At 40.4% G+C, this 57,671-nt stretch carries 45 protein-coding genes (2 of these 45 only partly in view); 20 read left to right on the forward strand and 25 right to left on the reverse strand.

Annotated features, from left to right (window positions below; all coding sequences use genetic code 11):
* From WAE64_RS14980 to WAE64_RS14990, 3 genes are all read left to right on the forward strand, one after another.
* Positions 1-2,431, forward strand: partial view of an MGH1-like glycoside hydrolase domain-containing protein gene (locus tag WAE64_RS14980; RefSeq protein ID WP_340237777.1) — the 3' portion only. The gene continues 206 nt to the left of window position 1, outside the view; only the last 2,431 of its 2,637 coding nucleotides appear in the window; the start codon falls outside the window, past its left edge; it ends in the stop codon at positions 2,429-2,431.
* A gap of 217 nt (positions 2,432-2,648) precedes the next feature.
* Positions 2,649-4,175 (forward strand): L-piperidine-6-carboxylate dehydrogenase, encoded by a 1,527-nt coding sequence (gene amaB, locus WAE64_RS14985; protein ID WP_340237778.1) that lies wholly within the window; start codon positions 2,649-2,651, stop codon positions 4,173-4,175.
* Positions 4,176-4,493: 318 nt separating this feature from the next.
* Positions 4,494-6,557: an LruC domain-containing protein gene (locus tag WAE64_RS14990; RefSeq protein WP_340237779.1), complete on the forward strand. Its 2,064-nt coding sequence runs from the start codon at positions 4,494-4,496 to the stop codon at positions 6,555-6,557.
* 112 nt (positions 6,558-6,669) lie between these two features.
* Here WAE64_RS14990 and WAE64_RS14995 read toward each other — a convergent pair whose 3' ends face one another.
* On the reverse strand, positions 6,670-7,989 hold the full coding sequence (locus WAE64_RS14995; RefSeq protein WP_340237781.1) for a hypothetical protein: 1,320 nt from the start codon (positions 7,987-7,989) through the stop codon (positions 6,670-6,672).
* A 336-nt stretch (positions 7,990-8,325) separates the two neighbouring features.
* On the opposite strand from WAE64_RS14995, the gene WAE64_RS15000 reads away from it, so the two are divergent.
* From WAE64_RS15000 to infB, 3 genes are all read left to right on the forward strand, one after another.
* Positions 8,326-8,802 carry a ribosome maturation factor RimP gene (locus WAE64_RS15000; protein WP_340237783.1) on the forward strand — a complete coding sequence of 159 codons (477 nt, stop codon included), beginning with the start codon at positions 8,326-8,328 and terminating at the stop codon, positions 8,800-8,802.
* A 91-nt stretch (positions 8,803-8,893) separates the two neighbouring features.
* Positions 8,894-10,138: a transcription termination factor NusA gene (nusA, locus tag WAE64_RS15005; protein ID WP_340237785.1), complete on the forward strand. Its 1,245-nt coding sequence runs from the start codon at positions 8,894-8,896 to the stop codon at positions 10,136-10,138.
* 154 nt (positions 10,139-10,292) lie between these two features.
* A complete protein-coding gene (gene infB, locus WAE64_RS15010; protein ID WP_340237787.1) occupies positions 10,293-13,547 on the forward strand; it encodes a translation initiation factor IF-2 in 3,255 nt (1,084 codons plus the stop codon).
* Positions 13,548-13,674: 127 nt separating this feature from the next.
* Here infB and WAE64_RS15015 read toward each other — a convergent pair whose 3' ends face one another.
* The 15 genes from WAE64_RS15015 to WAE64_RS15080 all read right to left on the reverse strand — a co-directional run bounded on the left by WAE64_RS15015 (position 13,675) and on the right by WAE64_RS15080 (position 27,211).
* The gene (locus tag WAE64_RS15015; protein WP_340237789.1) at positions 13,675-14,067 is read right to left on the reverse strand and encodes a DUF1398 domain-containing protein; all 393 of its coding nucleotides are present in this window, start codon (positions 14,065-14,067) and stop codon (positions 13,675-13,677) included.
* Positions 14,068-14,146: 79 nt separating this feature from the next.
* Positions 14,147-15,184 carry an aldo/keto reductase gene (locus tag WAE64_RS15020; protein ID WP_340237790.1) on the reverse strand — a complete coding sequence of 346 codons (1,038 nt, stop codon included), beginning with the start codon at positions 15,182-15,184 and terminating at the stop codon, positions 14,147-14,149.
* Positions 15,185-15,308: 124 nt separating this feature from the next.
* Positions 15,309-16,073: a type I methionyl aminopeptidase gene (map, locus tag WAE64_RS15025; protein WP_340237791.1), complete on the reverse strand. Its 765-nt coding sequence runs from the start codon at positions 16,071-16,073 to the stop codon at positions 15,309-15,311.
* Positions 16,074-16,177: 104 nt separating this feature from the next.
* The gene (locus tag WAE64_RS15030; RefSeq protein ID WP_340237793.1) at positions 16,178-16,690 is read right to left on the reverse strand and encodes a hypothetical protein; all 513 of its coding nucleotides are present in this window, start codon (positions 16,688-16,690) and stop codon (positions 16,178-16,180) included.
* 68 nt (positions 16,691-16,758) lie between these two features.
* Entirely contained in the window at positions 16,759-18,324 is a 1,566-nt protein-coding gene (rny, locus tag WAE64_RS15035) for a ribonuclease Y (protein ID WP_340237795.1), read from the reverse strand.
* A gap of 159 nt (positions 18,325-18,483) precedes the next feature.
* Positions 18,484-18,774 carry a cell division protein ZapA gene (locus WAE64_RS15040; protein WP_340237796.1) on the reverse strand — a complete coding sequence of 97 codons (291 nt, stop codon included), beginning with the start codon at positions 18,772-18,774 and terminating at the stop codon, positions 18,484-18,486.
* A gap of 33 nt (positions 18,775-18,807) precedes the next feature.
* Positions 18,808-19,179 carry a hypothetical protein gene (locus tag WAE64_RS15045; protein WP_340237797.1) on the reverse strand — a complete coding sequence of 124 codons (372 nt, stop codon included), beginning with the start codon at positions 19,177-19,179 and terminating at the stop codon, positions 18,808-18,810.
* Between the two features lie 10 nt (positions 19,180-19,189).
* Positions 19,190-20,359 (reverse strand): trans-sulfuration enzyme family protein, encoded by a 1,170-nt coding sequence (locus WAE64_RS15050; RefSeq protein WP_340237799.1) that lies wholly within the window; start codon positions 20,357-20,359, stop codon positions 19,190-19,192.
* A gap of 11 nt (positions 20,360-20,370) precedes the next feature.
* On the reverse strand, positions 20,371-20,535 hold the full coding sequence (locus tag WAE64_RS24785) for a 3-coathanger stack domain-containing protein (protein WP_379977504.1): 165 nt from the start codon (positions 20,533-20,535) through the stop codon (positions 20,371-20,373).
* A gap of 51 nt (positions 20,536-20,586) precedes the next feature.
* A complete protein-coding gene (locus tag WAE64_RS15055) occupies positions 20,587-21,153 on the reverse strand; it encodes a 1-acyl-sn-glycerol-3-phosphate acyltransferase (RefSeq protein ID WP_340237801.1) in 567 nt (188 codons plus the stop codon).
* Positions 21,146-22,294 carry a site-2 protease family protein gene (locus WAE64_RS15060; protein ID WP_340237802.1) on the reverse strand — a complete coding sequence of 383 codons (1,149 nt, stop codon included), beginning with the start codon at positions 22,292-22,294 and terminating at the stop codon, positions 21,146-21,148. Before WAE64_RS15060 ends, WAE64_RS15055 begins: the two co-directional genes overlap by 8 nt.
* Before the next feature lie 33 nt (positions 22,295-22,327).
* Complete coding sequence (locus tag WAE64_RS15065; RefSeq protein WP_340237803.1) at positions 22,328-22,948, reverse strand: HAD family hydrolase; 621 nt, start codon at positions 22,946-22,948, stop codon at positions 22,328-22,330.
* Between the two features lie 275 nt (positions 22,949-23,223).
* Entirely contained in the window at positions 23,224-24,612 is a 1,389-nt protein-coding gene (locus WAE64_RS15070) for a TlpA family protein disulfide reductase (RefSeq protein ID WP_340237805.1), read from the reverse strand.
* Positions 24,613-24,806: 194 nt separating this feature from the next.
* Positions 24,807-25,763 carry an acetyl-CoA carboxylase carboxyltransferase subunit alpha gene (locus WAE64_RS15075; protein WP_340237806.1) on the reverse strand — a complete coding sequence of 319 codons (957 nt, stop codon included), beginning with the start codon at positions 25,761-25,763 and terminating at the stop codon, positions 24,807-24,809.
* Positions 25,764-25,789: 26 nt separating this feature from the next.
* On the reverse strand, positions 25,790-27,211 hold the full coding sequence (locus tag WAE64_RS15080) for an MBL fold metallo-hydrolase (RefSeq protein WP_340237808.1): 1,422 nt from the start codon (positions 27,209-27,211) through the stop codon (positions 25,790-25,792).
* A gap of 153 nt (positions 27,212-27,364) precedes the next feature.
* On the opposite strand from WAE64_RS15080, the gene dacB reads away from it, so the two are divergent.
* Both dacB and WAE64_RS15090 read left to right on the forward strand, forming a co-directional pair.
* Positions 27,365-28,807, forward strand: a complete 1,443-nt coding sequence (dacB, locus tag WAE64_RS15085) for a D-alanyl-D-alanine carboxypeptidase/D-alanyl-D-alanine endopeptidase (RefSeq protein ID WP_340237811.1) — start codon at positions 27,365-27,367, stop codon at positions 28,805-28,807.
* Between the two features lie 266 nt (positions 28,808-29,073).
* Complete coding sequence (locus tag WAE64_RS15090; RefSeq protein ID WP_340237814.1) at positions 29,074-29,871, forward strand: alpha/beta fold hydrolase; 798 nt, start codon at positions 29,074-29,076, stop codon at positions 29,869-29,871.
* On the opposite strand, the gene WAE64_RS15095 is transcribed toward WAE64_RS15090, so the two are convergent.
* Positions 29,868-30,242 (reverse strand): group III truncated hemoglobin, encoded by a 375-nt coding sequence (locus tag WAE64_RS15095; protein WP_340237816.1) that lies wholly within the window; start codon positions 30,240-30,242, stop codon positions 29,868-29,870. The genes WAE64_RS15090 and WAE64_RS15095 overlap by 4 nt on opposite strands.
* 939 nt (positions 30,243-31,181) lie before the next feature.
* On the opposite strand from WAE64_RS15095, the gene WAE64_RS15100 reads away from it, so the two are divergent.
* From WAE64_RS15100 to WAE64_RS15120, 5 genes are all read left to right on the forward strand, one after another.
* A complete protein-coding gene (locus WAE64_RS15100) occupies positions 31,182-32,285 on the forward strand; it encodes an endonuclease/exonuclease/phosphatase family protein (RefSeq protein ID WP_340237819.1) in 1,104 nt (367 codons plus the stop codon).
* Between the two features lie 41 nt (positions 32,286-32,326).
* Positions 32,327-33,439 (forward strand): DNA-processing protein DprA, encoded by a 1,113-nt coding sequence (dprA, locus tag WAE64_RS15105; protein WP_340237820.1) that lies wholly within the window; start codon positions 32,327-32,329, stop codon positions 33,437-33,439.
* Positions 33,440-33,533: 94 nt separating this feature from the next.
* Positions 33,534-34,427: an alpha/beta fold hydrolase gene (locus tag WAE64_RS15110; protein WP_340237821.1), complete on the forward strand. Its 894-nt coding sequence runs from the start codon at positions 33,534-33,536 to the stop codon at positions 34,425-34,427.
* Between the two features lie 114 nt (positions 34,428-34,541).
* Entirely contained in the window at positions 34,542-35,969 is a 1,428-nt protein-coding gene (locus tag WAE64_RS15115) for an amidohydrolase (RefSeq protein WP_340237823.1), read from the forward strand.
* Positions 35,970-36,334: 365 nt separating this feature from the next.
* The gene (locus WAE64_RS15120) at positions 36,335-37,282 is read left to right on the forward strand and encodes a cation diffusion facilitator family transporter (RefSeq protein ID WP_340237824.1); all 948 of its coding nucleotides are present in this window, start codon (positions 36,335-36,337) and stop codon (positions 37,280-37,282) included.
* A 126-nt stretch (positions 37,283-37,408) separates the two neighbouring features.
* On the opposite strand, the gene WAE64_RS15125 is transcribed toward WAE64_RS15120, so the two are convergent.
* A complete protein-coding gene (locus WAE64_RS15125) occupies positions 37,409-37,861 on the reverse strand; it encodes an Lrp/AsnC family transcriptional regulator (protein WP_379977482.1) in 453 nt (150 codons plus the stop codon).
* 266 nt (positions 37,862-38,127) lie between these two features.
* Here WAE64_RS15125 and metH point away from each other — a divergent pair, with 266 nt between their 5' ends.
* The gene (metH, locus tag WAE64_RS15130; protein ID WP_379977506.1) at positions 38,128-41,916 is read left to right on the forward strand and encodes a methionine synthase; all 3,789 of its coding nucleotides are present in this window, start codon (positions 38,128-38,130) and stop codon (positions 41,914-41,916) included.
* Positions 41,917-41,999: 83 nt separating this feature from the next.
* Here the strand turns inward: metH and alaS are convergent, their stop codons facing one another.
* The 3 genes from alaS to WAE64_RS15145 form a co-directional block, all read right to left on the reverse strand.
* Positions 42,000-44,645: an alanine--tRNA ligase gene (gene alaS, locus WAE64_RS15135; protein WP_340237829.1), complete on the reverse strand. Its 2,646-nt coding sequence runs from the start codon at positions 44,643-44,645 to the stop codon at positions 42,000-42,002.
* A 218-nt stretch (positions 44,646-44,863) separates the two neighbouring features.
* On the reverse strand, positions 44,864-45,781 hold the full coding sequence (locus tag WAE64_RS15140; protein ID WP_340237833.1) for an alpha/beta fold hydrolase: 918 nt from the start codon (positions 45,779-45,781) through the stop codon (positions 44,864-44,866).
* Between the two features lie 192 nt (positions 45,782-45,973).
* A complete protein-coding gene (locus WAE64_RS15145; RefSeq protein WP_340237835.1) occupies positions 45,974-46,732 on the reverse strand; it encodes an enoyl-CoA hydratase/isomerase family protein in 759 nt (252 codons plus the stop codon).
* 159 nt (positions 46,733-46,891) lie between these two features.
* Here WAE64_RS15145 and WAE64_RS15150 point away from each other — a divergent pair, with 159 nt between their 5' ends.
* Both WAE64_RS15150 and WAE64_RS15155 read left to right on the forward strand, forming a co-directional pair.
* Positions 46,892-48,361, forward strand: a complete 1,470-nt coding sequence (locus tag WAE64_RS15150; RefSeq protein WP_340237836.1) for a leucine-rich repeat domain-containing protein — start codon at positions 46,892-46,894, stop codon at positions 48,359-48,361.
* Positions 48,361-48,711, forward strand: coding sequence for a MerR family transcriptional regulator (locus WAE64_RS15155; protein ID WP_340237837.1), 351 nt, complete (start codon positions 48,361-48,363; stop codon positions 48,709-48,711). Before WAE64_RS15150 ends, WAE64_RS15155 begins: the two co-directional genes overlap by 1 nt.
* 128 nt (positions 48,712-48,839) lie before the next feature.
* Here the strand turns inward: WAE64_RS15155 and rlmB are convergent, their stop codons facing one another.
* Positions 48,840-49,667, reverse strand: coding sequence for a 23S rRNA (guanosine(2251)-2'-O)-methyltransferase RlmB (rlmB, locus tag WAE64_RS15160; RefSeq protein WP_340237838.1), 828 nt, complete (start codon positions 49,665-49,667; stop codon positions 48,840-48,842).
* Entirely contained in the window at positions 49,640-50,926 is a 1,287-nt protein-coding gene (locus tag WAE64_RS15165) for a GWxTD domain-containing protein (RefSeq protein ID WP_340237839.1), read from the reverse strand. Before WAE64_RS15165 ends, rlmB begins: the two co-directional genes overlap by 28 nt.
* 260 nt (positions 50,927-51,186) lie before the next feature.
* Here WAE64_RS15165 and WAE64_RS15170 point away from each other — a divergent pair, with 260 nt between their 5' ends.
* The gene (locus tag WAE64_RS15170; RefSeq protein WP_340237840.1) at positions 51,187-51,480 is read left to right on the forward strand and encodes a LytR/AlgR family response regulator transcription factor; all 294 of its coding nucleotides are present in this window, start codon (positions 51,187-51,189) and stop codon (positions 51,478-51,480) included.
* A gap of 6 nt (positions 51,481-51,486) precedes the next feature.
* Here the strand turns inward: WAE64_RS15170 and WAE64_RS15175 are convergent, their stop codons facing one another.
* Together WAE64_RS15175 and WAE64_RS15180 are read right to left on the reverse strand one after the other, a co-directional pair.
* Positions 51,487-52,266, reverse strand: coding sequence for a response regulator transcription factor (locus WAE64_RS15175; protein WP_340237842.1), 780 nt, complete (start codon positions 52,264-52,266; stop codon positions 51,487-51,489).
* 59 nt (positions 52,267-52,325) lie between these two features.
* Positions 52,326-53,105, reverse strand: a complete 780-nt coding sequence (locus WAE64_RS15180; protein WP_340237844.1) for a response regulator transcription factor — start codon at positions 53,103-53,105, stop codon at positions 52,326-52,328.
* 169 nt (positions 53,106-53,274) lie between these two features.
* Here WAE64_RS15180 and WAE64_RS15185 point away from each other — a divergent pair, with 169 nt between their 5' ends.
* The 3 genes from WAE64_RS15185 to WAE64_RS15195 all read left to right on the forward strand — a co-directional run.
* A complete protein-coding gene (locus tag WAE64_RS15185) occupies positions 53,275-54,351 on the forward strand; it encodes a hypothetical protein (protein WP_340237845.1) in 1,077 nt (358 codons plus the stop codon).
* Between the two features lie 11 nt (positions 54,352-54,362).
* Positions 54,363-57,536, forward strand: coding sequence for a 3-coathanger stack domain-containing protein (locus tag WAE64_RS15190; RefSeq protein ID WP_340237847.1), 3,174 nt, complete (start codon positions 54,363-54,365; stop codon positions 57,534-57,536).
* Between the two features lie 89 nt (positions 57,537-57,625).
* Positions 57,626-57,671 carry the start of a YCF48-related protein gene (locus WAE64_RS15195; protein ID WP_340237849.1) on the forward strand. Its footprint extends 3,536 nt past the window's final position, so only the first 46 of its 3,582 coding nucleotides appear in the window; its start codon is at positions 57,626-57,628; the stop codon falls past the right edge of the window.

Genomic DNA, 57,671 nt, shown 5'->3' on the forward strand with positions numbered 1-57,671 from the left:
AGACAATAAACAGTTTATGTGTTTGGCTTTTTCGTTCTGGAATCACAAAGATAAAATAGTGAAAGAACGCCTGTATGGCTTGGCCGGTTCAGAAGGTAACCACGGCGAAGACGTAAAAGAACTTTACTATTATCTTGATAGCACGCCGACACACTCGTACATGAAGATGTTGTATAAATATCCTCACAACGAGTTTCCGTACAAAAGAATCATCGACGAAAACTCAAAGCGGTCAAGAAAAGACCCCGAGTTTGAGATTATTGAAACCGGAGTTTTTGATAACAACGAGTATTTCGATATTTTTATAGAATATGCCAAAGCCGACGAAACCGATATGCTCATAAAGGTTACGGCGCATAACAGAGGCAAAAAAGAAGCACCGCTTACTATACTACCAACTATCTGGTTTCGTAATACTTGGTCGTGGGGCTACGAAAATTTCAAGCAAAGGCCAATACTAACAGGCATTGCCAACTCACAGATTGAAGCCAATCACCACCTGGTAGGAAAATACAAATTCTACATAGAAGATGCCGACGAGCTATTGTTTTGTGAAAACGAAACAAACATGGAGCGGGTTTTTGGTAAGCCCAACAATACCATGTATGTAAAAGATGGCATAAGCAACTACGTTACAACAGGCAAAGACAAATACGTTAATCCGAACAGAATAGGCTCAAAAGCCGCAGCTAAATTTAGCAAAAAAATACCTGCCGAGAGCTCTGTAACTATTCGCCTGCGTTTTAGTCAGGGAAAACTAAATACACCGTTTGACGATTTTGACGAGATTTTTGAGGCGAGAATGAAAGACGCTGAGGATTTCTATGCCGAGGTGCAAAAGAATGTCGAAAGTCAGGAATTACGCAATATTCAGCGGCAGGCATTTGCAGGTATGATGTGGAACAAGCAGTTTTATTATTATAATATAAACGAATGGACAAATGGCGACCCCAAAATGCCATTTGAGTTTAAGGGAAGGGCATACCAGCGAAACCACACATGGAAACACGCCTATATGGCAAATATCCTTTCGATGCCCGATAAATGGGAGTATCCGTGGTTTGCCGCTTGGGATTTAGCTTTTCATACCCTTACCTTAGCCCGAATCGACCCCGATTTTGCCAAAAGACAATTGGCTGTTGTGCTGCGTGAGTATTATATGCACCCCAATGGACAAATACCTGCTTATGAATGGAATTTCTCTGATGTAAATCCGCCTGTTCATGCCTGGGCTACCTGGAAGGTGTACGAGATTGATAAAAAGAACAACGGCAAAGGAGATATACTGTTTCTTGAAAAGGTGTTCCATAAACTCCTGATGAACTTTACGTGGTGGGTAAACCAGAAAGACGAAGAAGGAAACAATATATTTGGCGGGGGCTTTCTGGGGCTTGATAACATTGGTGTAATCGACCGTAATACCCAGATTCCCGGCGTTAAACTTGAGCAGGCCGATGCCACTGGCTGGATGGCCATTTATACCCTCAATATGCTACGAATTGCCTGTGAAATTGCGCTCGAAAGACCAGTTTATCAGGATATGGCCTCTAAATTCTTTGAGCACTTCTTGCATATTGCCGGAGCCATCAACAAGCCTATTAAAGGTAATGACCTTGGCTTGTGGGACGAAGCCGACCAGTTCTACTACGATAAACTGCATGCACCAAACGGCGAGACCATCTTCATGAAAATACGCTCTTATGTGGGGCTTATTCCGTTGTGTGCGGTTGAGGTGCTAAACGAAGAAACATTGACCAAACTGCCTGACTTTAAGCGCAGGGTAGAGTGGGTATTGAATAACCGCCCCGATCTGGCTTCTTTGATTTCTCGCTGGCACGAACCAGGCAAAGGCGAAACGCATTTGCTTTCACTGCTGCGTGGGCACCGTATGAAAATGGTAGTAAAACGAATGTTTGACGAAGCCGAGTTCCTATCCGACTTTGGTATTCGCTCATTATCGAAGGCACATAACGATACGCCTTACAATTTTAATTTACATGGCGAGATTCTAAGTGTAAAATACACCCCTGCCGAGTCAGACCTTAGTATTATGGGCGGTAACTCAAACTGGCGTGGGCCAATCTGGTTTCCAATCAATTACCTTATCATCGACTCAATGCTGAAGTTCTATGAGTATTATGGCGATGATTTCGAAATTGAATATCCTACCAATTCGGGCAATATTATGTCAATCAAAGAAGCAACCATGAAAGTTGCCCAGCGATTGATAAATATTTTTGTGATGAGCCAAACAAAGCAACGCCCTGCCATGACGGGTATCGATAAGTTTGACCAAGACCCTCATTTTAAAGACCTGTATCTTTTCTATGAGTATTTCAATGGCGATAATGGCGCAGGTTTAGGAGCAGCCCATCAATGCGGCTGGACAGGTCTCGTAGCCGACCTGATTGATGCCGTAAGTGAAAAGTAATTGTTGAAATTCAGAATAATATTTGGTTGTAGTAAAATTCAATTTTTAACCTCTCTTCCCTGTAATGCGAAGAGGGGTTTTTTGTTAATTTGCTATTTTTAAAAACAGAGCTTACGCCTTGCACAAGGCTGTTTTCCAAATAATATTTTGTCTGTTTTTTTGTTAAGTCAGTGTCTTTTATATATTTGTGAAATTAAGTCAACAAACAAAGCCAACAATGAAAAACGTATTGAGAGCATTAAAAATAAAAGCAGTTAACGAAGGAGTAAGTACCGGATTAGAAAGTTGGGCAGGTAACGGAAGAATGCTGAGTTCATATTCGCCGGTTGATGGGGCACTTATAGGCAAGGTTCGTCAGGCTACACACGACGATTACGAGAAAGTAATTACAAAGGCCGAAGAAGCATTTAAAGTATGGCGCCAAGTGCCCGCACCAAAGCGTGGCGAAATTGTGCGCCAGATGGGCGATGCCCTACGTGCCAATAAAGATAACCTGGGTAGGCTTGTAAGCTACGAAATGGGCAAGAGCCTGCAAGAGGGCTGGGGCGAAGTGCAGGAAATGATAGATATATGCGATTTTGCCGTGGGGCTGTCTCGCCAGCTATACGGCCTTAGCATGCACTCTGAGCGCCTGCAGCACCGTATGTATGAGCAATGGCATCCGCTTGGGGTGGTTGGTATTATATCGGCATTTAATTTTCCGGTAGCTGTGTGGTCGTGGAATGCAATGTTGGCATGGGTTTGTGGTGATGTGTGTATCTGGAAACCTTCTGAAAAAACACCTCTTTCAGCCATTGCGTGCCAGCAAATTATTCAGGAAGTATTACGCAACAACGATGTGCCCGAGGGTGTATCAGGCTTGATTATCGGCGATAGAAAAGTGGGCGAGTGGCTAGCTGACGATACCCGTGTGCCATTGGTTTCGGCAACAGGCTCAACCCGCATGGGCAAGGCGGTAGGGCAAGCCGTGGCAAGCCGTTTAGGCAGAAGTTTGCTTGAATTAGGGGGCAACAACGCCATAATTGTTACCGAAAACGCCGACCTGCAAATAGTTATACCTGCCGTAGTATTTGGAGCCGTAGGCACGGCAGGGCAACGTTGTACAACTACCCGCAGGCTTATTCTGCACGAAAGCATTTATGAAGACGTAAAAAATCGCCTTGTAAAAATCTACTCACAATTACGTATCGGTAACCCGCTTGATACCAATAACCATGTTGGGCCATTGATAGATACAGATGCTGTTCGTAGTTATGTGTCGGCCATAGAAAAGGTGAAAGCCGAAGGTGGCAAGATTCTTACAGGCAATGAAGTACTAAGCGGTGGCGACTACGAGTCGGGCTGTTATGTAAAACCAACAATTGTAGAGGTAAGTCAGCAAACACCAATGGTTTGCCACGAAACCTTTGCTCCGATATTATACCTGATAAAATACAAAACCCTCGACGAAGCCATTGCCATTCAGAATGGTGTTCCGCAAGGTTTATCGTCGGCCATATTTACACTTAATATTCGTGAGGCTGAGCAGTTCCTTGCAGCCGGAGGCTCTGACTGCGGCATTGCCAATGTAAATATTGGTACTTCGGGCGCCGAGATAGGCGGCGCATTTGGTGGAGAGAAAGAAACCGGCGGCGGCCGTGAGAGTGGCTCTGATGCCTGGCGAAACTATATGCGCCGCCAGACAAACACAATTAACTATAGTACCCAGCTTCCTTTGGCGCAGGGTATTAAGTTTGATATCTGATAATTAGCGTGTCGATAAAATCTGCAAGAGCCGATGCTTAAAAAAAGCGTCGGCTCTTTTGTTATATTATACGCACGAATATACTTACTGCCTCATAAATTTTGTGCCAAAAATTAGCATGATACCGCTAGATAAATTTAAAAAAAAACTCAAGAAACGCCATTTTTTAGGCTTAACCCAATAATCCTGCCAAATAACCCTTTTTTCCTGCTAAATATCGAAAACCTAGGTTTTTATGCGACAAACACCCCAACTTTGTAGCACAAAATGGCTCGAAAATTGCTTTTATTTAAAGGAATTACAAATTTATTATAAAAAATGAAAACTAGATTTTATCAATTATTAACAGTAACTTTTGCTTTATTACTTAATGCCTGTGCACCGGATACATCTGATTTAGTACCTACTCCGGGCAATGGAAATTCTAACACCAACATGGATAAGCTGAACATTCCGGCCAACTTTAACTTTAGCACAAGCGGCGAAGTAAAGTTCGACATCGGAACATTCGATAATTCAGACAAAGCCATTAAAGGTGTTATAATTTCAGTTCATAGTTATCCGGATGATAAATTATTATTTAAAGGTATTACATCGGCAGCCGGATTATTAAGCGTGAGCCAGAAAATACCAACTTATGTAAAGCAAGTAGCTATTAAACCTAACTATGTAGGTTTACCGGGCAATTTGGTTGTTGATATTGCTAATAGCAGAGTACAACTTACATTAGGAGGTAAAAACCCTACAGTGTCGGGGCATGTAGTTGAGCCAATAGTGCCAACCATGACAGCCAACCTTAAAACTGCAGCCCAAGATTACCCACCGATTGGGTATATGGGAACCTGGAACTCACAAGGGGTGCCAAATTACCTTGAGAGTACGAGAGACGCAGTTTCATCTAGTTTTCTTGAAAAAATCAACGCCAGTGTGCCAGAGGGTCAGCCGGTGCCAAAAGCACACCCTGATTACCTGAACGTAGCCAATAGAAACTATCTTACAATTAAAGAATTATCTGATGTTTGGGTTACATTCGTACACGAAGGTGCAGGTTGGTTAAATACTTTAGGATACTATACTTTTAATCCTGCAGCGCCTCCAACCAAACCAACTGATATTTCGAAAATCAATATTATTTTCCCGAACGTGTCTTATAAATATGATGGTGGTGGGCTTGTAACCGGCGATAAAGTAAAATTAGGTAGATTCCCGGCCGGAACAGCAATCGGGTTCGTACTTCTTGCCAATGCTTATAGCAACAACACAGTAGGTAAAGGCTACTATGCGCACTACAGCCACGATGCCCTGAATGTTGAAACAGTAAAAGATTTACAACGCCACCTGATAGTATTGAACGACCCTGAAACAAACCGTATGGTACTTGCTTTTGAAGATGTTAGCCGTCAGAATACACCAATTAACTGTGATAACGACTTCAACGATGCTATTTTCTTTGCGAGCTCAAACCCAGTTAAAGCAATTGATACTGACAACGTTCCGGTTGTAGATACAGGAAAAGATACCGACGGCGATGGTGTAGGTGATACTCGTGACGAATACCCGACAGACCCTACGAGAGCCATCAATAACTATACACCTTCAAAAAATACTTACAGCACATTGGCATACGAAGATTTGTGGCCATTTCAGGGAGATTATGATTTGAACGACCTTGTTGTGAACTATCAGTTTCAGGAAGTATTAAATGCATCGAACCAGGTAGTAGAAATGAAAATGAAGGCTTATGTGAAAGCAATTGGCGCTTCGTTTGCAAGTGGTTGGGGCTTCCAGATGCCAATTGACCCATCGCTCGTGAAATCGGTTACGGGAGCAAAACTGACTGATGGTGTAATTAAAAATGCAGCCAATGGAGTAGAAGCCGACCAGAAAAATGCAGTAATAATAGCCTTTGATAATGCCTTTAAACGAATGAAATCTTCAAACGGCTTTGTGAATACAAATCAGGGGTCAACGATAATTGCACCAGCCGATACATTACAACTGAACATTGCTTTTACGAGCCCTATTGCTAAGGCTACTTTAGGCAACGCACCGTTTAATCCGTTCAGTTTTAAAACTGACCAAAGAGGCAAAGAAGTGCACCTGATAAACATGGCGCCAACAAGTAAAGCAGATATGACATTGTTTGGCACCGGTGCCGACGCATCACAGACATCAAAAAGTATCTATTACAAAACAGCAAAAGGCTTACCGTGGGCACTAGATTTTACAAGCGATTTCAGGTATCCGGCCGAAACAAAAGCAATTATTGATGCTTATCTGAAATTCTCGCAATGGGCTGAGAGCGGTGGCACGAGCTTTACCGACTGGTATTTACCAAATGCAGGTTATACCGACGAGAGTAAAATATATAAAGGGAATTAATTGATAAATTTGTTGGAATAAAAAAAGAATAGCTATCGACACTTGACGATAGCTATTTACCTTTAGCCCCTGATTGAAGATTGTATTCAAACAGGGGATTATATTTTTACTCTTATTGCTCGCTCTTCATCAATTCCGAAGGGCGCAACTGGTTGCTTAATATCCAGCCAAACAATTCCCAGCGTTTATCAGGGTTAGCTGCCGTTCCGCCATTTGATTCTATGTAATCTTTCACAATGTCTTGTCCGTAATTGTAGTTAATCACATACGTGCGGTACTTCTTAATGAAGTTGATGTCTTTACTTGCCAGTGTTTTTTCACGCAGGCCATAGTTTGTAAGCCATTTATTTACTTCGGTTTCGTTCATGGTATTGTTTATAATACCACGGGCTACTTCGTTGCGGGCATAAGCTAGTTGGGCTTTTAGTGCCAGAGCCTCAAAATACAAATCGGTATTGGCACTGTTTAGCCCGGCTAGTGGCAGTAATACTTCTTTCACGAATTTGTTTTTTTCTTTACCCGGAAAAGCCACCTCAATGCCATAATTGGCACTACCCTCAGCAATTAAAGACTGTGGGCTGAACAGCGGATAGAGCGAAATCTCCACTTGACGTCTGTCATGGTAAAGATTTTTTTCGAGCAACATATTGTACACATGATGCCCCGGATACCCCTCGTGGCAAGCCAAATCAATGGCTCTTTCAATAAAAATAGGCATATCAATGCTTATCTGAATTTTACTCTGGTAATTACCCTGATACCAGTTATAGCCTGACCAAGGCTTGCCTGTTACATACTCAAGCGTGAAGTTTTCGTTGGTCGGGAGCGTATAATGTGCCAGCGTGCGCTTGCGAGCCTCAGCAATAGCGGTTTTAAATACAGTATCAACCTTAGCTTTCGGAATTATAAACTGGTTGGCCAGTTTTTCAAAACGGCTGTTGATGCTGCCCGTTCCGGGTAATAAGCTATCGAGCTTGCTTACCAGCGTCTGATAGTGGCTTTCGGGGTAGGCTGGAGCTACTACGCCAAATAAATCTCTCGATTCATCGTCGAATGATTGATATTTTTGTATAAAAACATTGATTCTTCTGCCAAATGCCACCAACTGGCTCGACATCCACTTGGCTCTTCTGTTCAGCGAATCATCTTCTACTGTGCTATTAAACTCAATCAATTCGCCGATTAAGCCATTCACAGCCGGAAGCAAACTGTCTTTCGGCAACGTAGCCTTTGGCGGTGCAGTAGGTTTCAGCGAATCAGGGCCATAGTAGGCATCAACAAAATCGGGGTCATACTGGCCAATAGTAAGGCCCAATCTGATGTATTTTTCGGCTAGCTGGTTAAGTTTAATTTTTGCCTCATCGTTTTGCTTGCTGCTTTCTTTACAGGCAATCACACAGAGAATCATTACTGATAAAAAGACTTTTTTCATTTTATTAGGCAGAAATAATAAGAGGTAAGACAAAGATGTACAACACATTGGCACAAAGAAATCAAAAAATATTCAAATTGTGTATACCATAGTACCAAAGCCTTTGTATAGATAGTTTTTATAATTCAGGCGAAGTTTCTGTTGCGCAAGGCCAAATCTAAATAAACCTTGCTTTTTGGTACTGCAAATGCGTTATTTCTCACGCATATTTGTAAAAACCGAAAAATATTACTATCTTTGCATAAGAATTGTGAAAAAGGAGGAGCGGAGCCCTCCTTTTTTCTTTGTATATTTGGGAGTCTGCTTACATAAGGTCGATTCCGATGTAGCCAAGATATGAATATAGAACACAAACAAAAGATAGAAGAGCTATTACAACCGCTCTTGGAAGACGGCAAATATTTTATTGCAGATATAAAAGTATCATTATCAAGACTTAACAGCAAAGTTACGGTATTGATAGATACCGACGAAGGCATCGGAATTGATGAATGTACCGACATAAGCCGCAAACTGGGCAAAGAATTAGACGAAATAATGCCCGATAAATACACTTTAGAAGTTTCGTCGCCCGGTACAGATTTTCCGCTGAAAAGCGAAAGAATGTATCGGAAAAACATAGGCCGGAGTCTGAAAGTAGTACTAAAAGATGGGAGCGAAATCAAAGGTAAATTGGAGGGTCTTGCTAACCAGGAAATTACTTTGATTGAAGACAAAAAACGCACAGGTAAAGCGAAAAACGACCCCATCGAACCAATAAATATTCCACTTGAAAACATAAAAGAAGCACAAGTAATTATTTCCTTTAAATAAAAATTATAATTAAGAAATTGATTTAATGAGTTTTGATGAATGAAGCGAATCATTCACTAAATCAACAAAATCACTAACTCATGAATAGAATATGCACAGCGGAGAGTTAATTGCATCGTTTTCAGAATTTGCCCGTGAAAAGAACATTGACCGTCCAACCATGATAAAGGTATTAGAGGACGTATTCCGGACAATGATTCGTAAAAAATTTGGTACTGACCACAATTTCGATGTTATCATAAATGCCGACAGCGGCGACTTGGAAATGTGGCGTACCCGTGAAATCGTAGATGACAACTCTGAAGATATTTGGGATCCTGATAAAATTATGCTTTCGGAAGCCCAGAAGATTCAGCCTGACTTTGAAATTGGTGAAGAAGTAGCTGATGAAGTTAAATTAGAAGATTTTGGCCGCCGTGTAGTACAAACCGCACGCCAGACCCTAATCCAGAAGATTAAAGATTTAGAGAAAGAGATGTTGTATGCCAAATATAAAGATTTGGTAGGTGAGTTAATCATAGTAGAAGTTTATCAGATTTTAGGTAAAGAATTAGTGTGTCTTGATGGAGAAAGTAACGAATTAGTACTGCCGAAAACAGAACAGATTCCGAAAGACCGCCCAAGAAAAGGCACAAGCATTAAAGCAGTTGTTCATAAAGTTGAGATGAATAACGGAACCCCACGCATCACTTTGTCGCGTACGTCGCCGGTATTCCTTGAGCGTTTGTTTGAACAAGAAATCCCTGAAATCCTTGATGGACTTATCTCTGTTCGTAAAATTGTGCGTGAGCCGGGCGAAAGAGCCAAAGTGGCTGTTGAGTCGTACGACGACCGCATTGACCCAGTGGGCGCTTGCGTAGGTATGAAAGGTTCTCGTATTCACACCATTGTACGTGAATTAGAGAACGAAAATATTGATGTGATCCAGTGGACTGATAACCTGAACCTATTGATTTCGAGAGCCCTAAGCCCTGCAAAAATCAGTACTATTCAAGTGGATAACGAGAAGAAGAGGGTATCGGTTTACCTGAAGCCAGACCAAGTATCTCTGGCTATTGGTAAAGGAGGCATGAATATTAAACTGGCTGGTAAATTAGTAAACATGGAACTGGATGTATTCCGTGACCTTGAAGGAGAAGAAGAAGAAGAAGATGTTGATCTATCTGAATTCTCTGACGAAATCGAGGACTGGATTCTTGACGAGTTCCGCAAGATTGGTCTCGACACCGCAAAATCTGTACTCGCATTGTCGGTAGAAGATATTGCCCGCCGTACCGAGCTTGAAGAAGAAACCATTGCCGAAATATTAGACATTTTGAGTAAAGAATTTGAATAAAAACTATACCTGAGTTTGAGTAAATATTACTCAAACTCAGCATACAAGGAACAGGAGACGCTAAATTGGTGTTATCTATAATGGTAAAGGTTTTTTATTCTTTCTAATAAGTCCGGCAACTCAAAAATAACTCAACTGATTTTTAATTTACTTTATGATAGAACAAAAAGAAATGCGAATAAGCCTTGCGGCGAAGAAACTAAACGTTGGTATTACTACCATCGTAGAGAAGCTGGCTGGTAAGGGGCATCGTATTGATAACAATCCAAACGCCAAACTCAACTTTGAGCAATTAAATATATTATCAAAAGAATTTAATAGTTCATCTTTGTTCGAAGAAAGTTCGGCTGCAAAACCTGTTGAAGCACCAAAAACTTCGTCAGGTGATGTGGATATTCTTTATTTTAGAGACCAACCAAAAGCCGAGGAGAAAAAGGTTGACAAAACCCCTGAGGTAAGCCCCGAAAAACCTGTCGAGGTGATTCGTGCTGAGCAAAAATTGCAGGGACCAACTATTTTGGGAAAAATAGATTTAGATAGAAAACCTTCTCCACCGTCGACACCGACACCAGAACCAACACCAGAGCCTCCTAAAGCAGAACCTGTTATAGTTGAAAAACCAAAGGTAGAAGAACCACCAAAACCAGTGGTTGTTGAGCCTGTAAAAGTGGTAGAACCACCAAAGGCCGAAGAAAAACCTGAACCTAAGGTACAAAAACAAGAGGAAGAGGTGAAACCTTTAGTAGAAACTCCTAAAACGGAGGTTAAAATAGAACCAGAACTACCAAAAATACCTGTGGAAAAACCACAACCTCAAACACCTCAGAATAGAGATAATCAGGGCAACAGAGACGGACGTCCGAACCGAGATTATCCACAAAACAGAGATTTCTCTCAGAACAGAGACAGAAACAACCAAGGGCAAGGTCCGAATCAAGGTCAAAGAGACAACAGAGACCCCAACAGACCTAATAACTGGAACAACCAGAACCGGCCTAATAACAATCCGAATCAGCAAGGGCAGGGTAACCAAGGAAACCGTGATTTTGCTAACAGAGATAATAGGGATAGAGACCCGAACAGACCACCAAGGCCACCGCAGCAGGGTCAGCAAGGGCAGGGAGGTTATCAGAACAACAGACCTAATGCTGACCAAAGACCGCCACAGCCGACACAATACAAAAAACCTACACCTCCGCCAGTTGAGGAGGTTGAAGAACCTGAATTGATTCAGGCCAGAGGTGAAAAACTTCAGGGTTTAAAAGTATTGGGTAAAATTGAGTTGCCGGTTGAGAAAAAATCTAGCTCAAGTGCAGAAGATGCTAAACGTAAACGCAAGCGTAAACGTGTAAAAAGAGTTGAGAAAGTAAATAGCAACGAGGGCGCTGCGGCAAAAGGTAAACCACAAGGTAACACCACAGGCGGTGCAACAGGTGGCACAAATGCCAAAAAACCTGACAACAAGAAGAAGAAAGAACGCCGTGAAGAAGTATCTCAAACCGAGGTTAAGGAGCAAATCAAACAAACGATGGCTCGTATGCAAACCAAGGGGAATGACTTCGGAGCGAAATACCGTAAGGATAAGCGCAAGATGCGTGCTGAGCAAGAAGAGCAGCGTATCATGCAAGAGCAGGAAGACAGCAACGTATTAAAAGTAACTGAGTTTATTTCAGCAGCCGAATTGGCTTCGATGATGAACGTATCGGTTACAGAGGTAATATCTGCTGCCATGAAGATGGGTATGTTCGTTTCGATTAACCAACGTCTTGATGCCGAAGTAATACAGATGATTGCACTTGATTTCGATTATGATGTGCAATTTATCTCGGCCGAAGAAGAGGTGCAGTCAGATACGGTTGATAAAGATGCCGATGTTGAAGATACAGAGCCAAGAGCACCGATTGTTACCATTATGGGTCACGTTGACCACGGTAAAACATCATTGCTCGATTACATACGCCGTACACGTGTAGCAGCCGGTGAGGCAGGGGGTATAACCCAGCACATTGGTGCCTACTCGGTAGAGATGAAAGACGGCCCTAACAAAGGTAAGAAGATTACTTTCCTTGATACTCCGGGTCACGAAGCCTTTACCGCCATGCGTGCCAGAGGTGCTAAAATTACCGACGTTGTAATTGTAGTAGTAGCTGCCGACGACAGCGTGATGCCTCAAACACGTGAGGCCATCAACCACGCACAGAATGCCGGCGTACCAATTGTATTTGCTATCAACAAAATTGATAAACCGGGTGCTAACCCTGCGAAAATCCGTGAGGATTTATCGAAAGAAAACATTCTGGTTGAAAGCTGGGGTGGTAAATATCAAGAGCAGGAAGTATCGGCCAAACAAGGTATTGGTATTGCCGAGTTGCTAGACAAAGTATTGCTTGAGGCCGAGTTACTAGACCTGAAAGCTAATTCTGAAAGGTCTTCAGTAGGAACTGTAATTGAAGCGTCACTTGATAAAGGCCGTGGATATGTAGCTACTATTCTGGTACAAAACGGTACGCTGAAAGTTGGAGATATTATTCTGGCGGGGCCATACTTTGGTCGTGTAAGAGCAATGGTCAACGACTTGGGTAACAGAATAAAAGAAGCCGGGCCATCAACGCCTGTTCAGATTCTGGGTCTACCGGGTGCGCCGCAAGCGGGTGATAAGTTTAATATCATGGACACTGAACGTGAAGCACGTGAAATTGCGAACAAACGTGAGCAGATTATGCGTGAGCAAAGTTTAAGAGCCAGAAAACACATTACACTCGAAGAAATTGGCCGCCGTAAAGCTATCGGAGCATTCCATCAGCTAAACGTAATCGTGAAAGGTGACGTGGACGGTTCGGTAGAAGCCCTTTCTGACTCATTATTGAAACTTTCGACCGAAGAAGTACAAGTAAGCATTATTCACAAAGGCGTAGGACAAATCTCTGAGTCTGACGTGAACCTTGCTTCAACTGCCGATGCCATCATTATCGGCTTCCAGGTTCGTCCGTCAAACAGTGCCAGAAAAATAGCTGACCAAGAGGAAATTGAAATCAGATTGTACTCTATCATCTACGATGCCATCAACGAAATCAAAGATGCAATGGAAGGACTATTGGCACCGAAAGAGGAAGAAACTATTGTAGGTACAATTGAGGTTAGAGAGGTATTCAAAATCAGTAAAGTAGGTACTATTGCCGGCTGTTACGTAACAGACGGTAGCTTTAAGCGTAACAACAAAGTGCGTGTTATCAGAGAAGGTATCGTGATTCATGAAGGAGAAATCTCTCAATTGAAACGCTTCAAAGATGATGTAAACGAAGTAAGAACTAATTTTGAGTGTGGTTTGAGTATCAAAGGTTTCAACGACATTGAGGTAGGAGACACTATCGAAAGTTTCGAAATCAAAGAAATTAAACGTACGCTGTAAAATTTTAGCTATAAATGCAAAAAAGACTGCCTCATAAGGGCGGTCTTTTTTGTTTTAGGTAGGCTTAATGAAACCATAAAAAAGACCGCCAAAAATCAATTCCGACGGTCTTTTTATAGTTATTATCTTATACACCTGGTATTACTTCCACAAGCATCACATGTGCTTGTGTGTCATAATACGTGCAGGTCATATTCACAACATCAACTACCCATTTTTGGGTACCTGTTTCAGCGGCTTGCTTACAAAAGGTAGGATAATCGGTTTGTCCTTGCTGATGGCTTTTCAGGTGGTTTTTAAATGCTTCTGCGTTGCTTTCGCTAGCTATTGCCAAAGTTGTATATTTGGCTTCTGATGTAAGCGTATGGCTATCTGTACCAATGTATTCAGTATGCCCATCGCTCACATAAGTAGTATAGACTAATATGCCTAATGCTGATAATTCCTGAACATATTTCGGGAAATCGGCTCCGCTTTTTACTTTGGCGTGCGCTTCTTTAATCTGGCTGAGTGTAAACATTTTTTTGTGGTTTAAAATTTAGGCAAAGGTCATAAATACCCTTGCCTTTAAATTGTAAAAAAACGTTTACCTCGCTTGATTAATAGAATTTAGGCGGAGGATTCAGCGTCAGGTTCTGACGTTGATGCCAATACGGATAAATAGGAGGTACCTCGCTTGCTTTATCAAGGCGTTGTATTTGCTCATTTGTCAGATTCCAGCCTATTGCTTCAAAGTTTTCCTTCAGTTGCGTTTCGTTGCGGGCACCAACAATAATGCTCGATACCGTTGGTCTTTGCAATACCCAATTAATGGCCACCTGTGCAATGGTTTTTCCGGTTTCGGCCGCAATGTCTTCCAACACATCAACCACGTTATACAATAGCTCGTCATCAACTACTGCTGCCGGAATCGGGCTGCCGCCTTGTGCTGTGCGGGTATGAGTTGGTTTTGGCTGGCTGCGTTTGTATTTACCACCCAATAAGCCACCTGCCAATGGCGACCACACAATGGCACCCACTTTCTGGTCTATACCCAAAGGCATTAACTCCCACTCATAATCACGGTTGGTTAATGCATAATACACCTGATGCGCCACGTAGCGATTCCAGCCGTATTTTTCCGAAATAGCCAATGATTTCATCAAATGCCAACCCGAAAAATTAGAGGCTGCTATGTATCTTACCTTGCCGCTCTGTACCAGGTCGTCGAGCGTGCGGAGCGTTTCATCAACAGGTGTAACCCCATCAAAACCGTGCATGTGGTAAACATCAATGTAATCGGTATTGAGGCGTTTCAGGCTTCCTTCAACCTGTTTCAGTAAATGAAAGCGAGAAGACCCCTGATTATTTGGCCCTTTGCCAAAAGTAAAAGTAGCTTTGGTTGAAATCAACAACTGGTCTCTTTTGCCGGCAATGGCTTTACCTAATATCTCTTCTGACAAACCATCTGAGTATATATCGGCAGTATCAAATAAGTTAATGCCTGCTTCCAAGCATAAATCAACAAGGCGGGTGGCTTCTTCAACCTGCGTGCTTCCCCAGGCTTTAAAAAACTCGTTTCCACCGCCAAAAGTAGCAGTACCAAAACTTAACACCGACACCTGTAAACCTGATGCCCCTAATTGTCTGTATTCCATGTTTTTATCATTTAGTGGATTATTTATCTGAACTTTGATTTACCTGATTTAATGATTATTACTGATTTCAGCAGAGAACTTTTCAGCGAAATCAGCACAATCAGGTAAATCAAAGTTCAGACATTTAATTCCATATTTCATTCATTTCGGTAAGTATAATTGGTTGGCCTGAAGTTACTATAATTGTATGCTCGTGTTGAGCTACATAGCCGCCTCTGTTGCCTAGCAGCGTCCAACCATCGCTTTGGGTATCGGCCATGGTTGAATGCGTAGAAATAAAGGTTTCTACGGCTACTACCGAGTTTTTTCTGAATCGGTCGGTATTGTATCTGTCGTAGAAATTGGCTATTTCGTGCGGCTCTTCATGCAGGCTGCGGCCCACGCCGTGGCCTGTCAGGTTTCTGATAACCTTATAGCCTGATTTCTTGGCTTCGGTTTCAATCAACCGGCCAATATCAGCTATTTTTACGCCACCTTTTATTTGGCTGATGGCTTTTTTAAGTATAGTTTTTGAGGCTTCAACCAATGCTTGGTGCTGGTTTGTATCGGCACCTAAAACAAACGAACCACCGTTATCAGACCAGAACCCGTTTAGCTCGGCCGATACATCAATATTAATCAAATCACCTTCTTGCAACACTGTTTTTTCTGAAGGAATCCCGTGGGCAACTTCGTGGTTTACACTAATACAAGTTGCTCCCGGAAAATTATATGTTAGTAATGGCGCAGATTTTGCACCTAAATTGGCCAATATTTCGGCACCAAAATTGTCTAATTCTTTGGTTGTCATGCCTGGCTTTGCATGGTTTCTCATTTCCCGAAGCGTGATTGCCACAGCCTCGCTCACTTTTTTCATGCCCTCTAATTCATCTTCTTTGGAAATAGACATTTTCTTTGTGGTTTTAGTTTTTAACAAATGTATAATCTATATGATTCACCGATACAGTGCTTTACTGAAATTTTATCAGATGGTAATAAAACATCGCAGTGATTTCAGCTTTCACATTGTGCTATTAAACTTTCATATTGGTCTGTAATTCTATCTATATCATCATAGTCCGAGAAACTTTCAGCGTTTTCTAATAGTTCGCCCAATTCTTTTTTGTGTTCAATGCTTAGTTTAGCTATTTGCTCACACATACCATCGTATGTTTTATCTGAAAAATGGGCAAGAAGCTCCTGAATAATTAAACCATACCAATCACAGGCATGAGGAGTAAAGATTTTAAAATTCTGAATTAGTTTTTCTATGATTTCTGTTTCTGTATATCTATTCCCTTCTTCTCCGATTCTTGTACCATAAAATATGCATTCTAAATAATTCAGAATCTCAGGGTCTCCGAAGGTTTCATCGTCAAACCCGTAGAAATATACTTCAAGGTCTCTTACCTTTTTTTGCTGGTATATTTCCTGCTCAATTACGTCATAAATTTCCCAATCTTCATTAGTATCAGATAATAGTTTTCTGCTTTGTATCAGCTTATCAATCAATGCTTGTGTTTCCATTTTTAGAGTATTAAACAAAAGAGGCGTTGTAATTGCTCACAACGCCTCTTTCAAGTCTATTTTAAATATTATTTTGCATAAGCTACACTACGCATTTCACGAATCACAGTAACCTTAATTTGACCCGGATACTGCATTTCTTTTTCGATACGTTGCGAAATATCAAACGACATCTTGCTTGCAATTTCATCGTTTACGTTCTCAGAATCTACAATTACACGCAATTCACGGCCGGCTTGTATCGCATAGCATTTTTCAACACCGTTGAACGATAGCGCCAGGTCTTCCAAATCACGCAGACGTTGTACATAAGATTCCATCATTTCACGGCGTGCACCCGGACGAGAACCCGAAATAGCATCACAGACCTGTACAATTGGCGAAATCATTGAGGTCATCTCGATTTCGTCGTGGTGAGCACCAATGGCATTGATAACCTCTGGGTGTTCTTTGTACTTTTTAGCTAGTTCCATACCTAGCAAGGCGTGTGGCAATTCTTGCTCTTCGTGCCATACTTTACCAATATCGTGCAATAAACCCGCACGTTTGGCTAGTTTAGCGTTCAAGCCTAATTCGGCTGCCATAGTAGCACACATTTTGGCTACCTCGCGTGAGTGTTGCAATAGGTTTTGGCCGTATGACGAACGGAAACGCATTCTACCAATCATTCTGATTAGCTCTGGATGTAAGCCATGAATACCCAGGTCAATAACCGTACGTTCGCCTATCTCAACTATCTCGTTTTCAATATCTTTTTTGGTTTTACCTACTACCTCTTCAATACGAGCAGGGTGGATTCTACCATCTTGTACCAATCGGTGCAACGAAAGACGTGCAATTTCACGGCGTACAGGGTCAAAACTCGAAATTACAATAGCCTCTGGCGTATCATCAACAATTACTTCAACGCCTGTTGCGGCTTCAAGTGCACGTATATTACGGCCTTCACGACCAATAATTTTACCTTTTACCTCGTCACTCTCAATATTAAATACCGATACGCAGTTTTCTATAGCCTGCTCAGAAGCAGTACGCTGAATGGTTTCGATAATGATTTTTTTCGATTCTTTGGTAGCGGTCAGCTTGGCCTCTTCAATTGTTTGCTTAATATAAGACGATGCCTTTGTTTCTGCTTCGCCTTTCAGGGCATCAATCAATTGTTGTTTGGCCTGCTCGGCGGTCAGGTTTGCAATTTTTTCTAATTGTTCTACCTGTTGGCTAAGCATACGCTCGGCTTCTTCTTTACGCTTGTTGGCTACTTCAACTTGTTCGTTGAGCTTGTGTTGTAAAGTATCTAATTCGTTTTCTCTACGCTTGTTTTGCTCCAACATCTGGGCAGCTTGTTGCTGCATTTGTTTTACTTTCTGCTCGTTCTGAATGATGATGTTTTTACGCTTGTTGGCTTCTTCATCAAACTCGGCTTTCAACTTTAAAAAGTGTTCTTTGGCTTCTAGAATTTTGTCTTTTTTTAAGTTTTCGGCTGATTGTTGGGCATTTCTTAGTACTTCATTGGCACGTACTTCGGCTTCCGCCTCTTTTGTCTGGAATGTTTTCTTAATTAATGCTCTACCTGCAAAGAATCCTATAGCCAAAGCTACCAGGTCTGTGAGGAGCATTGTGATGATATCTGACATCAAATTATATGTTTAAAAAAATTAAGAATGATACAAAAATCATTTTTGTTAATAAGGGTTTTCTGACTATTCTACGCCAATAGTGAAAACAAAAACCGATCAAAAATGATTTGATTGACAGATAAGCAGATAAGCTCTAACGAAGAAGCGAAAGATTTTTTAGTTAAGTGTAAGGCGATTGTTGAGGTCTTCTAACCTTTTATTAAGGTCTTGCTGTAACATCAGATATTTATCCTCAAATTTCTGGCTATCCACCAGCCCTTCAATAGCCACAATGATAAGGAGTTCTTTTAAGTCCAGATCATTATTTTGGGTCATATACAAAGTGAGGCGTTGGTTAACAAAGCTAGCCGCTTTTCTAAAATAGGGCTCAAACTCTGGCTGTACTTTCAGTGAAACAACTTTTTGTTGTACTTTTAAATGTATCTCTATTTTTTCACTATTCGCCATTGTTGATTCACCTTAAGGGCTTTATAGGTTAAACTATTCTTCGTTCAGCAACTCAACGCACACATCAATTTCTTTTATTAAATCTTCGATTATCTTCTTCAATTGAGCCTTTTCTTCAGACTGTCGTACTTTATTAGCTACAATTTTAACACTTTCTTTTTTATTTTCTTTGTTTTTTTCAATAAAATCTTGTTTTTTTTGCTTTAATTTCAATTTTTTTATCTCTGCATCCTTCGCAGCGATAGTTTTTTTGAGTGTACTTACCTCGGTTCGCAGCAAATCTATTTCTGTTGCTGCTTCCGACTTATCGTACAAGAGCTTATTAAACAGTCTATTGAAAGCTGTAAAAGTTTGAATGTTTTCGGCTTTAACTATCTCTGCAATATATTTTTGTTCAACAGTCATATATCCTTACTTACATACTCTTTTTGGCTGCTTGTTTAAAGTCTGCAATCAGGTCGCTCACGTCTTCTAAACCTACCGAAACCCGAATCAAACCCTCGGTAATACCTAATTTTGCTTTATCTTCTTTAGGTAATTTACTATGGGTGGTTGTATTTGGGTTTGTGATGATGGTGCGTGAGTCACCCAGGTTCGACGACAACGATACTATTTTTAAAGCTTTGGTAAAACGTGTTACACGTTCAAAGCCACCTTCAAGCTCAAATGTTACCAATGCACCACCGGCTTTCATTTGCTTTTTAGCAAGCGCATATTGCGGATGCGATGGCAAATGCGGATATTTTACGTTAACAATGCCTGTCATTTTTTCTAATGCTTTGGCAAGTTTAACGGCATTTTCGCAGTGCCTCTGCATTCTGATTTCAAGCGTTTCAAGGCTCTTTGATAAAACCCACGCATTGAATGGCGACATCGACGGGCCTGTGTGTCTGCAAAAGAAACGAACAGGCGCTATTAATTCTTTTGTTCCGGTTATAATTCCTCCTAAAACACGGCCTTGGCCATCCATAAACTTGGTAGCCGAGTGCACAATAAGATTGGCACCGTAGTCGGTTGGGGTATGAATAATAGGTGTAGCAAAGCAATTATCAACATAATAAATCAGGTTATGTTTTTTTGCAATTCGGCCAATCATAGCCATATCAACCAGCTCTAATCCCGGATTCGACGGCGTTTCAAGGTACACCATTTTGGTGTTTTCTTGTACAGCCGCTTCCCATTCTGCTTCTGATGCCGTAGCATCAAGGTATGTATGTGTAACACCCCACTTAGCCAGAATCTGTGTGATAATCTGATGCGCCGAGCCAAACAAAGCTCTTGAAGCTATCAGGTGGTCGCCCGATTTAAGGTGTGCTGCAAAGCCTGCAAATACGGCCGCCATACCTGTGGCAGTAGCCAGGCCCTCTTCGCAGTTTTCGAGCATACATACTTTATCAACAAATTCTTGAACAGAAGGGTTTGAAAAACGTGAGTAAATGTTGCCTTCGAGCGTTTCGTCGAAAAGCGCTTTGCCCTGTTCTGCATCTTCAAAGCAGAAACTACTTGTCAGAAATAAAGGCGTAGAATGTTCTCTATATTGTGAACGCTTGGTCTGAATTCTAATTGATTGTGTCTGTTTTTTCATCGTACGCTTGATTAATTCCTGCAACCTTCAATTGTTGCTTCAAAAACTCCGGGAGCTTCAATTTTGAAACCACGGCCTAAAATTATGAAATTTCCAGCCTTATAACTAACCCGACTATTAATTATTTGATTTGTGGTGATGCTATCTCTGGCTTGATAGATGTTTTTGGTGGTGATATTGGTAAGATTTTATATAGGTGATTAAGGCCGCTCGCTCACGATAACCTACTAAAACTCTCCCTTTTCATAATTGGCTACCCAATCTTTTTGTGTGCCCTGAATGCTTTTGAAGAAAGGAACAAAATACTTTTGCATATCGGCCTCAAAATCTCCGGTAGTATAAAAAGGCTTTTCGAGGAAGACCGTTTTGCGAGGGTAATCAAAACCTACCATCACGATAGGTACTTTGGCGGTATGCGCCATATAGTAGAAGCCTGTTTTGAGCCGTGCTACATTTTTGCGGGTTCCTTCGGGAGCAATGGCTACTATTAGTTCGTCGTGCATATTAAATGTTTCGGCTACTTGCTGCACAAAATTGGTGCTGTGCGAACGGATAACAGGCGTACCACCTAGAGCCTTGAAAATCCAGCCGAAGGGTGGGCGGAATAATTCGGCTTTACCCAAATAGCCGATTTTAAGCCCTATATCGGCACGGGCACCAACACCAACCAGAAAATCGGGCCAGATTGCATGAGGAGCTACGGCAAACATAGCTTTTTTAAGGTCGGCAGGTACATTATTGACTGATTTCCAGCCTGCTAATCGAAACAAGGCTTTATAGAGCCATCTAAACATGTTGTATAATAGTAAAAGGCTTCGGTGTAAAGCACAGAATAAAAATCAACAGCGCAAGCCAACCCAGAATCTGTCTTTCCAGCGTAAGCGGTTGTTTGTCATAGGTCGGAGGGTGGTAGATTCCCAGAAAACGGCCAATCATCAAGCCAAAGGCTAAAAATCCAGAGTACCCTTCAATTGTGGGATAAAAATAGGTGATTCCTAGCTGAATCGCAATAACGCTCAGGGTTATCAACCAGTTTGTGATAAGATTTTCTGAGATTCTCGAAAAACACAGGTAGGTAAAACCAATATAGAGCGCAAATTTCCAGAGTAAATCTAAAAACGTATCGCTATTGGCCATCATAAACTCTTGTGCATTAAATACTCCCAAGCCTCCGTAAAACACAAAGCCAGTAAACAAAATAGGAGAAACAATATTAAAGGCTTTGTCGCCAATAAGGCCGTACAAAATATGCCCACCGTCTAATTGGCCAATAGGGAAAAGATTCAGTGCCGTAAAGAATAATGAGAGATAACCCGCAAAAATGATTGGGTAATTGGTGTAAAGATAGGGGTGAGGCAGTGTACCAACAGCTATGTATTCTTCAAAAAACTTAAATAAAAGGCTATCACCGAGCTTGATTGAAATATAATCAGGGCTTGTTTCAAGAAACTTGCCGTACTCAAGGCCATATTGTTTTAGCTGTGGAAACAGTTCAAAAGCATAGTCGAGGCTTGGTAGGTGAGTAAAACCATACCATAGTACTACTAAAGCGGCTACAAAACCGGCCAAAGGCCCTGCAATACCAATATCGAAATACTTAACTCTTGAGTTGATGCGGTCTTTTATGCGGATAAACGCCCCCAATGTGCCAAATGTAGAACTAAGCCCACCCAGCCACATAGGTATATAAAAAGGAAGAGTTACGTCGGTTTTATGTTTGCGTGCTACAAAAAAATGCCCGAACTCGTGGATAGTGAGTACACCTAAAAACGGAATTGAATAACGAAAGCCTTCAAGGAATTCTTCCCAACCCATTGGATTAGGGCCAAAGAAGAAAGAGTTTCCGAAAATCCACTCAGCTCCGGTTGCAGTTGTGGTTAAAATTGTAGCAATAAATAAGGCAATTTGTATAAGTAATGTTCGGTTTTGCTTCATTAGCTAAGTATAATTGAAGTGCAAAGAAACGATTTAAAAAATCGTTTTACAATATTCTGTAATACAAGTTGGCGGCTCAACCAGTATAGTTTGCATACCTAGTGCATTTGCAGCCTGAATATTGTGATGGTTATCGTCTAAAAAAAGTACTTCCTGCGGTTTTAGTTTGATGCTATCTAGCACATATTTGTAAATTTCGGCATCGGGTTTCCACATACCAATTTCGTAAGAAAGAAAAAGTTGGTCGAAAAGCTCGTCGAGGTGTTTTAGCCCAAAGGTTTTCTTTAAGTATGAGTTCGAAGCCTCAATATGAATATTGTTGGTATTGCTTAGTAAGTAAATCGGGTATTTTTTACGGATTTCTTTCAGTAAATCTATTCTTCTTTCCGGAATATCCAACAAAAGAGAATTCCATGCTACATCTACTTCATTATCGCTAAGAGGGAAACCAACAGTTTGGCGAACAATTTCTCTGAACTCAATGTCGGTGAATTGTCCGGTTTCATAACGTCTGAATAACTGATTTTCTACTATAAGTTTTTCAATAACAGCTTGCCTTTTACCCGTAAAACTGGCAAAAGCCTGAAAAGTACGAGGGATGTCGATGTTGATGATTACGTTTCCGAAGTCAAAAATAACGGCTTTTAATTTCATAGAAATTTATGGTAGAGATGGAGCAATAAAAAAGTGTCAAACTGTTGTTAAACGTCTGACACTTTCGAAATATTTTGTGAGATGTGGCTTCTAAACCAAAAAATCGAACGATTACTAAATTTTATTCATTACATAAAGTGTAAGAAATACACCTAATAAAATGATAATTAGATAGATACAGCACTATTAAACGCTAATGGGTATCAAAAAAAGTTTTATTTAAGAACTCCTATTTATTGATAAGCATTCATTGGCACATACTGGCATTTATCGTTTTAATAGGTGAATTTTTTTGATATGTATTTAGCAAAAGCATCAAATTCATCTTCACTATTGCCTTTAAAAATGATTTTCCCCTCTTGGTCAACAAGAAAAAAAGTCGGATAAAATGCAATGTTAAACTTCTTTGCCAGATTAGTGTCGGTCTCTTCCAGAATTTGAAGAATCTGCGGCCAGTCAATATCATTGTCTTTAATAAATTCCTTAAATTGTTCGGTTTTCCCCCATTTCTCAAATCCGACACCAATAAATTCAATTTTTGCAGGGTCTATTCGGCTATATAACGTTTTCATTTTGGGCAAAATAGCAATACTCGATTTTGACCATGTCCCCCAGAAATTAAGTAATACGTATTTATTTCTGTAATGTTGTATGTTAATTGTGTTTGCCGCCAGGTCTTTAGCTTCAAAATCTGGAATATATTGGCCTTTTTTCGAGCCTGATTGCTTTGGACTTTTGCCTTGATATTTCAGCGTCATTTCTTCTGCATAGTCCGAAATAGCCGAAATGGTATATTTATTGTCTTCAATGTAGAGGGTATCTTTCGACCAGTAAAGCCCCTCGCTCAGAAGACCTTTTACCAGAGAAGGAAAAGCTTCATCATCTCTTCTGAGCATGATTAGCCTATTATGGGCATTTCTGAAACTTAGCATTGGATAGCCTTTGTTATAAAGTGCTATGTGGTAGGTATGAGCGTTCGCCTCAAAAGTACCTTCAAGATGCTCTGTAAATGTATATTGTAGCGGAAATCTATTTGCTTTGTCTATTAGCTCATTTGTTCCTGAGTTATAGGGTATAGGTCTTATGAGTACCTCCCGAGTATATTTTTTATCATCATACATACATTCAGCACTTATTCTTACAGACTTTAGGGTGTCAGTAAGAGCAAACACATCAGTGTTTTTATACAAATCTGGCTTGATGGGTGGAAGTTTGGTGTTTGGATACTCAAAGAGATATTCGTAATCATTGTTAAAGTCAAAATCACCATTTTGGTCAAATATAACGCTTCGTTTGCCGTCTTCTGTTTGCCCTACCAGGCAATACGCTTTGCTTTTTAAAGTGCCTTGGTAAACTTTTGCGGTATCAATTTTATAAGCATTGGTTGCTCGGTTGAAGTCTTCTGCCGATATTAATTTGTTCTTGAAATCGTGGTATTTGTAATGCTCGGGGCAGAATGGAATTTCTCTTATAACATAGTCTTTTATGTTATTTTTTATCTTGAAAGGAGAGGTGTCTTTTACGATTTCTGTTGAGGCATATATGCGTGGAAATGGCTTGTGACCTTCTTTATAAGCCAGCTTTATTCTGATGTCGGACTGCGCATTTAAAACAGACGAGGTGAACAAGTAGACCAAAAAAGCGAAGTTTGAAAGGGTTTTCATCGGATTTAGATTTAAGCATTTTAAAGCCAAGCAAAAAAGTAATTTCTTTCTACCAAGTTAAAGATTATCTTATTTGCTTTCAAGTTTCTCTTACTAAATCTTATTATGCGGTATAAAAACTTTTTCGGCTAAACAAAAAAAAGCGAGTAACAGCTAAGGCCATTACTCGCTTTAAGTATGTATTTCAAGTAGATTTATACTTCTTCGAAGAATCCCATTGAGCAGAATTTCTCGATTCTTGAATCGATTCTTTCTTGTGGAGAAAGCTTTTCTAAGCCGTTTATTTCTTCAATAATGCGGTTTTTAAGTCTTTCGGCCATATCGTCCCAGTCAAGGTGTGCTCCGCCTAGTGGCTCTTCAATAATGCCGTCAATCAATTTATTGTTCAGCATATCGGTTGCTGTTGGCTTTAAGGCTTCGGCTGCTTGCTCTTTGTAATCCCAGCTACGCCACAAGATAGTAGAGCAGTTTTCTGGCGAAATTACCGAGTACCATGAGTTTTCGAGCATCAATACTTTGTCACCAATGGCAATACCTAAAGCACCACCAGAGGCACCTTCGCCAATAATGATACAGATAACCGGTACTTTCAGCACGCACATTTCACGCAGGTTGCGTGCAATAGCTTCGGCTTGTCCACGTTCTTCGGCTTCAAGGCCCGGAAATGCACCCGGTGTATCAATAAGCGTAACAATAGGCTTGTTGAATTTCTCGGCGAGTTTCATCAACCTTAATGCTTTTCTGTATCCTTCCGGATTCGGCATACCAAAGTTTCTGTATTGTCTTTCCTTGGTTTTGCGGCCTTTTTGTTGCCCTATTAGCATAACCGTTTTGCCATCAATATCAGCAAAGCCTCCTACAATAGCCGGATCGTCTTTCACCGTGCGGTCGCCGTGTAATTCATGAAACTCCTGACAAATTTTTTCAATATAATCAAGCGTATATGGGCGATCAGGGTGGCGAGACAATTGTACTCTCTGCCAGCGTGTCAGATTAGAAAACGTTTCCTTTTTCAGATTCAGAATGTTTTCAGTCAGGCTTCTTGCAGCCTCTCTTACATCTACATTGTTTTCATCTGCAAGGCGCTTCATATCTTCAAGCTTTGCTTCAAGGTCTGCAATGGGTTTTTCAAAATCAAGAAGAGTTCTCATAAACGAATAACCGCTATGGGGTTTTGTTAAATTTCGTAAGTTTGTCCTTTATCGGGTATTTCAATTTGTTGATACCCCAATTGTCCGAGTGTAACCTGAAAGTTTTGCATGGTTTGGTGTTCGCCATGTACCAGAAAAACTTTTTTTACTTTATCTATTTTCTGCGAGGTCACAAAATTAGTCAAATCTTTGAAATCTCCGTGCCCACTAAATACATCAATTCTTAAAATAGTGGCATTTACCGGGTGTTTTTCGCCTCGTATGCTTAATTCTTTACGCTCGCCATGCAGCAGTTTCCAGCCCAGTGTGCCTTCACTAGCATAGCCTACCATCAGAATCGTAGCATAGGGGTTACTGATATTAGCCTCAATATGGTGCTCAACTCTACCGCCCTGTATCATGCCCGATGCCGATATAATAATACATGGCTCCGAATGGTTCGAAACCGCCTTACTGGCCTGATTCGACTCCAAATATATCAGATTCTCAAAATCAAACAAAGAGTCATTTTCCTCGTGGAATGTCCGGGCTTGTTTATTAAGCAGTTTTACACTCTTCTCATACACCCTCGAGCTGGCTTTTGCCAATGGGCTATCGGTAAAAACTTTGATAGGGGTAAAATTACGCTCGGTATATAATTTATTAAGGGTGTAAAGCATGGCTTGAGTACGGCCAACGCTGAACGAGGGGATAATCAAACGACCCGGTACATCAATACAGGCTTTCTGGATAATACCTGCCAGAATGCTTTCGGCTTCTTCCTGGTCAATGTGGTGGCGGTCGCCATAGGTTGACTCTGTAATCAAGTAATCAACCTGAGGAAGTGGCTGCGGGTCAATCAGCAATGGATAATTTTTGCGACCAATATCGCCCGAAAACCCAAGTGTTTTTTTCTCCCCATTTTCCCAGAACTCAATGTAAACGTGCGCAGCACCAAGCAAATGGCCTGCCGGAATAAATGTTACGAAGCCATCATCTTTAAACTTGAAACGTTGGTCGAAAGCAATCGGCACAAAATTGTCTAATGCTTCTTTTACCTGTCTTTCCAGATATAATTCTCTCGAATCAACATCTTTTCGTTTCTTCGACCGCTTCTTACTATCATGAATAAGCTTAAACTTTCTTTGATTCAGCGAGGCTGCATCAAGTAATAGCAGTTCGCTTAAATCCATTGTGGCTTTGGTGCACAATACTTGTCCCTCAAAGCCTTCTCTATATAAATTCGGAATCTGACCTGAATGGTCGATATGTGCATGAGTTAGAATGACTAAATTGATTAACGAGGGATCGAATGGAAAAATGCCATATTCGAATTTAGGTTTTTCGGGGTTATTTTCTCTTTCTAAATCTGTTCCACAATCAATCAAAACTTTATACTCATCATCAAATTCCAGCAGAGTCATACTACCAGACACCTGTCTTGCCGCTCCCCAAAAGGTTATTTTCATACGAAAACGATATCAAATATTAAAAAATATCAAACAAAATAGTTTCTGCTTCATATTCAGAATACAAAATAAGGAAAGAAATCTTTTTTTTACTAGGCATTTTTTCTAAATTCGCTTTTACCTAAGACCTTCGCTCAAACCTCTCTTGTTTCTATGAAACTATTTTTATTTGTTTTATTACAACTTAGTTCCCCCCTCGAAAAGTTTCAGAAACTACTAGACAGCATTCAGAATGACAGCCAGATAAGCACCGGAACCGTAGCTGCTTCTATCAGGTCAACCCAAACAGGCGAATATAAAATTCAATACAATGCCCGTAAGTCGGTCAATTCGGCCTCTACACTCAAACTCGTTTCAACGGCCTCGGCTTTATCGGTTTTGGGTTCTGCTTATCGTTACCAGACTTTTATTGAATACGATGGCACCATTGCCGACAGCGTGCTGCAAGGCAATGTTTATATAAGAGGAACGGGCGACCCTTCGCTGGGCTCGTCAAGAGTTGGTTTAGATTTTCAGCAACTGGTAAATTTATTTGCACAGAAAATTAAAGAGTATGGCATAAAAAAAATAGATGGCGCTGTTGTTGGCGATGGAAGTATTTTTCCGGATAATACATTGGCTGATTCGTGGGTTTGGGGCGATGTTGGCAATTATTATGGGGCAGGGGTGAGCGGGCTCAATATCAACGAAAACCTCTACGAAATTCATTTTAAACCCAGCAAAACATTTGGCGAAGAAGCACCTGTGCTGAAACTTTCACCAACCGTGCCTAATGTGAATTATATTAATAAAGTAACAACCGGAGAGCGAGGCTCAGGCGATAATGTGATTGTGTATAATACGCCTTTAAGCAATACCATTGTTGCAGAAGGTACAGTGCCTATTGGGCCGCCCGACTTTAAGGTAAAAGGCTCATTGCCCGACCCTGCCTATTTCCTGGCGTTTCATGTACAAAAGAAATTTCAGGAATTAAAGGGTGAAGTAAATAAAGAAGCCATCAATACTCTGGCATTCAGAGCCCAGATGCTGAATAACGCAAAACCAAGGAATCTGATTTTTACTTATGAGTCGCCCGTTATTTCTACTTTAGCCCAGCATTGTAATTTTCAGAGTATTAACCTTTATGCCGATGCTTTTCTGAAAACAGTAGGGTATACAATAGCAAAAGATGCAGGCTTTGATGCAAGCGTAAAGGCTGAAAAATTTATATGGGCGCAGAAGGGAGTTGACTTACAGGGTTTTATGATTCGAGACGGCAGCGGTTTGTCGCCCTCGGGCGTTTTAACTGCCAATAACTTAGTAGATATTTTGTTTGCTATGCGGCAAGATGCGGCTTTTAATGAGTTTTATGCGTCAATTCCGGTTGTAGGTGTATCAGGTACTGTACAGAATCTTGCCAAAGGCTCAAAAGCTGCCGGCAATGTAAGAGCCAAGAGCGGCTCTATTGCCAACACAAGGGCTTTTTCGGGCTATTATACCAATGCCAGCGGCGAACTAATGTCTTTTGCCTTCATCATCAACCGCTACGCCGACGGCGCCGACCGAAAAGCCCGCAAATATCTTGAAGATATGATAAAGTTGATGATTGAGTTGTAGTATTTTGTATTTGTCAGAGTGATTATTAATAGTGAGTTGGATAATATTATTTATCTGATATTCTTATAGTCCTTGGTTGTTACTTTTTTTGCCTGAAAAAAAGTAACCAAAAAAGCAGGCATCATTTAAACTCGCACAATTAAAAATCTGATAGATCATTTCTCTTTCCTTAGTTTACTTTAAGATTTTTAATTGTACTCAAACAGGAAATGATGTTATAAGGTTACAATTTTAGTTGTTATTTTAATTTTAAGATATATCACCTAATGCCTAATCTACTAATTAACGGAGTAAACTACCATTACGAAGAAACCGGAAGTGGTGAAGAAACTATCATCTTCTCTCACGGACTTCTGTGGAGCGGCCACATGTTTCATAAACAAGTAGCCTATTTCAAAGACCGCTACAGAGTGATAACCTACGACCACCGTGGACAAGGGAAAACAGAAGCCTCAGCCGACGGCTACGATATGGATACGCTCTACGAAGATGCAGCAGTACTAATAGAAAAGTTTGTAGGTAAACCCGTGATTTTTGCAGGGCTATCTATGGGCGGCTTTGTTGGTATGCGCCTGGCCGCCAGACGACCGGAATTGATTAAAAAACTGATATTACTCGAAACAACTGCCGATACAGAGCCCGCCGAAAATGTGCCTAAATACAAAATGTTGAATAGCATAGTAAAGTACGTTGGTTTCTGGCCTGTGATATCGAAAGTAATGCAGATAATGTTTGGGCGCAAATTTCTGAACGACCCAACACGTGCAGAAGAAAAGAAATATTGGATAAACCAATTGAAACAAAACAACCGCAAAGGCATTACCAAAGCCGTTGATGGTGTTATTTATAGAAAAGGCATTGCCGACGAACTACACAATATTAAGTGCCCCACGCTCATAATGGTTGGTGACCAGGATGTAGCCACCAAACCCGAAAAAGCCAGAAAAATACACTCGCTTGTTCCAAACTCAAAATTGGTAGTTTTTGAAGGCGGCGGGCATACCTCTTCGGTAGAGGAGCCGGAAATTTATAATACTGAAATTGAAAATTTCTTAAAGTCCTAAGCCCCTATATTCATTTTAGAATTCATAATCTGCCCAATTTCCAGCGCTTTGCTTTTCAGAAATTCAGCCCTTGGCCCACTAAAAAGCGAATCGAGTGTGATAAACCATAAGGCAAGCCAACGCTCAAAACGTTCGGTAGTAAGGCCGTGTTGCTGGTGGGCTTGCATGTGCACCCACATCATGCCGCCATTATAACTACCTGTCTGAAAAAGCCAGTTTTCCCAGAAATTCACAACCCTTGTAATATGTGTATCCCAATGTTCTTGTGGCATCACAAAAACAGGGGCGAGGTCAAAATCTTTATGTACTTTTTCGTAAAAACTATTTACTATGTTCTCAATATCAGCTCTATTCTGAATGTCGGTCATCATTACTAAATTTTTTGCAAAGATACGAAAGAAGCCTCTACGAAAAGCTGATAAAAATCATATTGATTTTTATGAAGAGTAATCAAAACAGCAAAACCGTTGATTGCTTCATGTCATCGCATCACGAAAGTGCGCTGTATTTTATTAATATGAGGTAGTATGGATTTTTTTTGGTTACAAAATCATTAATGCATTGGGGTTATTTAAGAAACTGTTTGAGTTAAATTTTAATGATAAAAAAGGAGTTTATTTGACTCAAGACAAGATTTAAAAACCGGAATTTAGCTGCCGAAGTTGAACTGAGCTAAATGAGCTGTCTGCCGCCCGGGACTTTTAAAGCGCAATATTGAACAAAAAAGCCTTTTTTAGCTCAACAAGATTAACTCAAACAGTTTGTAAGTACAATTTGCATTATGAAAAAGCAAGCACAAAACCTTTACCGATTGCGTAAGGGTTTTTGTTTTTGGTATGATTATAAATAGTAACACATGATAGTATTATTTGCTAGAAGCAACGTATATAGCTAATGAGCCATTATTATTACTCAAAAGAGTACAATTTATATCATTCAGAAAGTAGATTGTGTAATTTGGATTTTTCGCAGAAACTCAGCGTATGTTAAACGGAAGAAATAAGACTATTCAGAGAAAATAAAACAGTTAATAAAACCGCAAAGCATTAGAATAATAATATACCAACAAAGTATTAGATAATGTTTTTCCTGAAAAATCATATTTATTTTTGAAATAGTTATATAAAAAAGGGTTACTAAATAATATTTTACCTAATTCAATATTTAATTCAACTTATCGTTTTTCGTTTTCATAAGAAGCAACTATTTTTAGGAACCTGTTTGAGTATTTACTGGTCACACAAAAAACAAAACCTAACAAACAAATAGCATCTGGGCTTAACCTGATTTTAAAAAGCCCAAAAAATGGAATGATAGAATTCATCAGACTTTTCTTAAAGCGATTCTTATTCTTACTGAATATGATACTGGCGCTATACACATTATTGGTGTATCAGCTCAGCTATTCGGTAAGTGTTAAGCATTGGCTCGGAGGCTTCCTGATGCTCTCATTACCGCTTGCCTTTGCCGGAAACATATTTTTTATATTAGTATGGGCCTTAAGAAAATCTCCACGTGTGTTGGTTTCTATCGGAATACTAATTGTAGGCTTTCCGCTTATACTCCGAACCTTTACGTGGCATAGTACCAACAATGACGATTCCCGAAAAGGTATATCAGTGCTGAGTTACAACCTTATGTGGTGCGATATTGAAGGCCATAGCCTAAAAAGAGATAGTGTTAACTCAACAAATCTGATCAACACAGCACTTGGTATTGATGCCGATATTAAATGTGTGCAAGAGCTCTTCAATGTCGATTATATTCCGAAGTTCAGGATGATTCAGAAATTCAAGAAAACACATCCGCATTATACCTATGTACATGCTACACCCGGCAACGACGAAGGTCAAGGCTCAATAGGGCTGGCCATATTTTCTAAATATCCGATTGTCAGAAAAGAAGAAAAACACTGGGCAATTAATCATAATGGGCTTTTATCGGCCGATATTGCAATCAATAAAGATACTATCAGGGTTATCAATGTTCAGTTGCGCTCAATGGGTGTGCGTGTTCATAAAGTGTTAGATGCCGGCGACGACAAAGAAAAAGCCAAAAAAGAAGCCAAAACTATTTATCATCAATTAAAAGAGGGTTTCAACGACCGCATTATCCAGATGATAGAGCTAGAAAGCTGGATAAAAACCAGTCCGTATCCGGTTATTCTGGTTGGCGATTTCAACGAAGTACCTTATGGTTATACCTATGGCCGGGCACGCAAATACCTTAAAAACGGATTTGAAGAAAAGGGCAGCGGTTTTGGTTTTACCTATCATAAATCTCCGGGCTTTTTAAGAATCGATAACCAGTTTTATGACGACCGCTATTTCGACATCAAAAGTTTTAAAACTTACTCAGATAAACCCTATTCAGACCATTATCCGATTTGGGGTGAGTATATTCTCAAAAAATAAACTATTTTAACCTCTATTAAACCTGCTGGACTTCTATTTTAATGGAAAAACAATATCAACTTGCTTTGACTTTGGTTGAGGGCGTGGGGAGTATCATGTTCCGACAATTAATCAGTAACATGGGTTCGGCCGAAAATGTATTCAAAGCCAAAACAGACAAACTGCTAAAAACACCCGGTGTAGGCAAACAAATTATAGAAGGGCTTAAAGATAAAAATCTGCTGACAAGGGCCGAAAATATTCTGCAAGAATCTGACAAGCAACAGGTAAAACTCTATTTTTCAATCGATAAAGATTACCCATCAAGACTCAAAAGCCTTTATGATGCTCCGGCTATTTTGTATTTTAAAGGAAAAGGAGACCTGAGTGCGCTGCGCACCATAGGCATTGTGGGTACACGCCAAGCTACCGAATACGGCAAAAAGATAACCGAAGAGATAATTGAGCAACTAAAACCTTACGGCATTAGTGTTATTAGTGGTTTAGCTTATGGCATTGATATAGCTGCACACAAAGCCGCACTTGACAATGAAGTGCCAACCATTGGTGTAATGGCCAGCGGCATAGATATTATTTATCCGGCAGCGCACCAGAAATATGCCGAGCAAATGCTTGAACTTGGCGGAATAGTATCTGAAAGCCCATTTGGAATGAAGCCGATTCGTAATCTATTCATTGCCCGTAACAGAATTATTGCAGGCTTAAGCGATGTAAATATTGTTGTGGAGTCGGCCGATAAAGGCGGTGCTTTGGTAACGGCCGATTTTGCCAATAATTACCACCACGAAGTATTTGCTGTGCCCGGCAGCCTTGCCAATAAATATTCGGCGGGGTGTCATAAATTAATAAAGGAGAATAAGGCAAATATATTTACCGAGGTAAATGATATTGTTGAAGCCATGAACTGGGGAACTGATGGAAAAGGAATAGAGGGCAAAACCAAACCCAAAGAAACAGATATTGACCTGACACAGTTTACCCAAGAAGAAGGGCAGGTGATAGCCTACCTGCGCACACATGGTGAAACCCAGATTGATAACCTGAGCTGGCAAACACAGATACCTATTAACCGACTGGCCTCTTTATTGTTAAATCTTGAGTTTCAGGGTATTGTAAAAGCAATGGCTGGTAAGAAATTCGGTTTGAAATTATAGAATTTAATAATTTTTAAACATTTTTTTCAAACGTTTCAGCTCTCTATTACGTTACTAGAGTAAGCCTTTGAAAATAAAATTAAAAATTTTAGTAGTGAACCGAATCAAACAGTTGAGTGGTAAAACAAAAAGATTTATAGCTTTTGTAACCCTGAGCATCCTTTTAGGTTCTTGTTTTAGCCGTTGGATAATGACTGAATCAGAACTCAAAGAACATTATAAAGACCGACTCGCCAAACCCTTGTATCACATGGTTGAAAATGACTCTCTTAAGTTACATTACGTAACCTTTGGAGCCGATACTGCGCAACCTGTGCTTTTTATTCATGGTGCGCCCGGCTCATGGGATGGCTACCTGAATATGCTTGACGATAGCTCTTTATATAATCATTATCATTTAATTTCTGTCGACAGGCCCGGCTACGGTAAGTCACAGAAAAAGCCAAAGAAAAAGGTGTATAGCCTTAAAGAGCAAGCGCATGCCATAGTTTTGGCGCTTAAAAGTAATCATTCGGGCAAGCCGGCTATTATAGTTGGGCGTTCTTATGGCGCACCTGTGGCTGCTCAAATTGTTGCCATGTATCCTGATTTAGCTAAGAAAGTTATTCTTTTATCACCTGCTATTGACCCCGATACCGAAAAATTCTGGTGGTTTTCTAAGTATGGCAAGTTTTTTATGGTACGCTGGTTTTTACCCGAACGCATGAATACTGCCACCGACGAAAAATATGCACACGTAGCCGAGCTAAGGAAATTGCAAAAAGAGTGGCCTAAGATACAAACAGATGTAACAGTAATGTGTGGCGGACAAGACTGGATTGTAGACACAACAAACTTCTCTTATGCCAAAAAAATGTTGCAGGGTAATAAAAATGCACGGTTTATCTTTATTCCAGAGTCAGGGCATTTGATTTCATCATCACGCCCCGATTTAGTAAAAAAAGAAATTTGTGGAATTGAAGACTTAAAAGAATCACTAGGCAACTAATATATTCTGCAATTGCAGCTTTCAATGAAGATTCAGGCAATGTTTTGTAATTGTTTGAATCTTCATTTTTTTAGGTCTATATTTAAGCACATACTAAATACTCAATCAATAAACATGAAACATCTATCCTTCATTGCAGTATGCTTGCTTGTTTGTCTATCTGTATCAGCACAAGACAACAAAACCAAAATGCTTGAAAGCATCTCAAAAAAAGAAATGTACTATGGAAACATAGCCAAAAAAATATGGAACTACGCCGAGGTTGGTTATCAGGAAACCAAGAGTTCGGCACTGCTGCAAGAAACACTAGAGAAAGAAGGTTTTAAGATTCAGAAAGGTGTTGCCGAAATCCCGACTGCTTTTGTGGCCTCGTTTGGTGAAGGCAAACCTGTAATCGGTATTCTGGGTGAGTATGATGCATTACCCGGAATGTCGCAGGATTCAACGGCCGAACAGAAATCTATTGGTGGTACAGCAGGCCATGCCTGTGGGCATCATTTATTTGGTACGGCGTCAGCCGCCGCCGCCATTGCTGTAAAAGAATACATGAAGGCCAACAACATAAAAGGTACTATCCGCTTTTATGGTTGTCCGGCCGAAGAGGGCGGCTCAGGCAAAGTTTACATGGTTCGGGCCGGATTATTCAACGATGTTGATGCTGTTTTGCATTGGCACCCTAACTCGTTTAATACGGCTAGTTTTGGGACATCTTTAGCCAATAAATCAGGCAAATTCCGTTTCTATGGTGTTTCGGCACATGCCGCAGCATCGCCTGAAAAAGGTCGCTCGGCACTTGATGGGGTAGAAGCCATGAATAATATGGTAAATATGTTGCGTGAGCATATCCCTTCCGACTCCCGTATTCATTATGTAATCACTAATGGCGGTAAAGCACCGAATGTAGTGCCCGATTTTGCAGAAGTTTATTATTATGCCCGTAATCCTCGCCGTGATATTGTGATTGATGTGTGGTCACGGATTGAAAAAGCAGCCAAAGGTGCTGCTTTAGGCACTGATACCCGTGTAGAATGGGAGCTAACAGGCGGCACTTACGAACTGCTATCGAACGAAACACTTACACAGGTAATGCAAGATAACTTGGTAAAAGTAGGTGGTTTAACATATACCGAGGCAGAAAAACAATATGCCCTAAAATTATCGAAAAACCTAGGTCTAGACTATTTAAGGTATGAAGATGCCAACGGAATAAAACCATTAGACGTTGAAAAAACAGGTGCTGGCGGCTCAACCGATGTAGGCGATGTAAGCTGGGCTGTGCCAACTGTTGGCCTTAGTGTAGCTACGTGGGTACCGGGTACTCCGGCACATAGCTGGCAGGCAGTAGCTGCAGGCGGAATGAGTATCGGCCGAAAAGGCATGATAGTTGCCGCTAAAACGCTTGCACTCACAGCTACCCAATTATTCGAAAGCCCCGAAACTGTAAAAAAAGCCAAAGAAGAATTTGAAAGAGCAAGAGGTAGAAATTTTAAGTATATCTCATTGGTAGGAGACCGTAAACCCGCTTTAGATTATCGCAAATAATCAGCTTGTGTGCCATGCCTATACTCGCTAGCAAACGGGCATGGCACGCTTAATTTTCAGTTTTCTGCTCAAATTAATCGTGCCACGGTCGTATTCTTTCGAGTATAACCGTGGCACGATGGCGTTTCCTGTGTGCCATGCCTATACTCACAAGCAAAGGAGCATGGCAGGCTTGATTATTATCTCTCTGGTTAAGCTAATCGTGCGTCTGGTTGTCTTTTAGCAATAGTTTTCGTATTTTTGCGCATTCTTAGGTAGAAATTAGATTTCTTTCTTTAAATTTCGATTGGCCTTACCAGAAGGTGTCTTTCACTGCAAATACAAAATTATTCTACCTGATTGCAGATTTAATAAAAGTAAAAATTATGCTTACGCAATACGTCAATCTCAAAAGTGAGCAGGGTATTCTTCGTGTATCTGTTACAATTACAATTATTCTGAGTGTCTTTGGTATCGTTTTCGGTCTCTTATCGAAGTCGTCAGCCATTATTTTCGATAGTATCTATGACCTAACCGATGCCGGAATGACCTTTCTGGCACTGTTGGTTACCAATTTAATTACTGCTTCACGTGCAAGCGGTACTGAGAAAAATAAACTGGCCGAACGCTTTACTATGGGTTTCTGGCATTTAGAACCAATGGTTTTAGCCTTAAACGGCACGCTGCTAATAGGCTCGGCTATTTATGCATTGGTCAATTCGGTCAATAGTTTCTTAAATGGTGGCCAACGGCTTCAGTTCAATTATGCCATTATATTTGCTGTTGTTTCTCTTATTTGTGCTTTAGGTATGACACTTATTGCGTATTCGGCAAACCGTACAATCAAATCGCAGCTATTGGCGCTTGATGTAAAATCGTGGTTTATTGCTACTGCCTTTACTGTGGCCTGGTTGATTGCCTTTGTTTTTGGATATTTTATACAAGGCACTACACTAGACTGGATAGTACCATACATTGACCCTTTCGTGCTGGCAATTGTTTGTTTATGTGTAATTCCTATGCCTATCAGCAATATAAAAGAGGCATTCTCTGACATACTGCTCATAACTCCCCTAGATTTAAAAAACCATGTCGACGAAGTTGCCGAGCGTATAGTGGCGCAGTATGGTTTCGATTCGTTCAGGTCTTATGTGGCTCGTGTTGGGCGTGGCCGCCAGATTGAGCTTTATTTTATAGTTCCGGTTAGCTGGCCTGCCAAGCGTATTGAAGAATGGGATAAGATTCGTGATGAAATTGGAATTGCCATTGGTAACGACACACCCGATAGATGGCTAACTATTGTTTTTACTACTGACCCCGAATGGGCTGAGTAAACTATGCATGCCATGCATATATTCGAAGGCAAAACTGCAAGGCACGTTTATTTTTGCATAAACTAATCGTGCCACGGTTGTATTCTTGCGAGTATAACCGTGGCACCATTTCTGGATTGCTAAAGCCTAAACCTCAAACTTAGTTTCGTTTTTAATTTCGCTCATTACAAAAATACTGTGGGTACTACCAATGTTTTCGAGCGATGCCAGTTTATTCATCAGAAAACTCTGATACTCACGCATATCATCAACCACTACTTTTATCATAAAATCATACTCGCCCGAAATATTGTGGCATTCTATTACCTCATTAAGCTTTACTATCTCCTCCACAAACTTTTTTCCAGCTTCTTGTGCATGCTCTTTCAGACGAATATTACAAAACACCATGAGGTCTTTGCCTATTTTTTCTCGGTCAATAATTGCTACATACTTTTTAATAACCCCATCATTTTCCAGTCGTCTTACTCGCTCATAAACAGGTGTTGGCGATAAATTAAGGCGAGAGGCTAACTCTTTGGTTGTCAGATGTGCATTCTCTTGTAGGTATTTTAAAATATCTCTGTCTGTAGTATCCATTTTTTGCATAGATAAAATGTCGTTTTTGGCAAATATTTACTTCAAAATTAAAAATAAAAACTATAACTAACCTAACTTATTTAGATATTTTATCTATTTTATTAAATTTTTTCAAAAAATCAATCTTTAAATGGTATTTTTGTGAGATAAATTTTGTTGTTATCTCATACGATTGGCATAATCGTAACGCAAACCATAAAAGATAGATTAAAGTGACCGACATTCGTGAAATTCTAAAAGACAGAATTCTGATTCTTGATGGAGCTATGGGCTCGTTGATTCAGCAATATAAGTTGACCGATGCTGATTATCGTGGAGAAAAATTCCGTGATTTTCCGCATGAAGTAAAGGGCAACAACGATATGTTGTCAATTACCCGGCCTGATGTTATCAAGGAGATACACGCCAAATATTTTGAAGCAGGAGCAGATATTGCCGAAACCAATACTTTCTCAGGTACTTCTATCGCCATGGCCGACTACCACATGGAAGATTATGTGTACGAACTCAACTACGAATCGGCCAAGATTGCCCGTGAAGTAGCCGATGAGTTTACGGCCAGAAATCCTGATAAACCACGTTTTGTGGCAGGCTCAATCGGGCCAACCAACCGTACTTTATCATTATCGCCAGATGTAAACGACCCGGGTTACCGTGCCGTAACATTCGACGAACTGGTTGATGCGTACTACGAACAAATACAAGGCTTGGTTGATGGGGGCGCAGATGTGTTGTTGGTTGAAACAATCTTTGATACCCTGAATGCCAAAGCAGCCCTTTTTGCCATAGATTTATACCAGGCCGATAAAAAACGAGGCACTATCCGCCCTTTGTTGAGCCATTCTATACCAAAGCAAAACAATGCTAATGCGCCTTTAGCGCAGCAAAATGCTAAAATTCCGGTAATGGTATCGGGTACAATTACCGATGCTTCGGGTAGAACCTTATCAGGCCAAACAACAGAGGCTTTCTTAACCTCGGTTTCACATATAGACCTGTTGTCTATCGGCTTAAACTGTGCCCTGGGCGCCGACTTAATGCGTCCTTATGTCCAGATATTGGCTAACGAAGCGCCTTTCATGGTATCGGCTCACCCAAATGCGGGTTTGCCAAACGAAATGGGTGAGTACGACCAGTCGCCGGAAGAAATGGCCGTAATTGTTGAGGATTTCCTACAACATGGCTTTATGAATATTATTGGCGGCTGTTGCGGTACAACTCCGGCACACATCAAAGCTATTGCAGAGGTATCGCAGAAATATAAACCAAGGCTGGTGCCAGAGTTTGAACCGATTCAGAAATTATCGGGTCTTGAGCCCTTGAAGATTACAAAAGAAAGTAATTTTATCAATATAGGTGAGCGTTGTAATGTAACAGGCTCAAAGAAATTTGCCCGATTGATTCGTGAAAGTAAATACGATGAAGCCATTTCGGTAGCACGTGAGCAGGTAGAGGGTGGAGCGCAGGTAATAGACGTAAACCTTGATGAAGGGATGATTGATGGGGTAGAAGCCATGAAGACATTCCTGAATTTGTTGATGGCAGAGCCAGATATTGCTCGCTTGCCGATTATGATTGACTCATCGAAATGGGAGGTGATTGAAGCAGGCTTGAAATGCGTGCAGGGGAAATCAATCGTAAACTCTATTTCTTTGAAAGAAGGTGAAGAGAAATTCAAAGAGTCGGCCGAGAAAGTAAAACGCTATGGCGCATCGGCGGTAGTAATGGCATTTGATGAAACAGGGCAGGCCGATAGCTACGAACGCCGTATTGAAATCTGTAAACGTGCGTATGACATTCTGGTAAATGAAGTGAATTTCCCGCCGGAAGACATCATCTTCGACCCGAATATCCTTACAGTTGCTACGGGTATCGAAGAGCACAACAACTACGCAGTAGATTTTATTAAGTCTGTGAAGTGGATAAAAGAAAACCTACCTTATGCCAAAGTATCGGGTGGGGTATCAAATATCTCTTTCAGTTTCAGAGGAAACGAGCCTGTGCGTGAGGCCATGCATACCGTATTTTTGTACTACGCCATTGCTGCCGGTATGGATATGGGTATTGTAAACGCAGGCCAGTTGGGTGTGTATGACGATATTCCGAAAGATATGCTCGAAATGTGCGAAGATGTATTGCTCAACCGTCGCCCTGATGCAACCGAGAGGCTTGTTACTTTCGCCGAAACTGTAAAATCGAAAGGTAAAGAGCAGGTAATTGATAATTCGTGGAGAGAATTGCCAGTAAACAAACGCCTGGAACATGCCCTTGTAAAAGGTTTAACCGAGTATATTGATATTGATGTAGAAGAAGCCCGTCAACAGGCCGAAAGACCGCTGCATGTGATTGAAGGCCCGTTGATGGATGGCATGAACGTAGTAGGAGATTTGTTTGGCGCAGGTAAAATGTTCTTGCCACAAGTGGTAAAATCGGCACGGGTTATGAAAAAAGCCGTGGCATATTTGTTACCATATATTGAGGCAGAAAAAGAAGGAGGCGAAAGCTCAAGTGCCGGAAAAATATTGATGGCAACCGTAAAAGGCGACGTGCACGACATTGGTAAAAATATTGTAGGTGTTGTGTTGGGTTGTAACAACTACGAGATAATTGACCTCGGCGTAATGGTGCCAACCGACAAGATTCTGGCCGAAGCCAAAAAACATAATGTTGATATTATTGGTCTTTCAGGGTTGATTACTCCAAGTCTCGACGAGATGGTGGGTGTAGCCAAAGAAATGGAACGCCAAGGCTTTAAAATGCCATTGTTGATTGGTGGCGCTACAACTTCACGAATCCACACGGCTGTGAAAATTGACCCACATTATTCTGGGCCGGTTATTCACGTGCTTGATGCTTCTAAGAGTGTGCCTGTAGCGGGGCGTTTGATGCAGAGCGAGCAGACACATCAGCAGATTTATGACGAAATAAAAGACCAATATGCTAATCTGCGTGTTGAACACGCCAGCCGCCAGAAAGATAAAAACTTTATCACGATAGAAAAGGCTCGTGAAAACAAAGTGCCGATAGATTGGGCAAAATTCCAACCTGTTAAGCCTAAGTTTTTGGGTACAAAAGTATTTGATAATTACGATTTGACCGAAATAGCTAAATATATAGATTGGACGCCTTTCTTCCAGACATGGCAATTGCATGGCAAGTACCCGAAAATCTTCAACGATGAGGTTGTAGGGGCAGAGGCCAAAAAATTGTATGACGATGCTCAGAAGATGTTGAAGAAAGTAATTGCTGAAAAGTCATTACAGGCAAGAGCGGTGATAGGATTTTATCCGGCAAATTCAGAGGGTGACGATATTGTACTGCACAATTTTGAAGAATACAACTATGATTTAGCCGGACAAGGCAGCTTGAAAGGAACGGGTTATAGAATATTAAGCAACACAGCCGTAACAGAAAGCGGCGAGTTAGTAGAAGAAACCAAATCATTAGCTGTTTTGCATCATTTACGCCAGCAAAACCAGAAGGCGCAAAACCTGCCAAACTTGTGTTTGTCTGATTACATTGCACCAGGCAGCTCTAATAAAGAAGATTATATCGGAGCCTTTGCCGTAACTGCCGGGCTAGGTATTGAAGCCTTGCTGGAAGAATACGAAAAAGACCATGACGATTACAATTCAATCATGCTAAAAGCCATTGCTGACCGTCTGGCCGAGGCATTTACTGAATTGATGCACGAAAAAGTACGTAAAGAATACTGGGGATACGATGCCGATGAGAATTTCAGCAACGAGGAACTAATTTCAGAAAGATATGCGGGTATTCGCCCGGCTCCGGGTTATCCGGCTTGCCCAGACCATACCGAAAAACGTACCTTGTTTGATTTACTGCAAGCTGAGAAAATCGGTATAGAATTAACAGAAAGTTTTGCTATGTACCCGGCCAGTTCGGTAAGTGGTTGGTATTTCTCTAACCCAGAAAGTAAGTATTTTACGATAGGTAAAATCAGCAAAGACCAGATAATTGACTACGCCGCCCGCAAAGATATGAGCATAGAAGACGTAGAAAAATGGCTAAGCCCTGTTTTGAATTACGATTAAGACTTGATGCTATAAGCAGAAGAGGCTGTCTCAATGAAGTGAACCCCAAAAGGACAGCCTCTTCTGCTTATGCCTGAATCTGATTATATCAGACTTTTACCTTTTTCAATGGCTTTTTCCAAGCCGCTTACATCGCTACCGCCTGCGGTTGCAAAGTGCGGTTGGCCGCCTCCGCCACCTTTCATTTCTTTGGCTAATTCTTTTACTATATTGCCTGCGTGTAAGTTTTTATCTTTCATTACAGCTTCGTCGATAATTACGGCTATCTGTGGTTTGCCACCGATTTCTGCACCAAGTACACCATAGAAACTCTCTATCTGATTTTTCAATTCAAAAGCCAGTTGTTTCAACGAATCAGCCGATGGCACTGTTACTTTTGCAGTCAGTACATTCACACCATTAATCGTCTCCACTTTTTGTAACAATTGTTTTTTCAAATCTTGTAGTTTCTCGTTTTCAAGCACTTCAACTTTTTTCTGCAAGGCAGTTTTTTCAGCAATCAGGTTTTCAACGGCTTTCAACAAATCGGCCGGATTTTTAAGTAAAGTTGCTATTTCATCTTTTACTTTCAAATCTTCTTTGATTTTCTCAATCGCTTTTTCACCTGTAAGCGCCTCTACTCTTCGCACACCAGCAGCTACCGAGCCTTCAGAAACAAATTTGAAGATACCAATCTGGCCAGTTGATGGCACGTGCGTACCACCACAAAGCTCAACCGAAAACTGAGGGTCAAAAATTACAACACGTACAAAATCACCATATTTTTCGCCGAAAGTAGCCGTAGCACCCAAGGCAATAGCCTCATTAATTGGCATGTTTACCTTGGTTTCAAGGGCAATATTTTCACGGATTTTGCTATTTACAATGTCTTCAATCTTAGCTAGTTCTTCGTCAGTTACTTTGGCAAAGTGTGAGAAGTCAAAACGAGTAACGTTATCGTCTTGATACGAACCTTTCTGCACGATATGCGTACCCAGAACCTCACGCATAGCAGCCAGCATTAAGTGTGTAGCCGTGTGGTTTGCCATAATTTTAGCATGGCGAGCCGCATCTACATGAGCCACAACAACAGCGGCATCGTCAAGAATTTCTTCAAGGTTTTTATCTCTTGAAATATGGATAAACAAATCGTTTTCTTTTTTTGTATCAGCAATAGTAATTACGTGGTTAGCGATTACAATCGTACCTGTATCACCTACCTGTCCACCCATTTCGGCATAGAAAGGTGTTTTGTCTAACACAATGTGGTATTCTTCGCCACCTTTGGTTTTTACCTTGCGGTATTTCACAATCTGAGCCTCAGCCGAAAGTTGGTCGTAACCTACAAATTCAAAATCTTCGCCTTCGTTTAGTTCAATCCAATCAGTTGCTTCTTTAGCTGAGTCTTTACGTGAACGCTCTTTTTGTACCTGCAAAGCTTTTTCAAAACCAGCTTCATCGGTAGTATATCCTTTCTCTTTGGCAATAAGCGCTGTTAAGTCTGATGGGAAACCGAAAGTATCGCTAAGCTCAAACACCTGCTCACCTGCTATAACTTTACCATTAGTAGCTGATATAATAGCATCAAGGCGTTTTAAACCTGTTTCAAGTGTACGCAAGAAAGTTTTTTCTTCTTCTTCAATTACCTTGCCTACAAAATCTTGTTGTGCTTTTAACTCAGGGAATACATCAGCAAATTGGTCGGCCAATACCGGAACCAGTTTCGTAAGGAAAGGCTCAGTAAAGCCAAGGTATGAATAACCATAACGCACTGCACGACGCAAAATACGACGAATAACGTATCCGGCTTTGTTGTTTGAAGGTAGCTGTCCGTCGGCAATAGTAAAGGCTACTGCACGAATATGGTCGGCAATTACACGCATAGCCACATCAATATAGCTATCTGATGTTAATGTACCATTTACGCCATATTTTTTGCCCGACATTTCTTCGATTACCTGAATGGTATTCTGGAAAATATCAGTATCGTAGTTTGATTGCTTGCCTTGAATAGCCATACACAAACGCTCAAAACCCATACCTGTATCAACGTGTTTGGCAGGCAATAAAACCAACGATTTGTCGGCTTTACGCTCAAACTGCATAAATACGTTGTTCCAGATTTCGATTACTTGTGGGTGGTCGTTATTTACCAGTTCTTTACCGCTCTTTTTAGCAACTTCTTCCTCACTACGTAAATCTATATGAATTTCAGAACAAGGACCACACGGACCGGTGTCGCCCATTTCCCAGAAATTATCTTTTTTGTTTCCTAAAATAATACGGTTTTCGTCGCCTATCAATTCTTTCCAGATGTCATACGCTTCCTGGTCGAAAGGCACGCCGTCTTCGGTGCTACCTTCAAATACCGAAACGTAGATTCTGTCTTTAGGCAATTTATAAACCTCTGTCAACAATTCCCACGACCACGCCAAGGCTTCTTTTTTGAAATAATCGCCAAAAGACCAGTTACCCAACATCTCAAACATTGTGTGGTGGTAAGTATCAAAACCTACATCTTCAAGGTCGTTATGTTTACCGCTTACACGAAGGCATTTCTGAGTATCCGCAATTCGTTTGGCGGGAGGCGTTCCGTTGCCTAAGAAAAAATCCTTAAACTGCGCCATACCCGAGTTGTTGAACATAAGGGTTGGGTCATTTTTGGCTACCAATGGAGCCGAAGGTACTATCAAGTGCCCTTTACTACGGAAAAAGTCTAAAAAAGCCTTACGAATTTCGTGCGAAGTCATATCTCGTCTGAATAAATTGTGAATTAGCGATTGAGCGAATGAGTGATTAAGGGCAATTGCCATGAAGCAGTATTCATTCAATCAGGCGTGAGAAGCTATGTATGATTGCCTAAGAAGCGCTCATATTCTACGCTATTTTATTAAGGGTGCAAATTTAGTCTAAAATAGTGTCTTTTTCTACTACTCATAAAGTTTTCTGATAAGCAGAGGTTTAGCTTCTAATTTTTGTCGGTAGTATCAGAAATACTGGAGCTAAGATGCTCAATAATAGCAGGCATAACGGTTTCTAAAACAGGTTTGGGTAGTTGGTGCCCCATGCCTTTTACCCATAGCATTTTTGCATTAGGTATTTTGGGTGCATAAATAGTAGCATGCACAGGCGGAATGAGCGGGTCTTCGGTGCCATGCACTATCAAAGTTGGAGCTTTAATTTTAGCTAATTCGTGTAAACGAGAACCCGAAGCCGCAATGCCACAAAACTGCTGGAATCTGGCTCTTGGGTTTTGGCCTTTCCGGTTTTCTATGGCCTCAGTAAATATGGTTCGCAGATGCGTATGGTTAAACGGAAAAGTTTTCCCATTAAGCCTGCGGTAGGTACTTACGTAGCTTTCTACTGTTACGGGCGGAAAAATTATTTTACTTTTAAAGGTAAAGTTTCTGAGAAAAAACGGAATCAGCGGATAGAATGGGCGACCTTTTAAAAAAGGCACTGTTTGGGGGTCGAGTATATAGCCAGACGACATAATAGAAACCAGCGAAAGCACCCGATGCGAGTAAGAAATGGCTATGCGTTGGGCAATCATACCACCCATAGACACGCCTAGGATATGTGCCTGCGAAATAGACAGATAATCGAGCAACTCAATGGTATCTTTTGCCATGTCTTCTAGCGTATAGGGTTTTCGGCGATGCCAGCTATCGTTCAACCAGGTAGAAAGCCCAATATCCCGGTTATCGAATCGGATAACGTAGTAGCCTGCCTGTACCAGAGGCTCAATAAAATCGTTGGTAAACATGATACTCTGGGCATCGAGCCCCATAATTAGCACAATTGCAGGATTTTGTTTTTCTCCGAAAGTTTCGAAATAAATTTCTATATTATTGCAGGGCGCTTTGCCTGCTAATGTTGGTGTCATGGTAATTTTAACAGCTAACGAGTAATTAATTTTACTATAGAAGTGTACTTCTTATTCAAAAGAGACGAGAAAGACCCCACTCCCTAAATCCCTCCGCAGCGGCGACCGCTCACCAACAGTGGGGAGAGGGACTTTTTGCACCCTTCCCCACTGTTGGGGAAGGGTTGGGGATGGGGTTATTTATTACCCTTCCTACTTATTCTTCTCAAAATCCCTCAAAAAATCAGCTCTGTCGGTTATTTCTGTTAGAAATTCTTGTTCAATGTTTAGGCCTTCTTCTAATGTCTTTGAGAAACCTTCGTTGTATAAATGCTTCATGGCTGCAATTGTCTGGGCCGAGTTCTGCAAAATATCGTTGGCTAGCTCAAAGGCGGTTTCTTCTAGTTTTTCTAGTGGAACGGCTCTGTTTACCAAACCTATGCGCTCGGCTTCTTTGCCTGTAATGGATTTGGCCGTAAATGATAACTCTTTGGCTTTTAGTATGCCCACTAGCCGAGGCAGGCGTTGGGTCATGCCCCATTTGGGCAATATACCCCACTTAGCATGAGTATCGCCTATTTTTGCATCTTCTGCTGCCAGAATCAAATCGAAAAACATCATTAGTTCGGTTGCGCCAGTATAGCAATGCCCATGTACTAGCACAATGCTTGGCTGAGGCATGGTGCGTAGGGTATGGGCAATATCGTTGCCATCTTGCAGAATATCCGACGCCTTGAATTGCCCGCCTTGTATGCCTTCGTTCAAGGCTTTTAAATCAACACCTGCTGAAAAGGCCCTGCCCTCACCTTTTAGTATTACTACTTTTATGTCGGTGCGTTGGGCTATATCTTTTAATATATGTTTTAGCTCTTGAATCATCAATGGGCTAAGCGCATTTAAGGCTTTGGGGCGGTTAAGACTGATAATGGCAATGGCCTCTTGATAGCTTACGAGTATCTCCTGATATTCCATTCTATTAATTTTATATACAAATGTACATGATTTTATTTTGCTTGTACCCGACTTTCAGCCAAAATAAATGCGGGCAAAAATTACCGTTTAAAATTTTTTTCCTATAAATAAAATACATAACTAAATTTTTAGTTATACTTGTAAAAAAATAATACTTCTATGAAAAATCTATTTTGCTTATTAGTACTCGCTTCTTTTTGCTCGTTTGGTCAGCAAAAAGTGTATAGAACCAAAGTTTTTGAGAAAGAGATTCTTAAAACTAAAATTACGCAAGTTGGTAATGCTACCATAAAAGAAGAACTAGATCCATATAAGCCCTTGTCTAATGCGCTTCTTGACGAGAAAAATTACACGGTAATATTAGAAGTAGAAAGAAAAAAACTTCAATCTGACTTTTATAGATTTGCCAATAAACGTAATATAAGATTCCAAGAATTTAGCGATAGTAAATCGATTCCTGTTAAGTTTATGGTACAGCCTAATGGCACTATCGATTATTTTGTTTACGGCTACGAGGAAGCAATTGTTGCCAAAGGGAGAAATTATAATTATATGCCTGATGATAGCTTGAACCCTGAAAATGATCAGAAATTAATTAGAATTGCCGAAGACTTTTGCAAAAACTATAAATTCCCGAACAATTTAAGCAAAAACAAATTTAGTATTAGCTTTTTAATGTATACAGGCTCTAAGTTTATGACCAAAAAGCCAAGCAAAACGTTTATTTATAATCTTGAAATGGCTGAGGCTTGCGATAAACCCGATACTGTTAAAACATTAATGCTGAACAATTTGCAATTGGAGAAATTCCCAATGGTGGTATTTAAGTTTAAGAATCTTGAAAAACTTGATTTATCGGATAACTATATTGAAAAAATACCAAAGTCGGTCTCTAAAATCAAGAATCTGAAATTTTTAAGTATCAGCAATAATCCAATTGATAATAATAAGCTAAAATTCAAGAAAAATAATCATATAAAAGACCTTAATGTGCAATACACGGGTATTCAGTACATACCTCGCAGCATTGCCAGGAATAGGAGTCTTGAGGTGCTGTTTTTGGGAAATAATCGTTACAAAAAATTCAGAAAACGTGATTTCAAACACATGGATAACTTAAAGGCCTTGAATCTATATAATGCTCGTCTTTCGGAATTACCTTTGAATGTAACCAAACTAAAAAACCTGGAAGAGCTAGACTTGTATTATAATGATTTGAAGCAATTGCCAAACGAAATTTGCACTATGCCAAAGCTAAAAACGCTGGCGGTATCAAACAACGAATTGTGGAGTTTACCTGCTAATATTGCACAAATAAAAACGCTTGAAACCCTCTATGCGCACCATAATAAATTAGACGATTTGCCTACTTTACCCGATTTGAAACTCCTGCATATTGGTAGCAATCTTTTTAAAACTATTCCGGAAGAAGTTTATAAAATGGAAAATCTGATAGAATTTGATATGACCAAGAATCAGGTGAAAGAAGTGCCAACGCAATTGCGCAAGTTTGAAAAACTACAAAGAGTATATTTGCAGGGAAATGATTTTGATAAAATGCTTACGAAACAAGAAGAATTAGCTAAATTGGTAACAGATTTAGAGAAAAAAGATATTTTAGTACGCTAATGAAGCTTTTTTATACAACCAACGAAGTAGCAGATATTCTGGAGGTAACGGCCTCGAAGATTCGGTTTTATGAAAAAAAATTCAACCTACGCTTTGAACGCTACGGCCGTGACCGCAAACTTACACAAAAGGATATTGATAAACTTCGTGAGATTATAGACGAAAAAAGCAAGGGTACTTTAACCCTAAAAGGAACCGAACGCAAGATTAATAAAAAGACCGATGTAAATAAAAGTAAAAACGCACTCAGAAGCCGCCTACTCACCATCAGAAAGTTTTTACAAGAAACTTTAGATGATATTGATAACGACAGGCATCTACTGACAGAAGATTCAGAGTCGGACACATAATAAAACTTATAGAAACTGATGGTTTCGCTTGTTTTAGACAGCATCTGCTTTAAAACTTTTATAATCTACAAACAAAAAAGCTCTGGTAGTCTCGCTACCAGAGCTTTTTTGTTTGTACTTCTAAAAACTTATTTAAGTCTTTGTCTTACAGTTTCATACAAAATTACCCCTGTTGCTACCGATACATTCAACGAACCAATTTTACCAAGCATTGGTATTTTGGTGGCGTGGTCGGCTTGTTCAAGTAGGTTTTCAGAAATACCATCTTCTTCCGAACCCATCAGGATGGCCGTTGGTACGGTAAAATCTATATTATAGAGTTCGTCTGTAGCTTTTTCGGTACAGGCTACTATCTGAATACCCGATTGTTGTAATTCTTCCAATACCTGCGAAAGGCTGTTTTCACGGCATACAGGCAAGTGATTCAATGCACCAGACGAGGTCTTCATGGCATCGGCATTGATTTGCGCCGCACCTCTTGAAGCTACAACAATGGCATGCACGCCTGAACACTCGGCAGTACGGGCTATTGCCCCAAAATTACGCACATCGGTTATTCTGTCTAATACCAATAATAGTGGTACTTCGCCTTTTTCAAAAATATCTGCTATTACGTTCGATGTTTTGGCGTAGTTTACCGCCGACACAAAGGCTATTACACCCTGGTGGTTTTTCATCGTGATACGGTTCAGTTTTTCGATAGGTACTCGCTGAACTGGTAAATCACGCTCTTTGGCGAGTTTCTCGACCTCTGCATGGCCAAATTCTCGCTGTATTAATATTTTCTCAATTTCTTTGGTACCTTTCAGTGTTTCCAATACCGATTGCACACCAAATACTATATCCGGTTTAGATGTTTTTTCAAAATTAGGTTTAGCAAAAAACTTTTGCTTTTTTTTGAAATCAGGCCGACTGCCCGATTCGGAGCTTACTCCATAACGTTTCCTGTTCTCCATGCTTCAACAAATGGGTACCAATATGCCTGATATTCGGGATACCGAACCAGCTCATAATAGTTATCTGCCAACTGATTTGGTCTTTTATTAAATGTAAAAATAATTTCTGAGAAATTCTGGCTCTGGGCATACATCCATACTTCACGGTCTCGGCTACGTTGTACTTTATTTGGTGGCCCTAAAATAATATAAACCATCCCTTTATCGGTCTTCCAACCTTCTTTAAACGAGGTAAACAAACGATTGGCCTCTTCTATGCGTCGGTAATAAGTCTTTATTATTTTTTTTGATAAAGTCTGGTTTCCGCCAGTAATCGATAAAAAGTAGCGGTCAAGGGCTTGTTTAGCATCAGGATTCTCGGCTACTGTGCGGGTCTCTTGGCTCGTGCTCATATAAATGAGCGGTTTTACCAGTTTTTCCGGCAATGTAAACTTCGGGAAACGATTATCGACAATCATAAAACCAAGCCCGTTTCTGGTATTCATGGTGTCTTCTACTGCAAAATATACGCCTTCGGTTTGTAATTGCAAAGGGGTGCCCGTTTGTATTTTTTGTATCTCTTCAATGCGTAACGATTTAATGGCCGGTTTCAAAGTGGTAGCCATTGGCGACTGCGCCGGGTCAAAATCATTTGCATAACGAATCAGGTACAGGTCACGCACGTGGTTGTCGATACTACGAATCTGAAACGTATCTTTTTTGTTGATATAATTTCTGAACAACGGGCGAGACATATCTGAAACATAAAGCCCGTATCGGTCGCCCAAGCGTGTCGCCGAGAAATCAATCACAAGGTCGTTGTTTGATTTTTTGCTCGTAGCCAGTTCAAAAATTTCGGTCAACAATAAAGCTCTGCTTATGTTTTTCGGCCGAGGAATATCAAATACGACTTCTACTTTCCCATCACGCAATATAAAATTCTGCTCTGTGAAGTCGACTTTGTTATAGGCCAGACGGTCTCTTACGCCATAGTCAGACTGTAACAGAAAACTGAGCCTGAAAGTTTCCTTCATTTGTTGCAAGGCTTTGTCTTTACTAAGATTCTCTACATCTAGTTCCATGAAAACTTTTGCAGACGAAGAATCTTTTACGATGTATCGACTCTTAATAGCCACTACCATAGGTTTTGCAACTACTTCGGGATAGTTTGCTACTGTCCTTGCCTCACGAGGAGCATTGTTATTATTCTTATTCGTTTTTTTATTGGTTGCACACCCTGTGAGACCCAATATTAAAGCATATAAAAGTATTTTTCTCATTATACCCGATTCTTGTTCCAAATGTAGAGATTTCTTTGTTAATATTAATAATTAATGAAGAAAAACAAAATCAGAACGTGGGAGAAAGAAAAATTATTGCGAGTTTCAGAAAGTATTCTGAAAGAATTGGGCGGCTTTTGCAAAATGATACTGAATTAAAACGCTCTGCTTGCCGATTAGTTTAAAATACCCCTTTTTGGGTATTGTAGTATGTGGTATACGTGAGCTAATTTTGGGACATCAAAATAACCCAAATTAAAATGAGCACACCCAAAACAATTTTGCCTGATGACATCATATACCTTGAAGCTGACATAAACTATAGTATTTTCCACTTCGAGAATGGCAAAAAGTGGATTTCATCTTTTACACTTAAATATTATCAGAACAAAGTAGAAATAAACCATTTTCTCCGAATCCACCGCTCGTTTCTGCTCAATCCTCAGTATATTACAGAAGTAAGCAAAAGAGGCCGGGACGCTTATATTAAATTGACCAATGGCAAAGAACTAAAAGTTGCCAGACGCAAACATAAACTAGTTATGGGCTTGTAGTTTCAACTAAATCAATTTATGCTCAATGCCATACCGAATTAAATCAGCACTATTGGTAGAATTTGTACGCTTAAGCATATTTTTTCTGTGTGTTCGTACCGTATGAACACTTATATAAAGTTTTGATGCGATGGCTTCGCTGCTTAAGCCTTCCGATATCCATTTCAAAATCTCGATTTCTCGTTTGCTTAGTAGTTTGTTTTCATCTATTTTAAGATAAAACTCTAGGTGGCTATATTCTTCCCACTCGTTTTTAGTAGTATTAAAAAATTCAATTTGTTGTATTATTTTATCTTCTTCAAAAGCAGGAACTTTTGTGCAGTAGCCATAAACTCCAAGAGGAAAGTCATCAGAGGCTCGATGAATGATTTTATATCGCTGGCTATAATATCTTATTTTTTTATTTTTATCTATTATCCGGCTGTTCATTTTAAAACGAATATCCGAAAACTTCATATCCTTTATGCTACTAAAGAATTTGATTTGCTCGGCTATACATTTGCTATCAACATAAGTCGGAACCTGTGCATAGTGGTCTGTAAATTTCATCCCGCCCTCCATGAACGCATCGAAAGGATGGCCAAGTAATTCTTCGACCCCTTCACCTATAAAAGGATAAGTACCTGTTTGGAAATCAGCAACGAAAACTACACCTGAAAATTTTCTTACAAAACCACTCGCAACGGCTACCTCTTTAATCTGTTCTGAATAGTTATACTGCTCTTTGGCCTGTTGCTCAATTTCATCAAGATACTTAAGTAAGGTGATAGAGGTTTTCTTTTCCATACTTTGGGTTTTTCTATTAGACTATTTTTATACGCTTGTGGTTCAGCACAATACAATAACTAAATTAGTTTATGTTCAATGCCATACCGAATTAAATCGGCACTGTTGGTAGAATTTGTACGCTTGAGCATATTTTTTCTGTGCGTTCTTACCGTATGAACACTTATATAAAGTTTAGTAGCAATGGCTTCGCTGCTTAGCCCCTCCGAAATCCATTTCAGAATTTCGATTTCTCGTTTGCTTAGTAGTTTGTTTTCATCTACTTCAAGATAAAACTCCAGACTGCTATACACTTGCCACTCGTTGTTTTCTTTATTTAAAAACTCTATGTGCTGCGTTACTTTTTTTTCTTCTGCAATTGGCACTTTAGTACAATAACCATAAAAACCGAGCGGATGGCCATCGTTACTCTTGAGGATAAACTTAATATGCTGGGAAAAGTATCGAGTTTTCCTCTCTCCATCTGTTATTGGAGCGTTCATCTTAAAACGAATATCAGCCAATGGTTTATCTTTTAAATTGCTATATAGTTTAAATTGTTCCTCCATGCATTTGTTATCAATCAGTTTTGGAACTTGTAGATAATAAGCTATAAAATTCATTCCTCCTTCCTGAATAGCCTCCAAGGGATGACCTAACACATCTTTAATTCCTTCGCCCATAAAGGGATAAGTGCCTGTCTGAAAATCAGCAACAAATACTACTCCCGAAAACTTGCTTATAAAATTATTTACAATCTTGACCTCTTTAATCTGCTCTGCATAATTATATTGGGCTTCGTCAGGGTTTTTTATTTTATCGAGATACTCTAAAAATGTGATAGAGGTCTTCTTTTCCATTTTTTACTTTTTTTTCTCAATTATAAGAAAAATTCTTAATACACACATATAAAAAATACCTAAAAAGGGGTATTGTGCACAGTTGGGCGAATACGGAATTTTGTAAAGCTATTGTATCAAGAAATTATCGGCAATAGAATCAAAAATTCAGTATTAAATAATTAGCAAAATGAAAAGAATCTTTACCCAAACCCTTGCCTTACTTATCGGTATTAGTATGCATCTAAATGCCCAGACTATACGTAGGGTTAACAATACACCAGGTCTAAACGACCCAAATGTTTATGCTACTGCGCAGGCTGCTCACGATGCCGCTAACCCGGGTGATATAATTTCTATTGAACCATCCGTAAATCCAAGTTATGGTGAATTAACCGTAATTAAACAAGTAAATATTGTAGGACCTGGTTACTATTTAGATAAAAATCCTAATACTTTTTTTGATAAAAGAGTACCAGCAATCGGAAACATAACATTTGAGAATGGAAGTCAGAATAGTTCAATTACAAGTGTAGCTTTTAGCGGTGTATCTCTATACGCAGAAAATATTAAGATTGAGCGTTGTAATTTTATGGCTGCTAACACAGGTCAAGGTTCTATAATTGTTTCGGGTTCTACTTCTAATGGTAATGGGAGCACTATAAAAAATAGCGTATTCCGTTATATTATGGGCTCGAACGGAGGCAGTAGTAATATGACAATTACCAATAATATTATAGTTGGCTTTAGGGATATTTGGTTAATTCGGGATATTAGTAATAGTATCATATCTAATAATACTTTTGGTAGCTCAAGTTTTATTTATCAGGCAACTAATTCTACCATAACTAATAATATTTTTGATGCTCGGGCTCTGATGAACGGAGCCACTATATGCACTAATTGTCTAGGGTCAAGTATTTCGAATAACTTATGTACAAATATTAATGGCTTACCATCTGGTAGTGGAAATGTCAATGGAGCGAATCCAAGTTCCATATTTATCAATGGTGGAGATCCATGGGGTTCTGATCCTAATAATGGCACCATGTATGCGGCGGATAAAGACTTCCAGCTTGCTGCTAGTTCTCCTGCTAAAACAGTAGCAGCAGGTGGTGGCGAAGCCGGAGCATTTGGTAATGGTGCTAATGCTTACCAACTTTCAGGTTTACCAAAGACCCCTATTATTACCTCTTTCACAAATTCAGGTTCGGGCAGTAATACAACGCCGCTAAGTATCACTATCAGTGTAAGGTCAAATAACTAAAATTCCTACGTATGAAATACCCCGTTTTACGTTCGGTAGTTCTGATAGGAATAAGTGTACTTTGGTCGGGTTTAGTATTTGCACAGAGCAATATAAACCGAATTGAATATTATTTCGATTTCGACCCTGGGCATGGCAATGGTACGGCTATAAGTTTTACCGCCAATACCACTGTTTCGCTTACTAATACGAGCATCCCTATCAGTAATCTGGCAAGAGGGCTACATTTTCTTGGATTGAGAGCCCGTAATGCCGACAATGCTTGGAGCACTACCATAGTTCAGCCATTTTTTAAGGAACACATCATTATTCCTCCGGCACAAGATAGATACATCAGTGCTATGGAATATTTTATTGACCAAGACCCCGGTTTTGGTAATGCAAGTGCCATTCAAATCAGTAATGATGTTGAGATAAAAGATTTTGCGTTTGTTGCACCATTAAACAATGTTACCGAGGGCATGCACTGGTTTTCGGTGCGGGCAAAAGACAATTACAACCATTGGAGCACCGTTGTTGTGCGCCCCTTTATAAAAGCTACGATTCCGGCTACGCCAGCATTAAAAAATATTGTTCAGGTAGAATATTTCATTGATTTCGACCCCGGCTTTGGCAATGCTTCGGCGGTTAGTTTTCAGCCCGGCAGTTTGGTTTCAAACCTGAATATCATGGCCGACCTCAGCAATATACCCGAAGGCACACACAAAGTGTTTGTACGTGCCAAAAATACGGATGATGTATGGAGCACCGTTGGCGTAAGAGAATTTACAGTTTGTAGTACACCTGTAAATGCTACTATCAGCGTTGCAGGTTCAAGTACTGTATGCGAAGGACAAAGTGTAACGCTAAGCGTACCTGCAGGCAATAGCTACCAATGGACAATCAACGGTGCTGATATAGGTGGTGCTACCAGCAATACTTATTTGGCTACTCAAAGCGGCGAATATTCAGTAAAAATCACTCGAAACGCTTGTGTGTCTTCGCCTACTCCTGTAAGCGTAACAATAAACAGTAATACGCTGGCACCAACACTTGAAACCAGTACGCCAACAATATGCCGAGGCTCGGCTGCTGAATTAAGAGCAAACAATTGCAATGGTACAGTAACCTGGAGCACAGGAAGCACCCTAAACCCATTGATAGTGAGCCCTACTACTACCACCAGTTATACCGCTACGTGCAAGCCGCTTGGGTGTACTGTGGCAAGCCCTGTGAGTAATACTGTACAGATAACCGTCGATAACACTACATTATCGTTGGCTATAAGCGGTGCACCTGCATCGGCTGTTTGCCCAAACACCAGCTCGACCCTGACACTCACAGGTTGCACAGGCAACATACTATGGGACAACGGAGCTACCACAAGCACAATAAATGTAGTATCGGCGAAAACAAGCATTTATAAGGCAACTTGTACTATTAACACCTGCTCAGCTACTGCAAGTAAAACTATTACTGTGGTTTCACCATCGCCTGCTGCATTGGTAATCAACACCCCTAATCAGACAATATGCGCTGGTGGAAGCGTAACTTTAACGGCATCTAATTGCACAGGAGGCACTATTGCATGGAGTAATGGCTCTAGCGGAAGCTCAGTTTCTGTAAGTCCAAGCGTATCTACCACTTACACGGCTACTTGCACTATTGGGTCGTGTACGGCTACAAGTATGAATGGCGTTGTAATAGATGTACGTGACATAGTATCGGCACCAATTGTAAGTACAGCCAGCCAAACGGTTTGCCGTGGAACAAAAGTACAATTAAACGCCGGATACTGCTATGGTGTGGTTTCATGGAGCAACGGGGCTACAGGAAACACTATTGTAGTTGAGCCGCAAATTACTACCACCTATACGGCCATTTGCCTTTACAACAATTGCCAGAGCAGTAACAGTAATGCCACAACTATTACTGTTTCAGACTGTGCCGACCCTTCGACTTTCATTACTCGCTTAGAGTATTTTATTGATAATGACCCCGGCTTTGGCAACGGAACAGCCATTAGTGGTTTTACGAGCAGCCCGGCCGTAAATAACCTTAGTGTCAATATCCCGCTCAATAATATATCAGAGGGTTTTCATTATTTGAGTATAAGAGCCAGAGATGCAAATAACAAATGGGGGCCTGTGATAGTACGGCCGTTTTTGAAGATTTTTTCAGACACACCCGTTACCCCACCTGATATTGTAAAAATAGAATATTTCTACGATAACGACCCGGGCTTTGGCAATGGCATTGACTACCCGATTACAGCCGTGCAACAAATTAACGAAATGCTCCTGAACCTGCCTCTTACAAGCCTTGCAGAGGGTAAGCATTGGGTAAATGTAAGGGTAAAAGATGCCAATAATAAATGGACAACCGTTGTTGTAAGACCCTTTGTTAAAGACCCCGTTGAAACCAGCGCAAGCCTAAGCAGTTTTGAATATTTTATAGATACCGACCCCGGCTTTGGTAATGGTACAAGTGTTGGGATAACCGCACAAACCAGCAACCTGCGTGAAGCAGCCATTACGGCTGGGCTCACGTCGGGCAAAGTCTCTGCCAATATAAATCTTAGCAGCATCAGCAACGGTGAGCACCGCTTGTTCGTACGTGCCAAAGATTCAAAAAACAAATGGGGAACTGTGGGCGTAAGCACTTTTTATAAACAAAGTCACCTGGCATTGGTAGGTGCTGCGCCGGCTTCGTCTTGCTCAGTGAATCCATTCAGTATTCCGTTTACCATTTCAGGAACTTATACTACTGGGAATATTTTTACCGCTCAGTTGTCAGACCGATTCGGTAATTTTGATAACCCAACAAGTCTGGGAACGCTCACCAGTACAAGCGCAGGTACTATCACGGCAAGTATTCCCTATGGCACACCCTACGGAAAAGGCTACAAGATTCGTATTGTTTCGTCGAATCCTGTGATAACCACCAACCCTGCTAAAGATTTTGAGGTTGTTTCTATTTGTCCTGCTCCTTGCGCTGGGCTATTAACGCTCACGTCTCCTGCTGATGATTACTCAAGCCTGAGCATAACCAAAAAAGCTAATGCCAGCAATGGGCGCATCAATGCCAACAATAAAGTTAAGAATGGGGCTAATATCACCTATCAGGCCAAATCAATACTGTTGAGTGCCGGTTTCAGTACTGATTCAGGAACCGTATTTAAGGCCGAAATTGGCGGGTGTAATTGATTCAAAAAAATGGAGTAACCGATTTTGCTGGTTACTCCATTCTATTTATTCAGTATGATTATTCTCAGTACTTCTACATTAAAATTAACATGATACGTTTTCTACTTACCCTTATCTCATTCGTATCTTTTCAGA

The organism is Emticicia soli, assembly GCF_037860775.1.
GTDB lineage: Bacteria > Bacteroidota > Bacteroidia > Cytophagales > Spirosomataceae > Emticicia > Emticicia soli.

Bases quoted from the DNA above. Each gene is read 5' to 3' on its own strand.
- amaB (WP_340237778.1), top strand. From the start codon at position 2,649: ATGAAAAACGTATTGAGAGCATTAAAAATAAAAGCAGTTAACGAAGGA.
- WAE64_RS14990 (WP_340237779.1), top strand. From the start codon at position 4,494: ATGAAAACTAGATTTTATCAATTATTAACAGTAACTTTTGCTTTATTA.
- WAE64_RS14995 (WP_340237781.1), bottom strand. From the start codon at position 7,989: ATGAAAAAAGTCTTTTTATCAGTAATGATTCTCTGTGTGATTGCCTGT.
- WAE64_RS15000 (WP_340237783.1), top strand. From the start codon at position 8,326: ATGAATATAGAACACAAACAAAAGATAGAAGAGCTATTACAACCGCTC.
- nusA (WP_340237785.1), top strand. From the start codon at position 8,894: ATGCACAGCGGAGAGTTAATTGCATCGTTTTCAGAATTTGCCCGTGAA.
- infB (WP_340237787.1), top strand. From the start codon at position 10,293: ATGATAGAACAAAAAGAAATGCGAATAAGCCTTGCGGCGAAGAAACTA.
- WAE64_RS15015 (WP_340237789.1), bottom strand. From the start codon at position 14,067: ATGTTTACACTCAGCCAGATTAAAGAAGCGCACGCCAAAGTAAAAAGC.
- WAE64_RS15020 (WP_340237790.1), bottom strand. From the start codon at position 15,184: ATGGAATACAGACAATTAGGGGCATCAGGTTTACAGGTGTCGGTGTTA.
- map (WP_340237791.1), bottom strand. From the start codon at position 16,073: ATGTCTATTTCCAAAGAAGATGAATTAGAGGGCATGAAAAAAGTGAGC.
- WAE64_RS15030 (WP_340237793.1), bottom strand. From the start codon at position 16,690: ATGGAAACACAAGCATTGATTGATAAGCTGATACAAAGCAGAAAACTA.
- rny (WP_340237795.1), bottom strand. From the start codon at position 18,324: ATGTCAGATATCATCACAATGCTCCTCACAGACCTGGTAGCTTTGGCT.
- WAE64_RS15040 (WP_340237796.1), bottom strand. From the start codon at position 18,774: ATGGCGAATAGTGAAAAAATAGAGATACATTTAAAAGTACAACAAAAA.
- WAE64_RS15045 (WP_340237797.1), bottom strand. From the start codon at position 19,179: ATGACTGTTGAACAAAAATATATTGCAGAGATAGTTAAAGCCGAAAAC.
- WAE64_RS15050 (WP_340237799.1), bottom strand. From the start codon at position 20,359: ATGAAAAAACAGACACAATCAATTAGAATTCAGACCAAGCGTTCACAA.
- WAE64_RS15055 (WP_340237801.1), bottom strand. From the start codon at position 21,153: ATGTTTAGATGGCTCTATAAAGCCTTGTTTCGATTAGCAGGCTGGAAA.
- WAE64_RS15060 (WP_340237802.1), bottom strand. From the start codon at position 22,294: ATGAAGCAAAACCGAACATTACTTATACAAATTGCCTTATTTATTGCT.
- WAE64_RS15065 (WP_340237803.1), bottom strand. From the start codon at position 22,948: ATGAAATTAAAAGCCGTTATTTTTGACTTCGGAAACGTAATCATCAAC.
- WAE64_RS15070 (WP_340237805.1), bottom strand. From the start codon at position 24,612: ATGAAAACCCTTTCAAACTTCGCTTTTTTGGTCTACTTGTTCACCTCG.
- WAE64_RS15075 (WP_340237806.1), bottom strand. From the start codon at position 25,763: ATGAGAACTCTTCTTGATTTTGAAAAACCCATTGCAGACCTTGAAGCA.
- WAE64_RS15080 (WP_340237808.1), bottom strand. From the start codon at position 27,211: ATGAAAATAACCTTTTGGGGAGCGGCAAGACAGGTGTCTGGTAGTATG.
- dacB (WP_340237811.1), top strand. From the start codon at position 27,365: ATGAAACTATTTTTATTTGTTTTATTACAACTTAGTTCCCCCCTCGAA.
- WAE64_RS15090 (WP_340237814.1), top strand. From the start codon at position 29,074: ATGCCTAATCTACTAATTAACGGAGTAAACTACCATTACGAAGAAACC.
- WAE64_RS15095 (WP_340237816.1), bottom strand. From the start codon at position 30,242: ATGATGACCGACATTCAGAATAGAGCTGATATTGAGAACATAGTAAAT.
- WAE64_RS15100 (WP_340237819.1), top strand. From the start codon at position 31,182: ATGATAGAATTCATCAGACTTTTCTTAAAGCGATTCTTATTCTTACTG.
- dprA (WP_340237820.1), top strand. From the start codon at position 32,327: ATGGAAAAACAATATCAACTTGCTTTGACTTTGGTTGAGGGCGTGGGG.
- WAE64_RS15115 (WP_340237823.1), top strand. From the start codon at position 34,542: ATGAAACATCTATCCTTCATTGCAGTATGCTTGCTTGTTTGTCTATCT.
- WAE64_RS15120 (WP_340237824.1), top strand. From the start codon at position 36,335: ATGCTTACGCAATACGTCAATCTCAAAAGTGAGCAGGGTATTCTTCGT.
- WAE64_RS15125 (WP_379977482.1), bottom strand. From the start codon at position 37,861: ATGGATACTACAGACAGAGATATTTTAAAATACCTACAAGAGAATGCA.
- metH (WP_379977506.1), top strand. From the start codon at position 38,128: ATGGGCTCGTTGATTCAGCAATATAAGTTGACCGATGCTGATTATCGT.
- alaS (WP_340237829.1), bottom strand. From the start codon at position 44,645: ATGACTTCGCACGAAATTCGTAAGGCTTTTTTAGACTTTTTCCGTAGT.
- WAE64_RS15140 (WP_340237833.1), bottom strand. From the start codon at position 45,781: ATGACACCAACATTAGCAGGCAAAGCGCCCTGCAATAATATAGAAATT.
- WAE64_RS15145 (WP_340237835.1), bottom strand. From the start codon at position 46,732: ATGGAATATCAGGAGATACTCGTAAGCTATCAAGAGGCCATTGCCATT.
- WAE64_RS15150 (WP_340237836.1), top strand. From the start codon at position 46,892: ATGAAAAATCTATTTTGCTTATTAGTACTCGCTTCTTTTTGCTCGTTT.
- WAE64_RS15155 (WP_340237837.1), top strand. From the start codon at position 48,361: ATGAAGCTTTTTTATACAACCAACGAAGTAGCAGATATTCTGGAGGTA.
- rlmB (WP_340237838.1), bottom strand. From the start codon at position 49,667: ATGGAGAACAGGAAACGTTATGGAGTAAGCTCCGAATCGGGCAGTCGG.
- WAE64_RS15165 (WP_340237839.1), bottom strand. From the start codon at position 50,926: ATGAGAAAAATACTTTTATATGCTTTAATATTGGGTCTCACAGGGTGT.
- WAE64_RS15170 (WP_340237840.1), top strand. From the start codon at position 51,187: ATGAGCACACCCAAAACAATTTTGCCTGATGACATCATATACCTTGAA.
- WAE64_RS15175 (WP_340237842.1), bottom strand. From the start codon at position 52,266: ATGGAAAAGAAAACCTCTATCACCTTACTTAAGTATCTTGATGAAATT.
- WAE64_RS15180 (WP_340237844.1), bottom strand. From the start codon at position 53,105: ATGGAAAAGAAGACCTCTATCACATTTTTAGAGTATCTCGATAAAATA.
- WAE64_RS15185 (WP_340237845.1), top strand. From the start codon at position 53,275: ATGAAAAGAATCTTTACCCAAACCCTTGCCTTACTTATCGGTATTAGT.
- WAE64_RS15190 (WP_340237847.1), top strand. From the start codon at position 54,363: ATGAAATACCCCGTTTTACGTTCGGTAGTTCTGATAGGAATAAGTGTA.